52 protein-coding genes are annotated in these 49,191 nt (G+C 51.8%); 20 read left to right on the forward strand and 32 right to left on the reverse strand.

Annotated elements, in window-relative coordinates; translation table 11 throughout:
• Positions 1 to 68: 68 nt before the first annotated feature.
• The 6 genes from TH5_RS20895 to TH5_RS20920 all read right to left on the reverse strand — a co-directional run bounded on the left by TH5_RS20895 (position 69) and on the right by TH5_RS20920 (position 5,885).
• Positions 69 to 383 (reverse strand): hypothetical protein, encoded by a 315-nt coding sequence (locus TH5_RS20895; RefSeq protein WP_147250141.1) that lies wholly within the window; start codon positions 381 to 383, stop codon positions 69 to 71.
• 127 nt (positions 384 to 510) lie between these two features.
• The gene (locus TH5_RS20900) at positions 511 to 1,404 is read right to left on the reverse strand and encodes a nucleotidyl transferase AbiEii/AbiGii toxin family protein (RefSeq protein WP_167443612.1); all 894 of its coding nucleotides are present in this window, start codon (positions 1,402 to 1,404) and stop codon (positions 511 to 513) included.
• A gap of 180 nt (positions 1,405 to 1,584) precedes the next feature.
• Complete coding sequence (locus TH5_RS20905) at positions 1,585 to 2,157, reverse strand: type IV toxin-antitoxin system AbiEi family antitoxin domain-containing protein (protein WP_097053672.1); 573 nt, start codon at positions 2,155 to 2,157, stop codon at positions 1,585 to 1,587.
• Between the two features lie 145 nt (positions 2,158 to 2,302).
• Entirely contained in the window at positions 2,303 to 4,051 is a 1,749-nt protein-coding gene (argS, locus tag TH5_RS20910) for an arginine--tRNA ligase (protein WP_114123492.1), read from the reverse strand.
• Between the two features lie 273 nt (positions 4,052 to 4,324).
• Positions 4,325 to 5,428 (reverse strand): hypothetical protein, encoded by a 1,104-nt coding sequence (locus TH5_RS20915; RefSeq protein ID WP_147250142.1) that lies wholly within the window; start codon positions 5,426 to 5,428, stop codon positions 4,325 to 4,327.
• 22 nt (positions 5,429 to 5,450) lie between these two features.
• Positions 5,451 to 5,885 (reverse strand): hypothetical protein, encoded by a 435-nt coding sequence (locus tag TH5_RS20920; RefSeq protein WP_114123494.1) that lies wholly within the window; start codon positions 5,883 to 5,885, stop codon positions 5,451 to 5,453.
• A gap of 685 nt (positions 5,886 to 6,570) precedes the next feature.
• On the opposite strand from TH5_RS20920, the gene TH5_RS20925 reads away from it, so the two are divergent.
• Positions 6,571 to 8,046, forward strand: coding sequence for a hypothetical protein (locus TH5_RS20925; RefSeq protein WP_114123495.1), 1,476 nt, complete (start codon positions 6,571 to 6,573; stop codon positions 8,044 to 8,046).
• Positions 8,047 to 8,594: 548 nt separating this feature from the next.
• Here TH5_RS20925 and TH5_RS20935 read toward each other — a convergent pair.
• Positions 8,595 to 9,572, reverse strand: a complete 978-nt coding sequence (locus tag TH5_RS20935) for a hypothetical protein (RefSeq protein ID WP_147250143.1) — start codon at positions 9,570 to 9,572, stop codon at positions 8,595 to 8,597.
• Between the two features lie 166 nt (positions 9,573 to 9,738).
• Here TH5_RS20935 and TH5_RS20940 point away from each other — a divergent pair, with 166 nt between their 5' ends.
• Entirely contained in the window at positions 9,739 to 11,256 is a 1,518-nt protein-coding gene (locus TH5_RS20940) for a ribonuclease J (protein WP_114123498.1), read from the forward strand.
• Between the two features lie 10 nt (positions 11,257 to 11,266).
• Here TH5_RS20940 and TH5_RS20945 read toward each other — a convergent pair whose 3' ends face one another.
• The 3 genes from TH5_RS20945 to TH5_RS20955 all read right to left on the reverse strand — a co-directional run bounded on the left by TH5_RS20945 (position 11,267) and on the right by TH5_RS20955 (position 13,463).
• Complete coding sequence (locus TH5_RS20945; protein WP_114123499.1) at positions 11,267 to 11,989, reverse strand: hypothetical protein; 723 nt, start codon at positions 11,987 to 11,989, stop codon at positions 11,267 to 11,269.
• A 30-nt stretch (positions 11,990 to 12,019) separates the two neighbouring features.
• A complete protein-coding gene (locus TH5_RS20950; protein WP_114123500.1) occupies positions 12,020 to 12,763 on the reverse strand; it encodes a hypothetical protein in 744 nt (247 codons plus the stop codon).
• Between the two features lie 355 nt (positions 12,764 to 13,118).
• The gene (locus TH5_RS20955) at positions 13,119 to 13,463 is read right to left on the reverse strand and encodes an ATPase inhibitor subunit zeta (protein WP_114123501.1); all 345 of its coding nucleotides are present in this window, start codon (positions 13,461 to 13,463) and stop codon (positions 13,119 to 13,121) included.
• Positions 13,464 to 13,565: 102 nt separating this feature from the next.
• Here TH5_RS20955 and TH5_RS20960 point away from each other — a divergent pair, with 102 nt between their 5' ends.
• Positions 13,566 to 14,111, forward strand: a complete 546-nt coding sequence (locus TH5_RS20960) for a hypothetical protein (RefSeq protein WP_114123502.1) — start codon at positions 13,566 to 13,568, stop codon at positions 14,109 to 14,111.
• Between the two features lie 21 nt (positions 14,112 to 14,132).
• Here TH5_RS20960 and TH5_RS20965 read toward each other — a convergent pair whose 3' ends face one another.
• From TH5_RS20965 to TH5_RS20980, 4 genes are all read right to left on the reverse strand, one after another.
• Positions 14,133 to 14,987, reverse strand: coding sequence for a hypothetical protein (locus tag TH5_RS20965; protein WP_114123503.1), 855 nt, complete (start codon positions 14,985 to 14,987; stop codon positions 14,133 to 14,135).
• Between the two features lie 61 nt (positions 14,988 to 15,048).
• The gene (locus TH5_RS20970; RefSeq protein ID WP_114123504.1) at positions 15,049 to 15,600 is read right to left on the reverse strand and encodes a hypothetical protein; all 552 of its coding nucleotides are present in this window, start codon (positions 15,598 to 15,600) and stop codon (positions 15,049 to 15,051) included.
• Between the two features lie 10 nt (positions 15,601 to 15,610).
• Positions 15,611 to 16,423, reverse strand: a complete 813-nt coding sequence (locus tag TH5_RS20975; protein WP_147250144.1) for a hypothetical protein — start codon at positions 16,421 to 16,423, stop codon at positions 15,611 to 15,613.
• Positions 16,416 to 16,610 (reverse strand): hypothetical protein, encoded by a 195-nt coding sequence (locus TH5_RS20980; RefSeq protein WP_114123506.1) that lies wholly within the window; start codon positions 16,608 to 16,610, stop codon positions 16,416 to 16,418. The genes TH5_RS20975 and TH5_RS20980 overlap by 8 nt, the downstream gene beginning before the upstream one ends.
• Before the next feature lie 162 nt (positions 16,611 to 16,772).
• Here TH5_RS20980 and iscU point away from each other — a divergent pair, with 162 nt between their 5' ends.
• Entirely contained in the window at positions 16,773 to 17,174 is a 402-nt protein-coding gene (gene iscU / locus TH5_RS20985) for a Fe-S cluster assembly scaffold IscU (RefSeq protein WP_114123507.1), read from the forward strand.
• On the forward strand, positions 17,167 to 17,508 hold the full coding sequence (locus TH5_RS20990) for a HesB/IscA family protein (protein WP_114123508.1): 342 nt from the start codon (positions 17,167 to 17,169) through the stop codon (positions 17,506 to 17,508). Before iscU ends, TH5_RS20990 begins: the two co-directional genes overlap by 8 nt.
• On the opposite strand, the gene TH5_RS20995 is transcribed toward TH5_RS20990, so the two are convergent.
• The 5 genes from TH5_RS20995 to TH5_RS25375 form a co-directional block, all read right to left on the reverse strand.
• On the reverse strand, positions 17,505 to 19,490 hold the full coding sequence (locus tag TH5_RS20995) for an exonuclease domain-containing protein (RefSeq protein ID WP_114123509.1): 1,986 nt from the start codon (positions 19,488 to 19,490) through the stop codon (positions 17,505 to 17,507). The two genes, TH5_RS20990 and TH5_RS20995, sit on opposite strands and share 4 nt — an antisense overlap.
• A 60-nt stretch (positions 19,491 to 19,550) precedes the next feature.
• The gene (locus TH5_RS21000) at positions 19,551 to 20,765 is read right to left on the reverse strand and encodes a site-specific DNA-methyltransferase (RefSeq protein WP_114123510.1); all 1,215 of its coding nucleotides are present in this window, start codon (positions 20,763 to 20,765) and stop codon (positions 19,551 to 19,553) included.
• A gap of 21 nt (positions 20,766 to 20,786) precedes the next feature.
• On the reverse strand, positions 20,787 to 21,212 hold the full coding sequence (locus TH5_RS21005; protein ID WP_114123511.1) for a hypothetical protein: 426 nt from the start codon (positions 21,210 to 21,212) through the stop codon (positions 20,787 to 20,789).
• An 11-nt stretch (positions 21,213 to 21,223) separates the two neighbouring features.
• Positions 21,224 to 21,562, reverse strand: coding sequence for a hypothetical protein (locus tag TH5_RS21010; protein ID WP_114123512.1), 339 nt, complete (start codon positions 21,560 to 21,562; stop codon positions 21,224 to 21,226).
• Positions 21,563 to 21,724: 162 nt separating this feature from the next.
• Entirely contained in the window at positions 21,725 to 21,979 is a 255-nt protein-coding gene (locus TH5_RS25375; protein ID WP_147250145.1) for a hypothetical protein, read from the reverse strand.
• Between the two features lie 201 nt (positions 21,980 to 22,180).
• Between TH5_RS25375 and TH5_RS26015 the strand changes: the two genes are divergently transcribed.
• Positions 22,181 to 22,771 carry a DUF6900 domain-containing protein gene (locus TH5_RS26015; RefSeq protein WP_097053650.1) on the forward strand — a complete coding sequence of 197 codons (591 nt, stop codon included), beginning with the start codon at positions 22,181 to 22,183 and terminating at the stop codon, positions 22,769 to 22,771.
• Positions 22,768 to 23,169, forward strand: a complete 402-nt coding sequence (locus tag TH5_RS21020) for a hypothetical protein (protein WP_114123513.1) — start codon at positions 22,768 to 22,770, stop codon at positions 23,167 to 23,169. Before TH5_RS26015 ends, TH5_RS21020 begins: the two co-directional genes overlap by 4 nt.
• 189 nt (positions 23,170 to 23,358) lie before the next feature.
• On the opposite strand, the gene TH5_RS21030 is transcribed toward TH5_RS21020, so the two are convergent.
• From TH5_RS21030 to TH5_RS21055, 6 genes are all read right to left on the reverse strand, one after another.
• Positions 23,359 to 24,654: a type II toxin-antitoxin system HipA family toxin gene (locus tag TH5_RS21030; RefSeq protein WP_114123515.1), complete on the reverse strand. Its 1,296-nt coding sequence runs from the start codon at positions 24,652 to 24,654 to the stop codon at positions 23,359 to 23,361.
• The gene (locus tag TH5_RS21035; RefSeq protein WP_208638505.1) at positions 24,655 to 25,068 is read right to left on the reverse strand and encodes a helix-turn-helix domain-containing protein; all 414 of its coding nucleotides are present in this window, start codon (positions 25,066 to 25,068) and stop codon (positions 24,655 to 24,657) included. It lies immediately after the preceding gene.
• Between the two features lie 147 nt (positions 25,069 to 25,215).
• The gene (locus TH5_RS21040; RefSeq protein ID WP_114123516.1) at positions 25,216 to 26,448 is read right to left on the reverse strand and encodes an AAA family ATPase; all 1,233 of its coding nucleotides are present in this window, start codon (positions 26,446 to 26,448) and stop codon (positions 25,216 to 25,218) included.
• 42 nt (positions 26,449 to 26,490) lie between these two features.
• Positions 26,491 to 26,991 carry a hypothetical protein gene (locus TH5_RS21045; RefSeq protein WP_097053645.1) on the reverse strand — a complete coding sequence of 167 codons (501 nt, stop codon included), beginning with the start codon at positions 26,989 to 26,991 and terminating at the stop codon, positions 26,491 to 26,493.
• A gap of 71 nt (positions 26,992 to 27,062) precedes the next feature.
• Positions 27,063 to 28,061: an MYG1 family protein gene (locus tag TH5_RS21050; RefSeq protein ID WP_114123517.1), complete on the reverse strand. Its 999-nt coding sequence runs from the start codon at positions 28,059 to 28,061 to the stop codon at positions 27,063 to 27,065.
• 10 nt (positions 28,062 to 28,071) lie between these two features.
• Positions 28,072 to 29,085: an RNA ligase family protein gene (locus TH5_RS21055; RefSeq protein ID WP_114123518.1), complete on the reverse strand. Its 1,014-nt coding sequence runs from the start codon at positions 29,083 to 29,085 to the stop codon at positions 28,072 to 28,074.
• 171 nt (positions 29,086 to 29,256) lie between these two features.
• On the opposite strand from TH5_RS21055, the gene TH5_RS25380 reads away from it, so the two are divergent.
• Positions 29,257 to 29,442, forward strand: a complete 186-nt coding sequence (locus TH5_RS25380; protein WP_147250146.1) for a hypothetical protein — start codon at positions 29,257 to 29,259, stop codon at positions 29,440 to 29,442.
• Positions 29,443 to 29,762: 320 nt separating this feature from the next.
• Complete coding sequence (locus TH5_RS21065) at positions 29,763 to 29,990, forward strand: hypothetical protein (RefSeq protein WP_114123520.1); 228 nt, start codon at positions 29,763 to 29,765, stop codon at positions 29,988 to 29,990.
• Here the strand turns inward: TH5_RS21065 and TH5_RS21070 are convergent.
• Complete coding sequence (locus tag TH5_RS21070) at positions 29,987 to 30,505, reverse strand: CYTH domain-containing protein (RefSeq protein WP_147250147.1); 519 nt, start codon at positions 30,503 to 30,505, stop codon at positions 29,987 to 29,989. The genes TH5_RS21065 and TH5_RS21070 overlap by 4 nt on opposite strands.
• Before the next feature lie 135 nt (positions 30,506 to 30,640).
• Here TH5_RS21070 and TH5_RS21075 point away from each other — a divergent pair, with 135 nt between their 5' ends.
• Both TH5_RS21075 and TH5_RS21080 read left to right on the forward strand, forming a co-directional pair.
• Entirely contained in the window at positions 30,641 to 31,873 is a 1,233-nt protein-coding gene (locus TH5_RS21075) for a CCA tRNA nucleotidyltransferase (RefSeq protein ID WP_114123522.1), read from the forward strand.
• A gap of 20 nt (positions 31,874 to 31,893) precedes the next feature.
• Complete coding sequence (locus tag TH5_RS21080; protein WP_147250148.1) at positions 31,894 to 32,334, forward strand: hypothetical protein; 441 nt, start codon at positions 31,894 to 31,896, stop codon at positions 32,332 to 32,334.
• Here TH5_RS21080 and TH5_RS21085 read toward each other — a convergent pair.
• Complete coding sequence (locus TH5_RS21085; protein WP_147250149.1) at positions 32,331 to 32,603, reverse strand: hypothetical protein; 273 nt, start codon at positions 32,601 to 32,603, stop codon at positions 32,331 to 32,333. The two genes, TH5_RS21080 and TH5_RS21085, sit on opposite strands and share 4 nt — an antisense overlap.
• A gap of 198 nt (positions 32,604 to 32,801) precedes the next feature.
• Here TH5_RS21085 and TH5_RS21090 point away from each other — a divergent pair, with 198 nt between their 5' ends.
• Complete coding sequence (locus tag TH5_RS21090) at positions 32,802 to 33,158, forward strand: hypothetical protein (RefSeq protein WP_114123525.1); 357 nt, start codon at positions 32,802 to 32,804, stop codon at positions 33,156 to 33,158.
• A 73-nt stretch (positions 33,159 to 33,231) separates the two neighbouring features.
• Here the strand turns inward: TH5_RS21090 and TH5_RS21095 are convergent, their stop codons facing one another.
• Both TH5_RS21095 and TH5_RS21100 read right to left on the reverse strand, forming a co-directional pair.
• Positions 33,232 to 34,230 carry a hypothetical protein gene (locus TH5_RS21095; RefSeq protein WP_114123526.1) on the reverse strand — a complete coding sequence of 333 codons (999 nt, stop codon included), beginning with the start codon at positions 34,228 to 34,230 and terminating at the stop codon, positions 33,232 to 33,234.
• Between the two features lie 74 nt (positions 34,231 to 34,304).
• Positions 34,305 to 36,191: a pentapeptide repeat-containing protein gene (locus TH5_RS21100; protein WP_167443613.1), complete on the reverse strand. Its 1,887-nt coding sequence runs from the start codon at positions 36,189 to 36,191 to the stop codon at positions 34,305 to 34,307.
• 52 nt (positions 36,192 to 36,243) lie between these two features.
• Between TH5_RS21100 and TH5_RS25385 the strand changes: the two genes are divergently transcribed.
• Positions 36,244 to 38,088 carry a DNA cytosine methyltransferase gene (locus tag TH5_RS25385; RefSeq protein WP_147250150.1) on the forward strand — a complete coding sequence of 615 codons (1,845 nt, stop codon included), beginning with the start codon at positions 36,244 to 36,246 and terminating at the stop codon, positions 38,086 to 38,088.
• Positions 38,089 to 38,351: 263 nt separating this feature from the next.
• Here the strand turns inward: TH5_RS25385 and TH5_RS21120 are convergent, their stop codons facing one another.
• Positions 38,352 to 38,834, reverse strand: a complete 483-nt coding sequence (locus TH5_RS21120; protein WP_114123529.1) for a hypothetical protein — start codon at positions 38,832 to 38,834, stop codon at positions 38,352 to 38,354.
• Between the two features lie 294 nt (positions 38,835 to 39,128).
• Here TH5_RS21120 and TH5_RS21125 point away from each other — a divergent pair, with 294 nt between their 5' ends.
• The 4 genes from TH5_RS21125 to TH5_RS21135 are packed head-to-tail and all read left to right on the forward strand — an operon-like array spanning position 39,129 to position 44,046.
• Entirely contained in the window at positions 39,129 to 40,268 is a 1,140-nt protein-coding gene (locus tag TH5_RS21125; protein ID WP_147250151.1) for a collagen-like triple helix repeat-containing protein, read from the forward strand.
• 45 nt (positions 40,269 to 40,313) lie between these two features.
• A complete protein-coding gene (locus TH5_RS26075) occupies positions 40,314 to 41,540 on the forward strand; it encodes a hypothetical protein (RefSeq protein ID WP_167443614.1) in 1,227 nt (408 codons plus the stop codon).
• Positions 41,541 to 41,560: 20 nt separating this feature from the next.
• On the forward strand, positions 41,561 to 43,108 hold the full coding sequence (locus TH5_RS21130; protein WP_114123531.1) for a hypothetical protein: 1,548 nt from the start codon (positions 41,561 to 41,563) through the stop codon (positions 43,106 to 43,108).
• Between the two features lie 20 nt (positions 43,109 to 43,128).
• Positions 43,129 to 44,046 (forward strand): hypothetical protein, encoded by a 918-nt coding sequence (locus TH5_RS21135; RefSeq protein ID WP_114123532.1) that lies wholly within the window; start codon positions 43,129 to 43,131, stop codon positions 44,044 to 44,046.
• 7 nt (positions 44,047 to 44,053) lie between these two features.
• Here the strand turns inward: TH5_RS21135 and TH5_RS21140 are convergent, their stop codons facing one another.
• On the reverse strand, positions 44,054 to 45,010 hold the full coding sequence (locus tag TH5_RS21140; RefSeq protein ID WP_114123533.1) for a hypothetical protein: 957 nt from the start codon (positions 45,008 to 45,010) through the stop codon (positions 44,054 to 44,056).
• 76 nt (positions 45,011 to 45,086) lie between these two features.
• Between TH5_RS21140 and TH5_RS21145 the strand changes: the two genes are divergently transcribed.
• The gene (locus TH5_RS21145) at positions 45,087 to 45,470 is read left to right on the forward strand and encodes a PadR family transcriptional regulator (protein ID WP_114123534.1); all 384 of its coding nucleotides are present in this window, start codon (positions 45,087 to 45,089) and stop codon (positions 45,468 to 45,470) included.
• Positions 45,471 to 45,492: 22 nt separating this feature from the next.
• Here the strand turns inward: TH5_RS21145 and TH5_RS21150 are convergent, their stop codons facing one another.
• Complete coding sequence (locus TH5_RS21150) at positions 45,493 to 46,599, reverse strand: hypothetical protein (protein WP_147250152.1); 1,107 nt, start codon at positions 46,597 to 46,599, stop codon at positions 45,493 to 45,495.
• 889 nt (positions 46,600 to 47,488) lie between these two features.
• On the opposite strand from TH5_RS21150, the gene TH5_RS21155 reads away from it, so the two are divergent.
• Positions 47,489 to 48,334, forward strand: coding sequence for a helix-turn-helix domain-containing protein (locus tag TH5_RS21155; protein WP_114123536.1), 846 nt, complete (start codon positions 47,489 to 47,491; stop codon positions 48,332 to 48,334).
• Positions 48,335 to 48,439: 105 nt separating this feature from the next.
• Entirely contained in the window at positions 48,440 to 48,904 is a 465-nt protein-coding gene (locus tag TH5_RS25930) for a hypothetical protein (protein ID WP_208638506.1), read from the forward strand.
• Positions 48,905 to 49,191 lie beyond the last annotated feature (287 nt).

Genomic DNA, 49,191 nt, shown 5'->3' on the forward strand with positions numbered 1-49,191 from the left:
ATTTCTTTGGCAATCAGGCGCTTTTCATGCTGAGCAAATAACCAAGGGCAGATTGAACAGCTCAAGCACTATGCCGCGAGGCCGCGACTTGGTGCAGCCGTCATTGCCTGTTCAATCTCATACTCGGCGAGAAACTCTCGGAACCGCTCTGCGTCAGAAGCGTGCCTGAAGGCAAGATGGGATGCCCGCTCCGTTACTGATAACCAACAGACATTCAGAGGGTCGATGTTCAGATAGATCCATTGACCTACTGGCCCGTTGTAACCACCCCGTAAATCAGATGGTCGCTCAACGCACCGAATGGTAAACATCTCATAAAATTGCTGGTCCGTCACAGAATAATCCAGACCGGCGATGTCATCTCTTAGGGTTCTTTCCGCCATTTTCTTCTCATCTGCTTTTTGTGGCGCTGCCCGCATATCTCGGACCGCTGCAAACAATAGGTCTCACTAATGAAATCCTATCATCGCGCGGCGCAAGAGACGCACTTATCCTTTATTGCGCCGATTTCTAATGTAGAAGATGCGGTCTGTCTATCGGTTTTTCTTCTATTTTTCCTTGGCGGCAAAGATTTTCTTGTCCCTCGATGCATAGTTGTTTTGCTTCAACCTTGCATTGAGCGAGCTTAAGAGCGGGCCCGACACACGATCTAATCCAGGCGCAGGTGTCCACAAATGACTTTTTGTTTGCCACTCCAGCCCGCTCCAGTAAGCGGCGGTAGTCTTCTTCGTGGATCAGTGCAAAGGTGTATGATAGAGCCACCACATCATCGATATCTGTAATCGGCACCTCTCGGGCGGCAAACGTCGTTGCTATCGCTTCAGCCAACTCGTCTGCGTCCTCTACATGCTCAATCCAGGTTGCGATGTCGTAATAGTCTCGAAACCGAGTATTGTCGGCTCCGAACATCACAGCAGCCCGGAGTTTCTCGGATAGAACATATGGCAAAGGGAGCATCCGAACGACCGGTTGTTCAATGACATCTGGGAATAGTGATGGGACAGCACGAAATGGTGGCATTCCGTCGTGATAGGTTTCTCCCACCTGAACATCGACGGAAAGACGCATCTTCATTGAACCAAGATAAGCCCATACGTTCAGTTTACCCCCCGGGAGGCCTGCATGCGTGCGCTCTTTCTTGAATGAGGCCGTATCTGTTTCGAACTGCAAGCCGTCATCTGCATCAGTTTTCAGTATTTCAATCAGAACACTGCGAAGAGCATCTGCATCGGGCACCTTCAGATCGATGGAGAAATCAACGTCATTCGTTTGACGCTGATATAGTCCACCATTTTCTACTGCGAGCAGCATCGCCCCCTTCAAGCAGAAATTGTCTTTGTATCTGGACATTCCAAGGCGACGTAACACACCCTGTAGTCCAAAAATAGTCGAGAGATACTGCATATTAGTGCCCGAGGACCGAGCTTGAGACTTCAACTTCGCGGCCAAAGACTCTCCAAGGTTGGAGTTGTTGCTCTGGACTACCTCTTGGATTTCTACGCCATTCCTCATTTGCTTGTGTCCTATAGGGCTATGGTAATCTCCTATGAAAATTTGCCATAGCCCTACGCAAGAAACGAATACCTAGTTAGAAGAGTGTGCGCGAACGGCAAGAATGGCAGCGCGTGTGACGGCGCTAGCGCCGACATTATCCATAGCCTCCGTCAAGTCGCAGAATGTGGACCCTGACCGCGGAGCTACTTTGGAGGCAAATAAACTCAGAGCCTCAAGCGCCTCCTCTGTTTGAATGCAGCCTCTTTTAGACACAAGAGGGCAACTTTCCAGCATCATAACTACTGTGTGAGCAGGGTCATACATTTTGACGGGAACATTGCAGTCCAGGACGACATCCACAACACCATGCTCATGGGGCATCGGAGCAAACCTGACTAACTTGGCACCACCATAGGCCTTTCCACGTGGTACGGAAAGCCATGTCGAGACGGGGTTCTGAAGGGTAAGGCCCCAATACAAAGCAGCGGACAGATAAGACACAACAGAACCGGGATGAGCAAGGAAAGCTGCCGCAGTGTCTTCGTCAAAGAAGACAGGCGCAGACGCATCCCGGACCACACCACGATGCTCCGTCCTCTCCACAAGGAGGTGATCAGGAACTTCGTCAAAGCGATATAAAACCGGATTGTCAAACTTTTCCATGATAACCTCCACCACAAGCAATTTTGTTGAGAATATATCTTGGCCCTGTGTTTGTCAACATTTATCGAAGGGTTTCACCTTCGCTAGCAGCGCCCCAAACTCCTGAAAAATAAGGGCGCTGTTAACAGTGTGGGTGGCTTCCGTGCTACATCTTCTTGGGAATCTGACAGCCCAAGAGTACCAACGCGTGTTCCAGGGTCTGAACGGCTACGGATGCCAGTGCAATACGGCTTGATTTCAGTCTTGTATCTGTTTCTGTTGATACCGGGCATGTCGCATAGAACCGGTTTAGCGCCGCCGCACACTCAAACGACCAGTTGACCAGGAGATGGGGTGCGCTGGCCGCTGCCGAGCTATGAACGGCGCTTCCGAAATTCAAGATATGGTTGCACAACTCCCGCATAATCGGGACGTCAAAGCAGATCGCGGAGACGTCAGCGTCTGTCTGTTGGTCTAGAAGTTTGCGCATCCGAACAACGCTATACAATAGGTAAGGGCCTGTCCGTCCTTCAAACGACACAGCTTTGTCTACGTCCAGGGAATACCCACTCTGCCGGTGGGTCGACAGGTCAGCAATACGCAAAGCCGCCGTCGCAATCATAGATGAAAGCTCTTCAGCATCATCTGGAGGGGTATCGTTAAGACGTTCCAATGCCGTGGTGGCAACAACGTCAAGTAACGATGTCAAAGGCATCACATTCCCGTCCCGCGTCTTGAAGGGCTTGCCATCGGAACCGTTAACGGTTCCAAAGCCAACATGTTCAATGACCAGATTGTCCCATGCCGGAATCATGCCCACCGCACGCTTGATTTGAAGGAAGTGCAGCGCCTGACGTTCGTCAACGACATACAGGATGCGGTCAGGGTTAAAGTCTCGCACGCGCGCAAGAACTGTTGCGATGTCTGTTGTTGCATAGAGAGTGCTTCCATCCTCCTTACTGAGGAATACAGGAGGAACGTCGTATTTGTCTTCAGGTAGACGAACATCGACAATTGTGTCTCCTTCTTCCTCCGTGGAGGCACCGGCTGCCGCAAAAAGCTCCAGAACTTCGGGGATGTCTTTGTGAGCGTCAGCTTCCCCCAAAGTCAGGTCGAAATGTGCACCCAACTGTTCGCAGACCTGAAGGATATCTTTCTTGCAAGCGCCAGAAACCTTCTCCCATAGATCCGTGAGAGCCGGGTCGCCCTCTTGCAGCCGCACTGTGGTTTCCTTCGCTTGCATTTTACGTGCTAGGTCTTCCTTGCATGCCGCGGAGCCTGACGGGTAAAGGTCTGCAATCTCTGACGGCGAGATTGGCGGATATTCAGGATATTCCGACTGTTTGCTATCGAACCATGGAAGGTCGGGCATCCGATGCTTCAGCTCCTCAAGGATGATGCCACTTGGCATTCCCCAATCACCGAAATGAATGTCTGATGTAACGCGGTGACCCAACGAAATCAGAATGCGCCGCAGTGCCTCACCGAGAAACAGCGAGCGCATATGGCCAACATGCATTGGTTTGATGTTTGGCCCACCAAAATCGAGAATAATCGTTTCCGGGGAATCTGCTTGAGCGATCCCATGGTTCGGGTCCGACTGCACAGCACCAAGCGCCAGCTTTAATGCCTCATCCGAAAACAGGATGTTCACAAAACCAGGGTAGCAGGCGGTGGCAACCGCCACGTAATCAAATGCGTTCAGATGACTTGCGATTTTTTCCGCGATACGCATCGGGGTAGTCCGCATCGGGGTTGTCCGCAGTACCTTTTCGGCTGCGAAAGCCACATTCAGGGCAACATCACCTTGTTCGGGGAGAGGGCAGGCCATGGTGGAAACGGAGATCTCCACCCCCAGGTCCTCCGCCAGATAAGCGGCAACATCAGAAGTCAGACTGCAAATATGCTTGTGCATTACGATCCTCGGGTGTTCGGTAAGAAAACTTCCCGAGATTGCACTTTATCCCGGGGTCAGGCCTGTCTCGGCCTGCGACGCAGCAATATCTTTGATTTATGTCGACGGAGCCTCATCTCTTGCCGATGAGACGCGTGACCCTGTGTGCGCATCCACCTTCGTCGCTGAGCAGCCTTCAGCTTGTATTCCAGTGTAGGTTCCATACTCATTTCGCCTAAAGGTATTTGGCAGGAGAACGCATACAATACGCCACCCCGAAATTGTTGACAACAACTAAAACGAAAGAGAACCTATTTCTTCTTCGGCTAAGTAAGGGTCTGCACACTGAAATCCTTTTCCCAGGAAAGAAGATTTCTGATACACATACTCAATTCCTGAATGCACAAGATACAGGGCCGGAAGTCCTTTGAATGTCGAGACGTGATACGAGACGTGATAATCCTTCTTCAAGGAAAGGACCCCATTCTCGTACTCGGGGAAATTTTGGTGAAGCAGGGCAAGCCCAGACTTACTGCTTCCCTGCCCAAGCAGCTTCACGAATTCATCGTAATTGATGTCCCTGGATGCAGGACTGTCTATCATATCATTGATATCGTCGCCATTGGCCGAGACGCAGTTCGTGACAAACCTGAACTGGGCTGTCTGATGTGCAAACGGATTTATCTTAAACTGGTCTGGCAATTCGATAATGTTGTCGTCATCGTCAACCTCTGTCCGGTCGGCCAAAGAGCTATCAAAACGGGACAGGCTGTCATTAAAAATGACTCCTCTCGGAGCGGACAGACTATCAACGTCCAGACGTTCATTCCACCAGCACCCCACGAGCTCTGGAACTTGTTTTCGAAGTTCATCTTCCGCCCAGAAGGAAATCGCGAAATCATCTGCAATAAACCCCGCCGCAGATTCCAGCACATCCCCCGTAAAGCGGGCGCGCTTCGCTCCGGCAGATGTGAGAGTAAGTCTTCGGGCAGACCGGACGAGATCTTCGAAGCCCTGATCGACCTCCATCTCTAAATGTTCCCAGGCTTCAGCCTCGGTAGCAAAACACGTCTCTCGAAACTGCTCGGTTTCACAATCAATCTCACGCGCGACAAAAACTTCTGCCCAGTCAACAAGCCCCTTACTCATGGCATATGTGGTCCCTGCCCCCCACATATCCGCGTCAACAGTTGTCATGTCCAAGAAAAGGGCATCGGCACATGCAAGCTGATGCACCGGTGCCCCGCCAAGCTTTGCTATCTCGTCCCAGATGTTTGGTGTAACCGACACAGAAAGCCCGTCACCTTCCCATGAGGAAGCGTAATTGGCACCCTTATTCTTGGCATCCATTGTTCCGACATGAAAGACGACGGGTATGTGGCGAACACTTACCTGCATGATTTATAGCCTTGGTAACAGATTACATTGAGGGGCCTGTTGGACCAGTCTCAGATGTTAGCTCCATTGATTGAACTCGGTCATTTGTGTAAATCACCGAACGAGCCAACGCCAGTCCTTTAACCACTTCTGACTGCCCTTCTACGCCGCGGAATACGAACAGTGCCGGAAACTCGCTGGGAGACAGTGACGACCGGACCCAAACAATGTCATCGGGTGACTGCATACTGATAACGTCAGTGTAATGGCTATCGGCCGAGGTCGCCAACCTGAGCAGATCACCTGCAATCTCTCTTGCAGCCGGGGTGTCATTCTCGCGCAGGAAGGAAATGTCTTCTGCTGACAGAAGATGTGACTGTGTGAGCAATCGTTCAATCAGGTCGACCGGCTCCCCTGCGTTCGCAAGGAAGTTTCTGAGGTCGGTGATTGACGGTTTGTTATCGTTGGCATGCGTCATTGGTAACCTGCGTCTTTGGAAACAAAAGGTATCGTCCAATCAATGATGCGATAGCCTCATGCAAGAGACGCAGAAATTAACGGTTCTTAGATTGTGTTTGACAGCTACCAACTGACAATGCGAGGCAGGTTGGCAACCAATGCAAGCCCGATGATGGAGATTGTGATTGCTGTATAAACAGCCGTCAGATGCGGCCAGTTCACTTTGGCCAAACCTATGGCTGCGGAAGCACGCCTTCTATGAGGTTTCATCCCCTTGAGTGATGGCGGTTCAACATGCGGCATGAACTTGCGGGGGCGTACCGAGCTTCTCATTTGTCTCTCATGAATGGGTAAGGATGTTCGACAAATGATTGTGCCGTCATCGTGATTAATGCCTGACAACTTAAAGCAGTTTTCCATAGTTTGAAAGCAAAAAACAAGGAAAACTTTGAGTTGATCAACTCGACGGGCATTTCGAACTAAGGTATTCGGTGTATGAGTAAGAAATGTTGCAGGCAGGGGCTTGCGCACATTTGAGCCGGTTGAGCTGCCCGTCGGCATTACTCTCTGTCACTTCGTTCGTTGAGCAGAACCCCCGAATTTTCCTTGAAAAAGAATAAGTGCTCAGGAATCCACCGCAAAGCACCGTCTATTGCTTGTTGATGGAATATTGTATGTTTGAAATCAAATCCTATAGGTGAAACATGACAACCTGGCCAAAACTGACTGAAGAAGTCCCTGTCGATAACGACTTGATTGTCGAGCTTCTTGATACAGAGGAAAAGCTCACAATGATGGGAAAGCTCTTGGAGAACGGGCTTTCTGTTCATGCGAATGTGTACGTTCCACAGTGCATCCGCGGTGAGAAGCAGATTTTCCAGTTACTGGACGGGGCGACCAGGAATGTGGTCGCGTGCGGCGAACTCAAAGTCGTCGGCGACCAAGTGAAAGCCATGTTCGTTCGTGGTTACCGGAACCAAGAGTTCACCGAAGGCTCAGAGTATCACGATGCAGTAATGGAATATCTGCGTAAGGTCAATTCGCGCGAGGTCCCCTTGATAACGGACGAAATCGCCGATGGACTGTTCAAGCAGAGCTCGCCTTCCGTGACAAATGAATGGCAAGTGGCCGTTGCCACCGCTTCTGAAAAAGGTGTTTCGCCTTTCGCTGCGCTGATCGCTGGAAATCCGGAGCCAGTTCTCGCGGCGGAGTACGGCAAGGATGACCATGAGAACGTTACTTGGCCATCGATTGCTCCGAAGTTTACGGCTAAGAATGGATATGTCCTTGAACACGTCACCAGTAGCAATGAGTTGCTGACCATTGGAGAGAAACTCGAAGGTTCGATGATTGTTGCCTGGAAGCGCGCGGCATTGAAATCGAAAGAGGGCGAAGTCGCTTATGTCGCGGTCGCTCGTCCTGGTCAGGATGGTGACCTTATCGCCTTCACTGAACTACAAGTTCACCCACGCTCAAGTGTCAACCGGAATAACCAGCAAATCTTCGTCACCGGTATCTTCGGCGAATTCGATGCTAAGGTTACTCCTGACATTAGTGATGCGGTCTCTGAGTTTGTTAAGCAGCTGCCACACTCACTGACTGTCACTCTGGAGCCAGGAAGGTTTGCTCTTCCACGCCCACCACTAGATGAGCACGGGACTGAATACTTGACCCCGTTGTTCCGCTTCAACGAGTATGGCGAACCTGACTTGACCTGTCACATCGTCCGGTCGCAGCCAGAGGACCCTTATCTGACTGCGTTTGACGAGGCCGCGGAAATTATCAGTTGGGATGGCCTGACTGAACCCTACACCTCGCCGAATGGATGGTGCGTTTTCCCCGTGACTTCCAGCGACGAATTAGCCGCTCTAGCCAAGGCCGGTGCTACAGGGCTAAACCAGATGCTCCCCGTGCAATGTTTCAACGGCGACCTTCAGATTGTGATGCTGGTTGACGCGCAAGGTGAGGCAAGATCCACCGCCTTCGTCCGAAGTGAGCAAGGCAAGCTCATTTCTTGGCGGCATAATGCGTTCAAAGGTCAGGCGGATGTCTCAGATGAAGAACGTGAAGCTTTGAGCCAATGGATTGACGCAGTTCACTCCAAGCAGATCGATGTCGCGCTGTCCTTGGGTGATGGGTCCTTTGAACCGGTCGGCTCCACATCCGCTCTGAAAATGTAACAGCGACGAACAGAAGGAGCAGACCATTCTGCTCCTTCTTACAAAATGCAATCAGCCAGGGACAGGGGCTATGATAGATAGAACAGCCAATTTGACAGACAGCCAACCGTTTGAATGGCTTCCTTTAACAGAACCCTACACGGCACTAAATGGCTTGACGGTAGTTCCTGTTTCTAATCAGACGGAGCTGATGTCGCTAGGGATACATTTTAATAATGCCCTAAAGAACCTTCACCGGGAATTTTCGTATGAGTGCACTCTTGGCGTAATGCAAATAGTAAAAATTCTGGGGTGCGATGACCGGGTTCTCCATTGTGCGAGCATTAGGTGCCATAAGAATGAGGCGTTTGCAGAAGCTTTCCGAGCATATGCAAACATTAATGAAAGTACGAATGTTTCAGACGCACTAGAAGAATGGCTTGAGAGTGTGAACGCAGGCGAGATACCCTCAAGCCTGCACCTCGGCAAAAGTTCTTTCGTTACAGTTGAGCATATACCTTCTGCCCTGCCGCGAATTTAACTGGAAGCAACTGATGAGGGGCTTGGACTTACATCATTGAAGGTCCGAGTCCACTGTGCGCATCAAGAGCAGAATTAGATGTCACAGCGAGGCATGTGACATCTTCTCTCGCTCGGTCGACAACCGCCCTCAGGCCGGTGGGGAAGACTGACGCATTCTCGCCAAATCTTGGTTCCCCCGCAAAAGTCTTAAGCACGTGCGCCCGGCGCGTAAAATCAGTGTTTACCTGCTCGCCGTCAATTATAGCGTACTCCACCGCCACTGGGGAGATAGCTGTGGCACCGTCGTGGTCTTCACGAATGAGCCGAACTATCCACCTATCGCCGAAACTGTCCGTGACAGTTACCTCATCGACCAGAGGGGCCAACTCCCTTATTCCAGCCAATGTGAATTCCGGATATCCACTTTTTGCGATGTTGGACTTGAATGTATTGAGCGCCTCATCGGCCTTGATTTGAGCAGCCTCCCACCCGTTAGCATTTTTGAGTGTTTCTTCTGCCAGGCGAGCCGTCTCGGCCCACCAATCGTATTCTGTTTCAAGCTTAGACAACCGGGCGGACGATTGTTCCTGGAGCGTGACATACAGGCCCACACGGACGTCATAGAGTTCGAATGGCGATGACACACCCTCAGGGCTATCCGAATCAAAGCAGAAGCCATCCATCCACACGAACATATGGGCGGTATCATTCATGCCCAAGCGCACAATTTCTTGCCATGTGAGGCCCGGAGGCGGAGCCATATCAGGGAAGCGTGCGGTGGCCATCACTGTTGGGTTGCCAACATCGTCTAGAAAGTCCGCCACACCACCAATCTGGATGTCCGGGATGCCTGCCTTGGGGGCGCCCCAATACAGGCAGTCGGCGTATTCAGCACATAGGGAAAAATACCGCCCGATGTCCATCGCTGTTGGACATGTACCGGGATTGATAAAAACGTCGGCGATGATAGTCTCGCCAAGCTCCTGCATTCGGGAACGCTGATGGTCAAACCCCGTTTTCTTCATGGTGCCGTCGCCTTTTCCCAACTGCTTCACGTGTCAAAGAAAAGAATTCTGTAGTTCAATGCAAAAAACAACTGTTTAACAGGAACAGAGGTAGAGCGATGTCAACTTTCCCGTTTTCCTTAAATTCTATTGATCCCGATCATTTTATCAGGTATATCTGTCTTCGATGAAACAAGAAAAATTAAAAAGCATCTCGCTAGATGCTACCTTCCTGTCCGCTCCAAATGAAACGACAGAAGACCGAAAGCAAGGAGCTTTCGACGTAAATACGGTCCCTTCTCTTCAGAGTTTTGGCAAAGTCTGGCCAGTTCCCGGTGACGATTTCTTGATTGTTCCGGTTGGTGGGCTTGGCCGCATCGGCATGAACTGGACCCTTTACGGGCACAAAGGCCGCTGGCTGCTGGTTGATGCAGGCATCGCATTCGCAGGGCGCGATAAAGAAGATGTCGATTGCCTTATCCCTGAGCCGGAAGCTCTTTCCAGTATTCTCCCCAAACTTGATGGCCTGGTCGTCACTCACGCACACGAAGACCATATCGGCGCCATCGCAAAAGTTTGGCCGCATCGTATCAATTGCCCAATCTATGCGACACCATATGCAACGCGCGTCATCGAGCATCGCTTTGAAGAAGCCGGAACGATTGATGACGTCGTCATGTATCAGTTTACCCCGGGCGACACCCTGACGATCGGTGAATTCGTTATCGAAACCGTCCGGATGACACACTCTGTACCAGAACCGGTTGCACTGGCCTTCAAAACCCCCGACGGGGTTATTTTCCATTCCGGAGACTGGAAGCTGGACGAAGACCCTCTTATCGGGGAGACGACCGACTTTGACGCTCTCATGCGGATTGGTAAAGAAGGCGTGCTGGCACTCCTCTGTGATAGCACTAATGCGCATAAGTCGCTCGCCCTTACCAATGAAAGGGAAGTTCTTGAAGCGTTTGTTCCAGCCTTCAAGAATACCAAAGGGACTGTCGTTGTGTGCTGTTTTGCCAGTAATATTGCGCGCGTATCGGCAGCCGCTCAAGCCGCTGAGGCTTCCGGTCGGCATTATGCTCTGGCAGGTCGCTCCATGCGTACAAACGTCGAAATCGCACTGGATTTGGGCATGCTTGACCATGTCATGCCACCGCTCGCTGAAGTTCGGCACCTGAAGGGGCTGGATCGCAGGGAGAAGGCCCTGATCTGTACGGGAACGCAAGGTGAAGAACGAGCGGCCCTAGCCCGCCTCGCGCGTGGAGATATTGGCCTTCCTTTGCTCGGCCGAGGTGACACGGTTATCATCTCCGCTCGTAGTATCCCAGGGAACGAGAAGGAAATTGACGCTATCGTCGACCAGCTCCGCTATAGGGACGTGACCGTTCTTCGCGGTGGGGACCTCGTTGATGATAAACCGGTGCACGTTTCTGGACATGCTGGGCGCAATGAACTTGAGGCCCTCTATAATCTCCTTGAGCCGCGCATTGCAATTCCAGTGCACGGCCATGCTATGCATCAAGAAGCGCATGCAGAACTTGCCGAAGAAATGGGTGCAGAGCAGGTTATCATTGCTGAGGAAAGCAACGTTATTGCGGTCTCACGAGACAGGGCAGCCATCATTGGTCGTGTTGAGGTGCCAATTATCGAACTAATGGTAGACGAACCTGCCTATGCCCCGCCTATGATGGCCATCGCGTAAGACAAAAGATTCAAGGCTTCATTCCTGATGTCGGCTGAAACTCGCTGATTTTCTCGAAGGCGTCGGTCAGTTTGTTCCGGGCTTCCGACAGGTAGCCCAAGGCGTCGTCTCGGCTCAGAAATCCTTTAATCTCCCGCCCCTCACACTGAGCCGCCATGTGTTTTTCAACGCTAAAAGGCACTCTCGCGGCTCCAGGCTGCCCTCGGAATGCCATTTCTTGCAGTTCGTAACCTGCTTCATCAGAGAGGCTGGTCATCCACAGAGAAGACGTATCTGAACCTAAGCGATAGTAGTATGTCACACTCACCACGGGGCGAGCAGACAAGGTCATATTTTGCCTGAAGCCCTCGCCATACCGTACCTTTCCAATACCCACCAGTGCTACCGGCAACTCGTTTAATTCCACGAGGCCCGCTTTGGCATCAATGATGGCAACGTGAACTCCTGAGCTAAAAGGCAGTGGTTTGGTGATATGTGGATATAGCTCGTTAAAGGCTGAAATCAGCTTACGCGATCCGCTATCGGTCAGTGTCATCCCCCATTCACTGGAGTAATCGATTAGGCCATCTCGTCGCAGCCTTTTACGCATATAGTCACTTGTCCAATCTTCACAGGAAATGGAGAGTAGTGCTTCCAGTTGGGCCTCTGTAATCGTCCCGTTACCTGTCCGCGCCGGTGCGTCCACCGGTTTAATGGTGCCAGACCAGAATGCTTCCCAGTCGGTATCTGTCATGTTGGAGGAGTCCTTCAGGCTCTGGTACGATTAAGGCCGCCTTGCTGCGATTGCCGGAGCACGTCCGACTTCGGCGAAAGCCTTCGCCAACTTCTGTCCTGCATCTGACAGAAAATCCAAAGCTTCAGCTTCAGTCTCAAACAACTTTATGGTTCGACCGGTGTGGTGGCCCTGCATTAAGTACTGGATATATCGCGGCATTGGTCCTTGGCCAGTAACTACACCGACAAACCGGTGGCCATTGGCATCCGATATTCCTTTTGCCCAAATACCTTCATTGGAGGGGCCCAGGCGATAGTAAAAGTTGATTGAAGACACCGGTCGGTCCTCCAGATCCATCTCATGCAAATACACGCCCATTGCATCCAGTGTCTCTTGGTCATACTGCATGCTTGCCACTCCAATGAGTGTTACGGGTAGCGGGGCAGTTTCAACGGTACCGGCTTCGGCGTCGATAACCGCCATGTGCAAAACTGTCCCAACTGGCAGTGGCTCCGCAATACTAGGTAACGCCTCGACCAGTTCTTCGAGAAGAACCTGAGAGCCGACCGGGGTCAGAACGTCCATGTGCGGTGGCAAGCCAGGATACTCGATAAGTCCAAGATCGCGCAGACGGTTTCTCATAGAGTAAGATACTGCTTGGTGATTGCCAACAGATACGGCGAACAGGGCATCTCGCTGTTTAGAGGTCAGATTGATTTCCGTAACGTCGATACGACCGTCCGCTGGCACAACAATGTTTGCCCAATATGCTTTCCAATCTTCCTCGCTCATCCCCACCCTCCTGGTTTTCTACAAGAGTAGTTTTCCCTGCTTGACTGAAAGAAACAACAAAAGACATTCACCTCATCATATTCCTTCAGTTGCGTAAGAAAATTGTTGTGAGACATCTCTGTTTTGCTACAATCGCGGCCGAAGAGGCTAGTCGCTTACAATAGTCTTGGTTGCCCCACAAATTACCTTTTGCGACAATAGGCTTCCAGTAAGTCACGGATTTTAATCAAGAAGCCCGGCACTTTTCTCATGAATAATGCCGGGCTTCTTGTTGTTTCGAGTGAAGTTTCAACCGGTTTTACCGCATGAACCATGTTTGACTCTCACCAATGCGCCATGCAAAGCTCACTGGCCGTCACGGAACTGCGGGATATTCTCTGTCATATTCCCCGCGAGCCGCATGCTCGAAGGCTTCGAGTTTCGCTTTCACATCTGCGCGTGACAGTTCCAAACCTCTATCTCGCAGGTCTGCCAACACCTTATCGACCACAACATCGCTTCCCGCGGCTCTGAGGTCAGCATCGTTCAATTGCGAGAAGTAATCATTTCCCTTTTCCAAACCCAAAACCTCAGAAACCCATTGAGCCAGCATTCTGTTGCGGCGAATGGAAACCACAAAATCACGTTGCACTTCGGCAAAGTGCTGGCTTTCACTATGGCTGGCTTTTGCTGCAAAGCTTTTAAGGCGCTTATCCGACATTCGCTTCTCCGATACAGATGACGTTTTTCTTATAATATTCCTTGAAACATCCACGTCAACATATATGATTAAGCAAAATTTTCCTTACAGAAAGTGTCGAATGTGGAATACATTGCAAAGGCTCCGGGCAAGCAGGCATGGAAGATTGTCAAACTCATCAACACTGACGGTCGCGAAGCATTCCTCATCGATGACTATTATTTTGTTAGCCTGAGACGCTACAATGAGCTGCTTGATTACCTCCCGCCTGACTGGAGGAATTCGGAGCTTCAAATGGTTAGCAATTTTGTCTTCTCTGCAAAACTGAAGATCATCAGCCATGAGCGGAGCACGCAGAGAGACGAATTTGTTGTCGTTGAAAGTGAGGGCGCTCTCATTTCGATCCGCCGTGCGCAGAGAAATTACTATGCTGGTTTCCGCAGAAGTGTCGAGGAATCATTGCAGGGAATTGTTAATGGTGATGGTGCGGCCAGCATTTTGATGGGGATAACCAACAAAACGATTACCGTTGACGAAGACGGATGGCTATCAGGTCAATTTACTTTCACGAAGCGTGGCTCTAGTGTCGGGCTCAAGTCGGTCGGTCCCGAGCACAAACCACTCGTAATCGGTGGCGACACGCTGGAACAGGCCCTTTCAGCTCGGTGAGGAAAATCGTATCGGAGGCGGCTATTCCTGGTCATTTGAGACCGTAACCGCTTCTATAAGCCGCAATGGTTCCTTTTGGGCATTGTGGGCGGCCTTTGCCTCACTAACATCTTCAAAGTGCGCATCAACAATCATTGGTTTAGGTCCATCGGACTGATTAACCATCGCGGCAATTGCCCTTTGGATCGGGTCTATTTTCGGCGGGTAGCCGAGGTCCCAGTAAGCGGTTTTCTCCGCATCTGATACCGGGGCCCCTCGATCCAATCGGTCCCAAATGGCCGCCGCTGATAGCATGGATGCCAAATCTCCTCGAATAGCTGCCATCGCAACTGGCTCCGAGCCAGCCTCAATCGCTCGCACAATCAAGTCGTATTCTTTAATTCTTAAGCGCATAGGCTCCAGATGTGCCGTTTTCTTCCTATTGTGCTGACGGTTAAGTCTCTGTTTTTTGCCCGCTAGCTCTTCGAGGTTCGCCCGGTCCGACAGGAAATACTCCAGATAGGCTTTCCTGTATCTCAAGGAAGTGGTTTCATCTTTCGGCCCGGTACGGCGCTGCTTGCCAAATAGAGAGAAGAGACGCCCGAAACCACCGTTCTTTGTGCGGGAAGCCGGACTGCCATTCTCAATTTCCCGGTGGATGGCCTCCAATTGGTTCCGGTAAGGCTGGCTGATTGTCTCAATGATGACCTCAAGATCCTCATCAAGAAGGTCCAGCCCAGATCGTTCCCGTTCGTATTCTTGGATTAGGTCATTTCGAACTCTTCTGGCGTTACGCCATAGGTCACGATATTCCTGCGCGCGCAGGCGGTGGCGCTCGCGTTGTTCTGCAAACTTGTATGCTTCTGACTTGATGTCGGGCGTTGACGAGATTGACATGGATGCTCAGGCGTTTGTTGGGCACGAAAAAGTATGACCCAAATTCCTGAAGCACCCCAAGTTATTTTTGAGGCGCTTCCTGTTTCCATAGAGACAGGAGTTCTTCGTCGATTGAAACCCCGGGCTGTTTGAGAGATTTGGGCTTAAGCTTGTGAATCATTACTGCCCAGCCTCCTTCAAACTCCTTGTACACCGGAGATGGGGAGGAGCTGCCATCGATGGAATGCTTGCGCAGGATTCCGTCGAGAACTTCAAGCGGTGGCATCGGCAGAAGCCTTGCAGCCATTTCGGCAAACAGCTTCCCGACAGGGTGTCGAGAGTCCGGCACCCATACAGGTTTGCCGCCAACAGTTTCTTCCGTGTTGCGCCAATAGCCTGGCATGCGGTCCGCAATCACGCCGTCAAACGTTCCGCAAGGCCCGTAAATCTTCGCCCCATAGCATGCCTGCTCGAAATCAAAGCGAAGGGCACTAGCAAGCCAACGGGCAGCCTGGTGGCCTTGCAGGTCATTGGCAAGCTCTGGAGAGCAGGTTGCCGCATCAATCCTCAAGACCGTGTATCCTTCCGGCATGATGAGGCCCTGGGCGGCCAGAGAAGAGGTGAATAGATCCATTTTTGACTTCTTACATTCGTTGCATGGGTTGCCGCTCCTGATAAGTCAGAAGCGGATAGTTCGTTTCATCGAGCTTGCGGCCGACATCCTTAAACACGCGGACACGACGGCCAGACGCTACCAACCGGTCGGCAATCACAGATACCTCTTCGGCAGAAAGCTGGAGCGCGCGGTTTCCCATCAACGGACTCAATGTAATAAGCCAGTCATCGTTTCCCCACCGCTTCAGCGCTTCGATTTCCTCTGGCGTGTCATTGATGCCCCGCATCAGGACATAGTTGAGACGAATGCCATCAAAAGCCCCCGACCGCCTGCGAAAAACACTGGCGATCCCATCAAGGCCATCGGAAACAGGGATAAGTCTTCGCCTCGTGCTTTGCACAGCCGAATGCAAGGAAAGTTGGAGCGTCTTTCGGGCGGGAATGTTCGCCAGGACCTCGATTGCCCGGCTGTTGGCGCCGGATGTCGAAAATCGCAATTTGTCCACCGTCATGGACCCGTTTGAAATCCCCTGGGCTACCTCCGCCACCGCTCTTGCATTAAGGCACGCGTCCCCTTCTCCGCTGAACGCTACGGTGACAGGAACACCGGGCTGAACATTCTCATACCCATGATGGATGGCCATCATCATTTCCCTAGGGTGCAGATGTCTGCGATACGGTTGCTGCGTCGAAATGCAGAAGGAACATTTCACTGGGCAACCAACCTGCGTCGGGATGCTGATACTGGCACGCCGTACCGTTTTGACAACCACAACACTGGCAATGTGGTCTTTAAAAGAGATCGGAAAGCGCGATACAAGCTCATGTTTACCGTTATGCATCCAGCAGACGCTCGGCGTTCGTCGTCTGGACCTGACAGCCGTCGCCAGCCACGAGCTCCTGAGTGTCCCAAATGCGGAGATATCGGGTCGACGGTTGTTCAGTGAATGGAGGCGTTGGAGCGATACCGGCAAAAGGAACATTCATCTGGCAAAGCTTCAGGTCATCGTTGTTTTCAAAAACGGGCATTGGCTTCCCTGTCAAACGGTTGTCAGCTAGAGCAACATCAGCGGCTTTGGCACGTCGAATTTTCCATTAATGCGAAGGAGTTCATAAGGAAAGTGAAAGAACGCAATAGCAGAATCAAGAGTTTTCTTTTATAATGAGTAAAATTATCCTTTGGAGGCAGCCATGGCTTATAGCGAACAGCTTATCGACCACTATGAGAACCCGCGCAATGTAGGCTCATTCGCCAAAGACGAAGCCGGTGTTGGTACCGGACTGGTGGGAGCACCGGCCTGCGGAGATGTCATGAAGTTGCAGATTAAAGTCAACCCGGAAGGCATCATCGAGGATGCCAAGTTCAAGACATTCGGTTGCGGTTCGGCCATCGCATCCAGCTCTCTGATAACCGAATGGGTGAAGGGCAAAACGATCGAAGATGCCGGGCAGATAAAGAATTCGCAGATTGCCGAACATCTAGCGTTGCCGCCGGTCAAGATTCACTGCTCCATTCTGGCCGAAGACGCCATAAAAGCAGCCATTGCGGACTATCGCACCAAGAGCGCTAAAGGGGCCGAAGGCTATGAGTAACCGGTTTGCCCCCATCACGTTGACCGATGCCGCAGTTGAGCATGTATCGCAACTCCTCGCGCAACGTGGCAAGCCATCGGCCGGTATTCGTGTAGGCGTCCGGTCCAAGGGGTGTTCCGGGCTGTCCTACACTCTCGAATATGCCGATGAAGTGACGGACTTCGATGAAATCGTTGAACATAACGGGGTTAAGGTTCTTATCGACCCGAAAGCCATTATGTTCATCCTTGGTACCCAAATGGACTATGTTCAGGGAGACCTTGAGGAAGGGTTTGTTTTTTCAAACCCCAACGAAAAGGCCAGGTGTGGTTGTGGAGAGTCTTTCCACGTCTAAAGCCGTAAACCGCCAATTTCAAAATGCGGTTCCTGCTGCTGAACATCCGTCTTTTCACCATCCTTGTCGGTCCAAATACGCACAATCTGTTCCTTCGCCATGGTCACGATAGAAGGTCCACGCGGGTTGTGCGGCGCAGGGTGTCTTTCCTCGCCTTCAACTGCGATTGGCCGAATGATAAGGGCGCGTGCTGTCAAATAGACTTCGTGAGTGTCCAATGGGTATTCAGGAATGTCTACGACAGTGCTGCCGTACTCCCGATGCTTGATGATGACCTTTGTCCCGCACGGCGCCATCTCGATTTCTACAGGCGAGGTCGTCTTCCTCTTCGCGGCAACCTTACTCTTCGGGTGCATTGGGGTACGAATTTCGAAATACCCCGGCAATTCCATCATCTTGAGAACGCAATCCGTCAAAAGGCTTGCATCCAACAATGCACCGTGCCCTTTAACGTCGCGGACTGACTTATCAATTCCAAGCGTCACACAAAGGCTGTCCAGCCCGAGGGTGACACCAGGGAAAATCTGTCGAGCAATTTTTTCAGAGCAGTACATCTGCTCTTGCGGAAGCAATGGCAGGCCAGCTTTTCCGAGGTCGTAATTGAGCATACTGAGATCTGATGCAGCACCGTGCGCAATAATCGGCGACTCACCAATAAAGTTCAGCATCTCACGGCCAACCTGTTCCAATGTCGGCTGGGTTGACAAGAACTCATCTGTAAGCCCGTGAATTTGGGCAGCGTGATAGGAGCTATTGGTCATTGGGTTAAGATAGCTGTGAAACACCCGGCCAGTACGAACGCCAGCAATGATTTCCACAAGACCGATTTCAACAGAACGTCTTTCACCGCTCGATTTGCCCGTGCCTTCAACATCAAGCACAACAATTCGATCGCGAGGTGGAGGCACGAATTGTGTATCGTCTCCTTTAACCTGAACGGCAGTTGCCGCGCGCTGCTGCCACCATGCGGCTTCATAGACCTCCACGGTTAACTCAGACACCCGCTCCATCGCTACGCGCTCAGGTAAAGTGGAGACACGCGCGGCCTGGTTCAGTTCTTCTTCGAGCCGATTTACTTCGTCCCGAACTTTATCGAGGGACCACTCCCCATTCCGAATTTCGAGCAGTTCTTTCTTGTCATGGCGCCTCACCTGCATCTGGCCACTGCGCAAGACCTCTGAAGCTGTTCTCAGTATCCGCACAAGGTGAGCCGCGTTCTTGCCATCGTATCCCATCTCCTTTTCGATGGCGCTGCGCTGTTCGTTTCGGTTCCTCACCCATGTCCAGTAAGATGCATGTTCTTTCTTTGCCGCCTCATACTTAGCCCGCTCAAACTTCAAGATTGCTGCGGGCTCCCCTTCGGGCTTTTGATTGACGACTTTGATGGAGTGGTCAGTATTGAACCAGTTTCCGGACTGAGCCGGGTAAAGCAGGAACAGATCCTGTCCGCAACTAACAGCCTTCCAGCAGCCATTGAACAAGTCGTCCATGCCTACTTGGTCCGGTAGATTGATATTATGGCCAATTGTGACAAAGCTGGTCTGTTTGGGTGGTTCTACCGGGAGAGGTGATGTGTGCCACCGCGCGCGCGAGACCATACGACGGAATTCACCGTTGGCGTAGCCGCCGTAGCTATACTTGATTTGCTTGGACAATAGTTGGTCACGGGACCGATGCAAGATTGACCATGCTTCTGTATCGAGGATGATGTCTTCTTTTGAAACCCATAGCAGATCGAGGACGTTTGGACTTTGCGTTGACACCAAATTCATGAACTTCGAAAGCTCGTAGTAGACCTCATCGGTCCCGGCCTCACCTGTCAGATGTTCAAGTGATGGGATTGGCGCGATAACTTGACTGCGCGGGGCTGCGAAGACGCCACGTAAGTCCAGATCGGAACTTGGCTGCGCCATCCCGTAGGCATGGCTGCCTGCCCGACATTTGAAAATCAGGCATTTCTTTACCTGGTCTGCATTTTCCATCAACTGAACTCGCCCTAAGCAGTAATTACAGCCTAATACTACGCAACAACTGGCATACGTCTATGCGAGTTGCTGTTGTGATAGTGAATTTTTGAACCTGAGAGTGCCACCTGCTGCATAGTAGGCTGACTGCTCAACGGCCAACCAACGTCGCCCCAGCTTTTCTGCCGCCGCCGCCGTGGTAAGAGATCCGGCAAACGGGTCAAATACCAGGTCACCGGTATCCGTTGTCAGCTTAATCCACAGCTCCGGCAATCCTTCAGGAGAGATAGCCGGATGTGGTTCAATGCCACGCTCTTTGCAGGCTACACGATAAGCACTGTGCGGTCCTTGAGGGGCCTCCACATGCAGAACTGAAGGAATTGCCGTATTTGATTCACGCAGGAACCCTTTGCCAACGACATTCCCGCTCGGGCGCTTACCAATTGATTTGTTCGTGTCGTTGGCATTGGCATTCTTTCGCCACCGCGCTGTCTTGTCCGATTGTGGAACCCGAACATTGTTATTGGATGCCTTCACGTTCGGGCTTTTGGCAAACCACAGAACTTTTTCAATTGAGTTCTTCAAGCGCATGCCTTTGACGGCTACCCAATGAACAGGTGAAGGCAGTTTTGTTGGGCTATGCCAGTAATGCTCATCAACCAGATTCATTCCGGTGTGATCTTCCATCCCGACAATAAACCGGGACACATAAGTGTCAGTGAAGGGGACGCCTTTAACGCCTACAGTGCCGACATTGAGCACCAGGCTACCATCCTCGGCAAGCAGTGGTTTCCACAAGGTTGTCAGGTCGAGCATCCACTTCACCCAGTCCTTGCTGGACAGGTTTCCGTATTCCTTGGGCTGTAATAGTGGATATGGGGGGCTTGTATAGAGCAGGTTCACGCTACCCGGCTCAATCATCTCAGCCGCGCGCTCGGTGCGGCCCCATAAAACCTCTCCCAAACCCGTTTCAAAAATGACGTAGACGACATCACTTTTGTTCAGGGCATACTTGTCTTCCGCAGCTTCGGTTACTTCCCAAACGCCACGACCCGCCGGTCGAAGATAGCCAAGTTCGATGGCGCGGTGGCGTGCCCAGCGCAAACGCTGGTGGAATTTGGAGGTTGTCCTCCCGTTGCCGCTTCGAACCGTTTCAGACAACCCTTCGTCATCGACCTGAAGGGCATCGGCAACTTCGGCATATGCTTCGGTTGTCGTGATACGTCCGCCACAGCGCTTCGCGGCATCAAGAAGAGGAAAGACAAGTTGCTTCTGGCTCGGAAGTCTGGCCATTGGTACCTCGGTTCAGGAATGTTACTGCGGCTCAATAGCCCCGATAAGGGTGGCGTCGATAACCAGGAGCTTTCCTTCCGTGTTGACCGAGAGAATGTATTGGCCACCAACATGGTGAAGCTGCGCAGGCCCCTCGGCAAACAGTTCTTCGCCTTGGCCCAGTCCAGCCCAAACCTTGACACCATCGGCCAGGTTTAACCCGGCAGTCTCGAAAACCGTCAGGACAGCAGGTTTCCCGTCCGCATTGGCCGGAACGCTTTGCTGCCCGCTCATGAAGGCAACATCACGGACCAGGCTGCTCCATTTACCCGCTGGAATGGCCAACTCTGCATTCTGCTTTTCCAGTTGAAAGTAAGCATCGCGAATGCGTTCGATTTCGTCATGTCCGTTTTGTGCATCTGGCCCCAAGGCGTCAATGACAGCAAGAAAATCATGATCAATGGGCATAATCTCAATCCTTATTCTGCAAAAACTTTATCAGCAACAAGCGCACCGGCGACAGCATCAACCGTTTCACGCCAGCTCTCACGCTCTTCGTCAGGCGAATTACCGTTGGGAGTCACCGCATTCGGGTCAGAAGAATCCCAATTTTCCCACAGCCCAACATCACGGGCTGTGATTCTGGCAGCGTTCTCACGTGCGCCATCGGATAGCGATTGCGTCATCTGGTTCAAAAGCTCAACCAACCGATCAGCGGGCAAAACGCCATCCTTTGACGGGATGCCATATTGTTCAGCCAAAGCTGCCAGATCTGACCGCTTCTGCTCGGCGCGAATAAACACAAATGGTCGACCCATGTTATCCCTCCTGAATTTTACTTGTTTCAGGAAGAATATAGCTCACCATCGATAAGTCAACACATAATGTTGACAAGGACAGATTGCGTTGGGATATACATAAATCAATGCGCTCACGGCTTGCATAGACATAAAGAGAGCGGCCTTAGTGGCCGCTCTTTGTCACCAGTAGTATTCGTGCGGTTTTCTTCCACCTGTGCGGACGAAAACTGCGTCGTCAGGGTCAATGTAGCCTAGAACGATTTTCCGTTCTAATACACGCTCCTTAGCACGCTGTGGGCGCTCATCGAACAAATGACGAAAATGTTTTGGGGAATCACCAACTCGGCGATTACACATGCGGTAGCCGCGGTCTTTGCGCTTGGCAAAACGGTGTTCTTTACCCCAGCTTAAGCTGTGGTGATTGGTACGAGACATGGCTTCATCTCCATTGTCCACGTACAGAAAATTCTGTACTAATGCCAAGTCATGGCACCCTCCTCTTGTCGTGTTTCAGTTGCTACGGTGATAACACATTGCGCCAGGCTTTCAAAGCCATCTTCCCACAAGAGAATCTTTCTTGTTTTCCTTCCCCGCCGTTAGTATTCTTGCAGGACACCCCGAAAACCGGAGTTACAGATGAGCCGCGACATCATTTCAGGTATCATTGCGTCGAAACTTGGAATTCCCCACTTAAATCAGGTGGGAAGCCACAGAACTTCGGCACGGCGTGTTATTGACGCTTATTGTGAAGCATATTTAAGCGGCCTTGACCCAAATGATGATTTCTCACCAAGTGATCGCGAGAATGCACTTGGCACGGCTCGCACGCTGCTGACCGAAGATGCCTTTGAGACCTTCGGGATGCCACGTGTCATGTGGGAACGTGACGTGAATGCGGACACCCCAAAGGATGCGACCCTAAACATCTCAATGTTTCTTCTCCAGGGAAGCTTGGGGCACGCCTTCATCGCGGGCAAGCGAGACCGGGCGACAGTTCAGGCATCATTCAATGCACGACAAGACCTGTTCGCGGCCATCGCATTGGAGCACCTGGGCATTTCGACTCTTGAGACGCGCAACTCCGACAGCTTGGATTTCCATGACGTTGCGGTATGGAGTGTGGCAGAGGCTTTGAACGCCGCGTACAATGAGGGTATGAAGGCCGCAAATAATAAAGTTGGGTGTGTCCTGGGGGAAGAACCCGCTCCCGGCGGTTCTCGCAGATGAACAGCCGCGCCACCTATTTCCATGTTTCTAAGGTTGAGAACCGAACCTCAATTCAACGGGTAGGCCTTATCCCTCAGATAAAAGAGTTCACAAATATCAAGCGTGAACCCGGAATCTATCTTCTGGCAACTATCGAACAGGCTCGGGATTGGGCTTTCTTCTTTGCTATGGACGTGGGTGAGCCGGTCGATATCTGGATGGTCACGCTGCCGGATGACGTGGATGTGCGTGCAGACCCAGATCAGGAGATGAACGAAGTTTACGATAGCTTCGTTTGCAGTGACGCGATACCCGCCCCCTACATAGAGCGTGTTGGTTTTCAGCACGTTGAAAGTTCAACGGCCGAGGCTCCACCGCTTGCATCAAAAATCGGGACTGGCACCTCTCCGTCAATGTGATTGAGGGGCAATGGCCATATGAAGGCGCCTCTTGGCTCCTTTGTCATCTTCATGTGCCTCTAAGATTGCCTGGTATCGCTGAATTTTACTTTGGCTAGCTCTGATTTTTTCGCGCTCCAGTTTAATCTTGGATCGAATTTTGCTGTATCTGCTGGTCTGTTTAGTTTCCATTTGCACGGCACCTCTTTGCTAAACGTTTTCCGATTTGGTTTTCAGTAGAATTGCGCTTTCGATCTGCTCGTTCTCAAAGGCTGGCGCGATGTATCGGATATCTCTGCTAGGCATGCCAAGTCTACCAGCTACGTTACGCCATTGTGCTTTGATAATCCTTGCCATTGTACCAATGATGTCCACCGCCTGCTCTTCACTTACGTCGAAGAGCGGCGAGGCATCAATCAGGCTGTCAATGTCCAGTTCGAAGCCATGGATGTCCGAAATAGCAGTTTTGAGCGTATTCCCTCTTTCCGGAACAGGGTTCACATCAAATGCTGGAGATAGCAGCCATCTGCCTTCTCCACCATAGAGAAAACCGAGATTGCGAAGGTGGTCGTCGGTGTTCTGAATAAGAATGTTAAAAACAACCCGTTTGAATAGCTCCCGCTTTTCATTCTCGGGGTCCGCAGACCATTCATTCATTTGGAAAGCGATATCGACATAGTTCCCGGCAGCCGTCCCGGGAAGGTCGAGGAAGGTCTGCGCAGAAATAAATGGCAGGCGAACACCAGAGGCGTTCCTGTCAAATCTTCGAATAATTGAAACAGGGTATTTTTGCGAACTTGGCAGGATCTTAGCATCCGACGCCAAAATTCCTACTTCGCGCGCAAGAGTTAATGCCAGAACTTCCGCATGCGCGACGGAGTACTGGTCATCCATCTTTGCCATCTTAACAATCCAGAGAGCGCCGTCATCATCGAGTGCATTAACTTTCGGCCGAGCTCCTCCAAGCGTACCGACTGCGTCCTTCAGATAATCTCCTCCAACCATCTTCGCTCTGTTTTCACGGTATTGCGCCGGGTCCGCTTCAAAAGCACGCGCCTCTATGATGAACTGTTCCAAATCAATCAGACGCGGGATGGAGATTTCGTTGGACTTCCTGTCATATTGAGCAAGCGCTGGAGCATCTACATCCCGGCTATCGTAATAGCGCAACGCGCCCTGGCGAAGAAAATCCGCAGACTCGAGGAGGAAATCCATGTCCGTGCAGGCGCGCCCACCGAGGGAAGCCTTGATAATAGCCCTCCCCCATGAATCAGGTGTCCCGTCCGCTACTGGCGACGGCAAGGAAGAACCATTCTCGCTATTGAAATAGTACGGCGCCTCTGTCAGCCGCATTCCAGGTGAAAGCGCAAATGCCCTTGAGTCCTCAAGCCATGCTTGATCATACTTGAATACCGACGTTTCACGTGAGCCGTCCGTTGTAATAATTAACTCGCCCACCGGGATGCCAGCCTCACCAAGCCGCATGAAAATACGTCTGCTTGCCATTTAGAACCCCACGAAACCCTTTTTATCAGATACAGGCGGAATGCCTCGTTCAGTTTTTGAGGTCTCATTGTTCTGCCCTGCCCGGCTCCGGCTCTTCACAATTCTTTGGGGAGCGTCGGTTTTCATCTGCATCAAACCGACATGGTCAGACGATGCATCAATAATATCGGTCAGAGCATTTAGTCGACCGAGGACATGGAGGGCCATCGCCAATGTGTTAAGCGCAATCCCCGGATCACCCCGTTCGAGCCGATGAAGTGTCGCCCGTCCGATACCTGCACGCTCAGCAAACTCGGCAGCGCTGATGTGTCGAATGCGCCTAGCATATGAAATGTCTTCTCCGAGCTTCTTAAGTGCACGTTCGACTTGTGGATAAACAATCCCACCTTTTGTTTTTTGAACGGACTGACGCATTACGTCTCACTCCTGATACACAATATCACCTTACGTCTTATTTATGAGACATAACAGATATCATTACAGATGTCCATAGAAACAGTTTAATGTCTCATATCTGACACTTTACGCCCATTAGTGTGCCATGTGTGAGACATTAACAGTCTAAGGCGTCAGTGCGCTTTGTTTGAGTACGGTGGTCCGCAGATATTCGCCAGGAAGTGCATATTCACTGCGCAGAAAATTTTCTCTCACATGGCATTCCGCGAGGGTAGGTGGTTCCCAGCGGTTGCGCATTCGCTGTATGGACTTCAGTGGAACTTCCTGATCCCTGCCCTTGTTTCCGGCCAGCAGGTCCGAGATGGAAGCCTCAATGTAAACCATGCGCACGCGCGCGCCGTATCGCATAGCCATAGCGGTCAAAGGTTCGCGTTGCTGTAACCCGACATTCGTTGCGTCCCAAACGAACGACCGCTTTGCGCCCAAATACTCTTTGGCCCGCTGCTTGCTTAGCTGCGAAACCATCCCCTGATTATCGGTCGGTTTGATTTTGAGCTCGCTCCGAATACCATCAAGCGAGATCACGGGCTGACCCGCCAGATAACCCCGATCACTGGTAGCCTCTTTTACCCAGTGGCTTTTTCCAGCACCAGCCAACCCTGAGATTACTGTCATCACGAAGTCATCACTGGTGTCATCAAAAATAATTGCTTCCGGCCGAAACCGGTCTGGCTCCTGGAAATATTTCAGGCGCGTGTGGTCATTGTGAAATTTGAAAGGGTGCTCGAAGCAATCCAATTCTTGGGCCATGTAGCGAAAGAGCTCAATATTGTCCAAAATCTTATCGTGGTCAGAGCAGATACGGCCACGCAGGTCTGCTTCCGCCATCATGGCCAGCTTCTTATTGGTCGTATTGAAGCTGGTCGCGGCCAACACTCTCAATGCCTCCCATTCCCGGTCTGTGTGTAGTCGCTCGACAGCATAAAAGGGCCATTGATGCACGCGGATAATTGCGCACACTTCTTCCCGAATATTTATCGGAACGTTCATTTCCCACAGAATATTCCGGGCATCGATTGCGCCAACACGCGAGTGGCCGGGATTTGTAATCCGGCCATCGATTGCCGTTCGGGTTCTTGGCTTGGCGACATCGTGCAGTACAGCAGCAGCGAAGCTGATGAAACGGTTCTCGTATGATTCCGACTGCCACTCAGACGATGTAACCAGCTCTTCTGTGACCATGCGGGTATGCACCCACACATCGCCCTCTGCGTGGTGCACGGGGTCTTGTGTTGACCCCTTCATAGCCTCAATCCATGGAAATGCATCTGACAGGGATTTCCAGTCAAGTGCTTCTCCGGGATTGGGCATGAAATGGGCTAGATGTGGGCTTTTCATGTTTCTTCTCACACTGTGTCATTAAGGGTGGTGATCGGACGATTAGCGTAGCGATGGTGTTGGACATGACTTCGACACAGAGACTTCGACATCGGCTGAAATGATGTGTCCACGACACGCGATGGTCTCGACCAGGATGAGAGCTTCAGGCTTTAGCGTGAACTCGCGCTCCCGAGGCCAGCCGATGCGTCGTAGGACCGTACCGCACCAGTCCACATCATCGGCACAAACATTCGCCTTGAGTATGTACGGCCCGTGCTCTAATGCCACCGCTCGGCTGTCGCTCCAGTGCCGACCAATGGAAGAAAGATCCGGTTCGCATGAGAGTCCGCGGTACAACGCAATCCTTCCAGCAAGCTCAATTTCGCCGAGAGCAGCGATGACCTTTGCAACCTCGGCTGACAGGACACCATGGAATGCACGAGGCACCGGGCCACTGCCAAAAGTGGCGTAGGCGCGGCCCAGCCAGCAGTTGTGATAATCGACATCACCTTTGTCGATTATCTCTAGAACGGCGTCGGCATCGATCTCTCGCAAGTCCACAGCAGAGTTTCCTTATGTTTGGCGGTTGACGGAGGCGCTAGAGACGCCTCCGCGGTGGCTTGGAGGGAGCATCATAGTCCGCGGGGCGGAGCGTTATCACGGGCAGGCGACGGAGCTTGACTGTACTCTATTGAGTTTTGAGCGAGATTGACCGCACCGGCAAGCGTGGAGGCGGCAGCACAGAACCGATGCTTGTGGCAGAAGATTGCGTTATCAACGCCAGACACTTTCGCCAATTCATCACCGCGAAGCCCGCCCCAGTTTTCCGGGAATGGGTGGGTCGGCGTAAATCCGCCCGGCTTGGTCGACATACAGGCAACCATCCATTCATTTCCGTTTCGCGTGGACGGGTACACGGCATAGAGCGTCGGAAGGTTCAAATGAGCCACCGCGTCTTGCCACGGCATATTGCGTTCCAGCACCAAAACATAAGGGTCCTGTCCATCATCAAATGCCTTCTGAACCGTCTTGCGAGCTTCGATAGTTGCTTGAAGCTTCGACAGGCGACTAATGACAACGCTTTCAACCATTCTGGCCGCCTGTAGGAATTTGAAGTTCTCGTCTCCTGCCCTGGGTTCACGTTCGAACCACTGCTGGTTAAAAGCATCGACGAGACCGGCCAGCCCCATGTCGAGATTGAGCCGGTTCTCTTCCACCAGGGATCGACCATCATCTGTCCAGTCTACGAACTTGATGTCCTGATCCATGAACATCTGATAGAGTTCTTCGGCTTCCGCAGAGTACTTTGTGCGAAAGCCCCCGTACAATTCATGGCAGATGTCGAAGCCAAGGTTCAGCCAGACCAGTCCGGCCGCTGAATATGGAACGCCGTCATCACGAAGCAGAGCGCCCGGCATATGGTGGTCATAGCGATGTGTTTCCGGGTCATAAACCGCGCCAACGTCCCAAACGAAATCAGCGTCCTTGTATACGTTCGCATCACGCGTCCGAACGAGTTCAATCTCGGTCTTGCCTTCTTGGGCCAGCCAACGACGGATCAGGACGTATGCTAAAACGTCGTCACAGTGGAAAGTTCCATCGTGTGTGGCCAGAATTGGTTTCTCTCTCATGGGTGTATCCTTAAATTGATGGGGAGCTGTCACGAATTGCGGACAGAATATCTTCGGGCTCTGTTGGCAGTTCACCCGGAGTAAATGGCGACCATGCCCAAGGCTTTATCGGGTCATAATTTGCGCGTTCGGATATCCCTGCTTGCTGCAAATACGGTGGAAAGATGTCCGTTGGTCCATCAAGCAGGTTTGGTACCATGAACCGACTGTGCCAATGCTCGTCGGCATTGTTAATCGTCTGCTTGAAGCCCGGCTTCACCCATTTGTACCGGGCAATGACCTTTCCATCGCGCTCGGCTTTGGCATAGATGCCTTCCATTTCGTCAGTCTGGTCAAGCTTCTCCAGTCGGGCATCGTAGTCATCACCAACGACATCGCAGGCAGCCTTCAGACTGGGCCGCCAATCCGAGGTCATTCGCCCCGTACAATTACCAAAGCTGTCTCTTTCAGGAATTAGCGGGGACCTGAAACACGACGTACCGACCAGAGATTTCATATGGGCCATATCGCGCGGCTGGCCCCGATAAAGCACTGGTGCGGACACGAAAGGAAGCCCCTCACAAAGAGAATGCCTCTCGTCCGTACTCAGGAATTGATTTGTCTCCAAGTCAAAAATATCAAATTCGATGAAAAAGTGGGGCAGCCGGTCGTAGAAGATAGTGTGGAGCATTCCTGCCCACTCACCATACACGACGTATCGGTCAAGAAACCGTTCCAATAGTTCATCCTGATGAGCCAGTAGCCAATCCTTGAAAAGATTAAAATCTCGTTCCCGGGGATTTGAACGATCAGACAGGTCGAGATAGCGCCCGCGGCTTTGACCATAGGGAAGACCGTCTTTGTCGAACCGGAAACCTGAATTAGCGCCGTCCACCTTTTCTTCATAAATGACTTCGCAGCCCTCCTGCCGGAGGGCATCGAACGGAATTAACCCATCACCAGTATCCCCAATCCCCAAAGTGCTGTCTTCGAGGTGCGCGGTGGAGGGAAATTTCAGGATCTGCGTGGTCAGAAGCGAAGACATCTTTTAACTCTCGGTCAGCAAAATATTTAAGTTCAAGCCTCCCTCATCTCCCCGCAAGAGACAGAAGGAAAACTAAGGTTGCGATGAACTTTCTATCCTATGTTTTACTTCTTGAAAAGGATAAGTCCAGAAGGTAGCCTTGTATCAAGCCCCAAATTTAAGGAAAACCTCATGCCCAAGCTTGTAGCGCGCAATGACAACGATTCAGTTGAAACACCTTCAAGCGTGCACCTCGACAGCTTGCAACCCGGGCAGCTGGTTATTAACGGCCGTCAGTGCCGTCTTTCTTCCATGAACGGGGCAACACTAAGCAAAGCGCCTCCATCCTATCTTCCTGTTGCCGTGAATGACGTCTGATTGAGGTGTTAATGGATAGACCGGTCGCAAACGCTGAACAAGTAATGGCCGCCCTGATTGGAGCCGGGCTTGGAAAGCTAACGTTTGAGCGACGAAATACGGTCTGGAAGCACCCCTGCATATCAGTCGCTTACATCAAAGGTGGCGGTTGGGAATTTCGGGTTCGGCAAAACGTTCACACGGCTTCAGGTAGCTCGACATTGCACAGCCTAATGACTGTTGCTCGTGGGCTTGACGGCGTCAAGGTCACAACGGGCATTCCTGACGCCGAAAAGCTTGAGCCATTCTTGCTCAACGCTATATGAGCTGAGGAAAGTCTGATGAAACTGTCGCATGCGCAGCGTGAATTCCTTGATGAAGTGCACGAAGAGACGTCCTCGAACGCACCGCAGTGGTTATCAGAAGATTGGTTTGACCCCCAATTTCATCGCCGAACTCTGCTTGGTTTGCAGCGACTGGAATTGCTCGAAATACAGCAACATTCTGACAGGTCGTGGGAATTCAGACTGACCGAACGTGGCAAGAAAGCGGCACTTGAACTGGGTTAAGCCAGTATTTCCTCAAAAAGATGCCTTGCATAGTCCTGGTCAGCAAGCTTGTAAGAATTGAAGCGGTTGTCCCCTTGAACAACCGGATAGTACGCATAATCTAGCAAGAACTCTGGCACCAATACAGGTGGCCTCATATTCTCGGGCATTTCCACTTCGGCCACCGCACAGTAAGTAATCCCCTGAGTGTCTTTAAAGAAGTCGATGTCCCATTTGAACTGGTCGTCGATATAGGAAAACCGGCGCTTCTGTAGCTTGACCTTGGTGTCATTCCAGAACAGTTGGAACTCGGCTTCTGTCATATCTGTCTCAATCTCGACACTCTGCCCATCGGGCAATCGTCGCTTAAAGGTCAGGCTGAAGCTTTTGCCTTGCATTGATTCTGTCGCCCGCGCGCGGAGATCCTGATAAATGTAGCATTGCCTGATTTCGGAAGGCCCGAACGCTGCAAAAAGTCGCTCCTCGAGACTGTCTGCATTCTTAAGGGCAAACTTGATTTCATTTTCAATAGCCAACGCTACACCTCCGGCAAAAATTGTCGGAGACATCAATACGACATATAAAGCATGTCAACAATAGGATTTTTCTTTAATTGTTGCAGGGAGGAAGTATAGATTACTTCCCAAGACAAATTTTCCAGGATAGTCCCGATGAAACTCGCACGCCCATGGTCCGCCGAGGCAATGTTTCTTGCACAGCAGTTAAAGACTGGGGGCGGCCATGTCACCCGCATCGTCGGCGGAGCCGTGCGCGACCTGCTTCGCGGAGAAACGCCCGCAGATATCGACCTCGTTACGACGGCAACCCCCTTCGAGATGATGCAGATTGCCGAGCGCCAGGGACTGAACACCATTCCCACCGCCCAACGACTGCGAGACTTTCCGGATGACTGGAACAAGGGTGGTCTGAAGCATGGCACTGTAACATTCGTTTTGAACGGTGAGCCGTTTGAAATCACAACGTTGCGCGCAGATATTGCAACGGACGGGCGACACGCAGAAGTCGCTTTTGTACAGGATTTCCGGATTGATGCGGCCCGGCGCGACTTCACTATCAACGCTATGAATGTTGATATCCATGGCAGGGTCCATGATTACTATGGCGGCATCAAGGATCTTCAGAATAGAGAAGTGCGATTTGTCGGCGAACCCGAAGAGCGCATTCAGGAAGACTACCTTCGAATTCTTCGGTATTTCAGGATGCGTGCAAAGCTGGACGACAGGTCGCGCAACGAGGTCGCCTTTAATGCAATTTTGCGCCATGCAGACGACTTAGATGGCCTGGCCGGTGAAAGAATCTGGCAGGAAATGAAAAAGCTCCTCGCTTCAGCCACCGGTGTGTCGCAATTGCCGTTCATGCAATCCACCGGCGTCCTGGCTAAGCTTGGCATCCAAATGAATGAACAGACCTACTCCAGGGCCTCACTCGCCGCCGAGAATGCCTCAGGTAGTGCCGTTGTACTCGGCATGCTCACATCAAACGACTGGACGGATCTGGACGCGATAGTCGACCGCTGGCGATTGAGCAAATCAGAAGGCATGATTGCAAAATTTATCAAGGAAGAGGCTGCCTCAACCGCGACAGACTTCGATAGGTTCGTTGCAGCTATCTGCTGCGAGAATGCCCGTGCTGACCTGCCCTCTTTGCTTTACCAAGCGGTGGGGGAAACAGCGCTGGCATCTGCACTGCGCGCACAGCTTCCGAAGTTTCCCGTGACTGGGGAAGATTTAATTGCACTTGGTGTAAAGCCCGGCCCCGAAATGGGAGAGTTGATTAAGCGTCTCAAAGCCGTCTGGAGAGCAAGCGGGTACTCACTTTCGAGCACAGAGCTTCTTCAATCACTGCCAGATATCAGCGCTCCCCCTTCACGTGGTTTCAAATGACAGGAGCGCCCGGCCGACAGATGAATTACATAGTGAACGCTTTGGTTAGCCTATCTGATGCATCATCTGACTGGCGTTATTATGGTGAAGAAGGCTGCGGAATACTCGCAGTTGCTATCGGTAGGCTTATTCCCGGCGGTCACATTTTCGTTTTGTCCGCGAACAATGGTGAAGCATGGGGCGACGAGTTCCCATATGAAATCACTCATGTCGTCTATCATACCGCCGATACCTTCCTGGATTTCCAAGGCGCTCGCACTTTGGAAGAAATGGCGGCATCCTTTAAAATGTTTGGCTCAACCTTTTCAGTGAAAGGGCCCTGGGAACCGGAGGCGTTCTTGCATCAGTTCATGGGGAGCGACGATGAGAAACCGCTGTATGGGGACGAATGTGATATTGAAGATGCCATTCTCCGGTTAACCGGCCAACCAACGTACATCCCGTCAAACATCCGCGGTTAATACCCAAAGCGAAGAATGAGAAAAGTAAGCGAGAACGATACGATCGTCAGTGCAGAATAGGCTCGAAACAACCTTTGCTTTTCGACCAGGCCTTGCATCATCACGCGCGAAGCAATGGTGGCTAAAGTAACGGCCATAATGCACCCGAGGACCTCGCCAACCCATGTCTCACGTCCAGCCAACAGAAACACTTGGCCTAGCAACGGCGGCCAGCAAACAGCACCCAATGCCAATAATTTGAGCAAGCGGAAGCGGTCCTTTAACGTCATGCGCTGTTCTTTCATGGTGCATTAGAAGAGATGTATCGCAATAAGGCGTACAGAAATGCTCGCACGCCCTCGGAATTGTTTCCACGTTTTCCTTCCAGATCGCACAATGTTTTCTTATATTTTTGTTTGTCGCTTTCCTTGCAAAGGGCCAGCCTTGATTTGCCGAGCAGGCAATTGTCCATCGTCAGGAGACGGAATATGACCGAGCTAAAGACCCAGTTGACCCTGAGCTTCGAGAGTGCAGAAGGAACAGACGAAGACGAAATTCAGTTCTTCGCCGAAAGCAAAAAGTTCGACGTGACGCTCGATGTTGATGAATATCGTCGGAATTCGCTTGCCGCATCGTATGATGCGTGGCGCAAGGATGAAATCGCCAACGCTGAGTCCGAAGAATATGGGGTTGAACTGGCTCACATCATTACCCCATCCGCAGAGATGACGACCTGGGATATTTATGCGACCTTGCGCATTAATGGTGCCCCTTATGAAAGGGCACCCGAACAGGACGAAGATTTGGATGACGACATGATGATGTCGGCAATGCCGGGCTTCTAACCGACGGCACCAACAATAAGGGCGTCACAGGGGTTTATTCTGGACGCCCTTATTGTGTGATTAGCTTGGGCTTTTAGTGGACGCTAGGGGGATTATCAGAGAGCAGAAAGCTTTGGATGAACTCAATGAGGCCTTCCATTCCCTTATCAAATTCGTCCCGCGTACTGTGTTTGCGTGTCGCGAGGTCAACGAACGGCACACTCGCCAGAATGCCGCACATCGGGCCGATAAGCTCAGAGACGATAGCGTTGCGAATTCCCCCGAAAATCGCATCCACTTCTTCCTTCGGCTTACCCGAATTCAGACCTGTGCTACGCAGGATGACATTTTGAATGGCCGTTTTCGATTTGCCGCTTACAGCCGCTTCAATAATGTCGATAGCAGCCATCGGGAGATACCGCTTTTCGCCAGTCGTGACTTCGTCGCCAGCGCGTTCCCGGCGGAAATTCTTGGCATTCCTACCAAGATTGACGATGGCAGCGGCAATCAGGAAGTCAAGGCTTCTGCTGGTTCGAGCGGTATTCATGTGAAGCAGGACATCAACGACATATGATGTTTGGCGACGATGCCAGAATTCACTCTCTTTCGCGAAATCTTTCGAACCCGCAATGCTGAGCTTTACGAAATTCTCCAGCTGACCATTATTGATCATTAGCTCCACACAATGCTTCCCATACGACGAGAAGTCTTTGAAAATCTCGCGCGACATCAAACGTTCAATGAGCTTACGATGCTCTTGTTTGGGAATAATGTGAGCCTGGGAGTCCAGAATGGCTTCCGTCATGACCGCGATGAATTTCTTAAGCGTCTGTTCGCGACCTTCAGCACTGAAGTCGCCAAACTTGCCGACCATTGCCGAAGTAACACGGTTTTCGCAATCTTTCTCTTCTTCCGTCTCGGCCCGGTAGTGGGACAGAAAGTGCGTCGTCAGCCCGTCCTGACGTTCCCGTGTCTTTTTGTACACAGGTTCGCGACAGATTGGGCACGAAATCTGAAACTGCTCGCAGTCACCAAACTGTACCTCTTCCGCCGTTACAAACTCACGGAGTAGAAGGCTGTAACCGTATTTCATTGAGGGCGCTCCTTTTTATGCCCCCAACTTATCTCCGCTCTTTTTTCAGCGCAAGTACTAATTGTTGACAACTATCAATATCGAAGCCCTTTAACAGGATTATCGACGTCCGATGGATCAACAATAATCGGCCCACTGTCGATATTATTGCTTTCAGGCATCCCCACCGGAGCCGAAGCCGCATCGTGGAACGAAATCAGTCGTGTTTCAGCCTCCGATTCCGTTGCAAAATAGGTCCGCCCATTATCCACAGCCGCTGCATTGCGAACGGCGTTCTTAAACTCTTCGATAATGGCGCGCGGACGCCGAAAATCAGAGCTCTCTTCGTATCCGATCGGCAACCACGTCTTCTGAGGGTAATCCATGAAATCTTCAGGGTTTCCAAGTTCGTCATAGGCCACCGTTTTAACGGGTTCACCATGGCGATTGCACCAAGTCCCCTCACTCGTTCCATCTTTACGCACTCGGACCCATGTCGGTGCAAGACTATCGGGCCAATGGTCTCCAATTGTGCGTTTCATTACCGTCTCTTCGCAGAACCGGTTTTCACGCGTGAGTAATCCGGCCTTGCGCATGATGCCCTCGATATTGTCTGGGGTATCAAGCACAACAACCATGCCCGTTTCGGAGAATTCGTATCCCACCGGTGTGTTCTGCTCGATCTGATATCGGCGAAGCGCCTCTGCCACCGAACCGCTGGTTACCAGCGCCTTCAACCGCCCAAGTCCACTTCTGTCGTCAAATGAGTCCGACAGGGCTGCTTCTATCTCGTATCCTTTGCGCGCGAGCGCGGCAATGCCCTTTTGAACGAGCGATTTGACGTTGCTTCTAAGCATGTATCCGCTGACCAGTCCTGTTGCCATGACGCTTTCCATCAATGCGAACGAGCTGATGCTGGAAACCAGCCAGCCGGTTGTGACGACCATATAGCCTACGGCGGCCAGGTTGGCGGTTATCCCTTTCCGATAGTCATCAGAAATTCCTTTGGGAGCCGATTTGAGCTGCTCTAACTCATCAGCAATGAATTGCTTGACGATCCCGGGCGCCTTGAACTTTGCTCTCAGCAAGTCCGAAACCTTGGGTGTGTCGAAGTACTGATTGTTATGGAATTGGCACACCGGGGCTAAAATCTTTGGCAGGCTGTTGGTGACCATTTTACACCGTACAACAGCAGCCTTGGCGAAGTTTGCTCCGGTCAAGTTGGCATCATTGAATACGCATTCGTGAGCACTGGCACTCGCCAGAAAACCGTTAGACAGATCGGCCCCGGTAAAGTCCGCCCGCTCCATCGTCACACCATACAGGTTAGCCCCTCTGAATGTCGCAAAACAGGCGCGCGTTGAAAATTCATGCTGCCACCGCTCGCTTTTCTTGATGACATCACCTTGCGCGCGCAGGATCGGTGTAGCGGATTTTATGATGCCTTTATCGACACTCTTCATGGTTACGTGTCGCATGTCAGCCCGGTCCAGATTGGCCTTGTCCAAAACCGTTCCTGACAGGTCTGCGCCCACAAGAACAACACCTTCCAGATTGGCCTCATTCATCTGGCAAAGTCGAAGCTTCGCGCTCTCCAGGTGCAGCAGTCGAAGATCTGTTCCGCGGAAGTCTCCGTTATCCAGATGCACGCCTGTGAGGTCTATTGTTCCTCCGGGTGTCAGTGCACCTGCCTCCCCACGTTTTACAATCTGCCTTTTGAAATCCTGGAAATCGGCCCGTGACAAACTTTGACCTTCAGAGACAATCCGGCCGAGAAAGTCGGCCGCGGTCTCGTAGTTGTGGGCCACAGCAAGTGTTTGTCCAGTCGTGGATTTCAAGTCGTAAACCAAAGCAGCCTCCTTTGTGCGATAACCATATTTTCCTTCAATTATTGCACACCACAAGAAAATAAGGACAGATTCACAGGTTTTCCTTATTGCAAAGCAATAATCATGTTGACAATCGCCGCTTAAAGGAAACATTATCGAGTTTTCCTTATCCAAAATTCCTCTCAAAAGGAAAACCGGAGACGAAATGCTCGATTTATCGTCTATTCCGCAAACCCCGCGACGTTTGCGGGTTGCATCTTGTTTTAGCGGCATGGAAGCCGCCAGTGTTGCTGCCAAGGGAATGAACTGGGATTTCCGTGCCTTTGCGGAGATTGAGCCCGCGGCCTGTGAAACTCTGGACCAAATCTATGGTTGCGGTCGTCCAATTTATCTTCCCAACCCAGATCACGCGACCTCAATGTCCGAACGCAAAGCTGACATTGCCAGAATTAAACGCCTTTCGACCATGCGGGACCGCAGCCCCGGCTCACCGGCTAATCTGGGAGATATTTCTCAGGTTGACTGGACCAAGTACCGGGGGCGGCTCGACTTGATGGTTGGGGGGCCTCCCTGCCAAGCCTTCTCCATCGCAGGACCACGTCTATCTCTCGCGGACAAGCGCGGTCAGCTTTCCCTTTCCTATGTCGAGGCTATTCATGACAGCAGAGTACCCTGGAGCTTTACCGAAAACGTCCCCGGATGGCTCTCTACCAAAGACAATGCATTCGGCTGCTTCCTGGGAGCACTTGTGGGCGCAGACCGACCACTTCCGGCACCCGGTAAAAGGTGGGGAAGTGCGGGTTTTGTCGATGGACCGCTCTACCGGGCAGCCTGGCGCGTTATCGACGCTCAGGGCTTTGTCCCGCAAAGAAGACGGCGCGTTCTTGTGGTCGCGGCACGGGTTGATTGTGGGGGAGATCCCATCCGAGTGCTTTTCGAGACCGAAGCCGAAGCTCGTGTCCATCTTGGAGACCGGGCGCATTCCGGCCCGCTATTTCCTGTCAGCATTAGCGGCAGCGGGCATCTTGCGCCGCGCGCGGAAGCGAAGGAAGAAGTTGCCAAAAATCCTCCGGAAAGCTCTTTTTGCGGTCGTGAGAAGGAGCCGGGCCCGGAAGCATACCGCGTCCACGCCTATGGCTCAGCCGCAATGACCAACCCTAACGGGAAGGCACCCATGGCTGAACGGGCAGACACCGCGCGATGCCTAGACACCGTAGGAGGTTTCTCCTGCGGCCAAGGTGGTAACCTCGTATTGCAGCATGAAGAGGCGCAAGCATTTCGGACCGCTGGAGATGGCGCGGTGTATGCTGAGGGTGACAAATCAGCACCTTTGACAACACAGACGGACCCTTGTGCGAATATCATTCTTCAATACCAGGATGTGTCGGAAGTCTCGTCTACCGTGACATCTAATCTCGCAAAAGCCAGCTTTGATTCAGATTGCAGCGGCACCTTGCTTATATCTGATGACATCGTGAATATTTCATGTGACTCAGAGACCAAAATCGAAGCTTTGGCGTTCTCAGCCAAGGATTATGGGGGAGATGTTTCCAATATCGCGCCTACTCTGCGTGCAGGTGCTTTCAAGGAAAGTCATGCAAACAGTGGGTCGCATATCGGTGTGGTAATTCCGCAGACAGCTTCTAATGATAATCCCGGCCATCCCGGAGATCTGGAAGCATATGCTACTGAAACCGGAGTAGGTTTCTGGAGTGAACGCATTCCTTCTCTGCGAGTATCTACCGCGCCAAGTCAGCCGCAAACGATTGTCAAACAGATTGGTATGATGGTCAGAAGGCTGATGCCGCTCGAGTGTCTACGTCTTCAAGGATTTCCTGATGACTATTTCGACAAAGTGCTGATCCGCGGGAAGCCAATCGCAGACGGGCCAATGTACAAGATGATTGGAAATTCATGGGCGGTCCCGGTCGCGCGGTGGGTTTTTCGTCGCCTTGACGCGGCAATTCTTCAGCCCTCTCACGGAGAGGCGCAAACCCTAGCTAATGACAATAGCTACTACCCTTTTATCGATGAGGAAAACAATGCTTGAGTGGGTTAAATCGAGCGAGCGACTTCCCCAAAATGACAACCCAAAGTCAGATGACCATATCTGGTGTTGGGCATACTACAACGGTCAGGTCGAGTTGATGCCGTTTAACCCCTATCACAAGTGTTGGGATGATAACGAGATGGACGACTACCGATGCGATGCGCAAGCCGTCCTTCTGTGGGCGAGAATGGAATTCCCCCGGGTTCCAGAAAATCTGCTCGCCGAAGTAATGGAGAAACGCAAGACATAAGGCGGCCGATACTTTATCGGCGTCGCCCCAACTTCATCGCGGAGAACCCCATACGCGCATAGAGTATATGGGGGTCTCTCAACATTGCCCGGATGGTTACCAAGACCGAGTGCGACATTTTAGCGCGTCCAGCTTTGAAGTTCTTGATTTGGCTTTCCTGGTAACCAAGGGCGTGTGCCAACTGGCCATTTGTAAGCTGATGTCGGGATTGGAGCTGTTCCAATAATTCTGCGTCGCTGCCGGATCGTTGTTCTTCAGCCATCAGTCGAAGGCTTTCTGAGGTCATTTTCAGACCGTTACCCCACCGCATCTCGCCATCAGAAATCGTCAAATCATGAAAGGCGGAGGGATTCTGCGTAAACGCCGAATAAGTCGGGTCGCATGCGATAAGACCCGACAAGTCAACTGTTACGTGCTCACTGTTTCCCCATAGCACACGGATAGTGAAAGGGGCGTGGAACACGACTTCTGCCGACACCAATTCTCTATCAAGCATACCATCGCCCCTTTCTTGGTCAATTATTGACCCAACTTTAGGTGGAATTTTTAACCTCCGTCAATGGTTAATCTAACGAAATTCGTCAACTAACTAACGCTTTGGTCGAAAATCATGAAAGCAACATATAATTATCTGGACAAATCGCGTCACGCAGGGGCAGGATTTCATCACTGCTCTACAGTTACAAATTTGAACTAGAATCAAAAAAGCGGGAACGGGCACTTTCTCTATCGAGAGCAGACATTCCAAAAATCACCATCCTTGCTCTACAAGACAACAGGAGAGTGTCAAATGGCTGACAGTACCGCTTCCACCACACAAAATGAGGCTGTGACAAAGGTTATCACGGTAAATTCCGTAGATGACTTTCGAGCGTTGTTCGCATCCGACCTTCCAAGCGCAGCAAGTGATCACCTTCTTGCATCCCTTGACAGCGCGCTTGACGATGTATCGGCTACCGAAGACCAGCAACGCATGATGCGTGTCCAAGCCTATGTTACCGACAAATCCGCAGCACTCTCCAATGATGACCAAGAGTACGCTGCCCAGTTCTTCCCGATACAGATTTCGCAAACTTCTGGCGGCACGAAGACTGTCACATCGAAAGAAACATTCGGACCTGGTGCCATGCCTCAGCTCATTGATGTAGATGAGCTGATATTTGACGGTGGTGCTCTCGTATATGGGACAACGCAGGTCACCATCAAAGCTTCCAGTGTTACGGTCAAACAGAACTGTTCTGACGTACCCTACCATATCGGCATTCTGGGGAGCCCCGGCGGAAACGGAAGCGATGGCAGCGCGGGTGCCGATGGGTCGAAAGGACAAGACGGGCAAGGTGGCACAGGGTCCGCTGGCGCTGGCGACCCGGGGAAAGACGGGGTAAACGGAAATATAGGCAATCCTGGCTATCCTGGCGTTCCGACTCAGGTCGCCAATTTCACCTTTAAATCAATCACAATTGATGGAAGCAGCCCGCTCAGCCTCTATATCAAGCAAGGCGACGGCGGCCAAGGCGGCTCTGGTGGCGAGGGTGGTGACGGCGGAAGTGGCGGCGGTGGCGGTACTGCGCATTCTTCAGGCTGCGGTGATCTATCAGATGGCGGTGATGGTGGCGATGGGGGTGATGGTGGCGATGGTGGCCAGGGAGGCCAAGGCGGTCAGGGGGCCCCGTCTCCAGGCGCGGTCGTTTTATCCATGGCACTCGCTGACAAAGCCAAAATCTCCATCAACAGTGAAGCGGGCCTTGGAGGCCCCGGTGGTTCTGGAGGTGCTGGTGGGAATGCCGGTGCAGGCGGCCCGGGTGGCAATGGCACCAAGAATCGAGATCATGGCCCAGAGGGTTCCAGTGGGATTGCTGGCAATGAAGGGGCACCCGGCCTTCCCGGCCAGAACGGCCCCGCTACATCGGTTGTCCCAAACTACATCTAAGGGTGGACACAATCGCTTAAGTGAGTGATTGCCTGGGGGTGGCGAATGATTTCTGCGCTTAACCGTTTAATCTCGGAAGAACCAGCGATTAAGTATGTTCAACTTCAGAATTTACTAGAGGCCAAAGAGTTTTTTGGCCCACTTTCTGAAGCAGAACGCCTATGGAGAAGCCAGCAATCTTTCGCCACCCTGATAGCATCGCCGAGAGCAAAGCTTGGCATCGGGGAACATGATCGAGGAGAGGCGCACATATTCGGAGGCCACGGCTATCCCTCTGGAGATCAGGTTTCTCTCGATCGGCATTTCCCATTGAATGTCAAAATTGTTTCTGTCTCTGAGCTTGCGATTGGTGATGATGAAACTTGCGACTTCAGCGCGACCCCCGAAGAGTTTCCGTGGCCTGTTTCGCCCGGTGATGAGCTCTATCTGAAGATGGATGTGGACCGGCTGACTTTTGGCATGAATAGCTCCCTATCCGTCAAAGGGAACGTGTTCGTTCTTGATTGCGGAACGATAGTCGGAATGCCCTCATCACCAAAGCATTGTCTCTTTATTCAATTGTCGGATAACGGAAAGCCGGTCGCCCGCCGTCGACTTGAGGCTCCGATGGCCATCGATAAGCGCCAGGGGGATAGCGGTGCCCGCGGCCTTGACGCACGGCCACCGCACTATGAGGTCACACCATTTGGGCCAAAGGTCGTTGTTGATGCTCAGCGCCCGGCTCCCTCGCCAGGAGGAGATGGCGAGGACGGAAAGAATGGCCGAAATGGTGACAATGGAGGAATGCTGTATCTGGCAGATCTCAGGTTCAAGGCGATCAACTGTAGTGTCGGTTCGGTTATCGTCAGCGCTAAAGCTGGCGACGGATTTCCCGGGGAGGCTGGTGGTCGAGGAGGGAACGGCGGATGTGGCGGAAATGGCACGTTAGGCTTGCAGGCCAATGAGCAACTTCTTGGTGCCTCACCTGGAGCACGCGGTGGACGAGGAGGAAACGGTGGTGTCGGCGGGCGGGGCGGCAATGGCGGCATGTCCAGTGACGTTTATCTCAGCATTCCACAGAAATGCTCCGATAGGTTCAAATTCAATTTACAGGAATCCTCTGGTGGCATCGGAGGGGCTGGAGGAGCTGGAGGTGTTGGTGGACAAGGAGGCTCCCCCTCCCCTGAAGAGGCGCTGGCAGGCTGCCACGGGGCGAATGGCCCTTCTGGCCCCAAGGGGAAAGCCCGGGCGGCGCCGCGTGCAATAGTTTTCGAGAATTCATCACAAACTTAAGACCCAAACGGGGGAATTCCATGATGAAGTTGCAAGATTTTTTCACTAAGGAAAGCAAACAGACGCTTATCGATCCTACGAACGGTTTTTTCGGGGAAGCGATCCTGACCTACGAATTTACCCGAAACCGCAACATTGTTAACCTTACGCACAGCAACAGCTTCAATGTGCGCGTCAAAATGCGTGTGCTCATTCCCGGTATCGGTATTGGAATGGCGGACGGAAATCCAAACGGATACCAGAATTATCCGGTCTATCTAAAAACCAGTGCTGCCCTGCGCTGTGCGACACAAGGTGTAAGCGCAACACTCAAAAAAATGTTTCCGAAGACATTAAACTCCTCGGTTGAAACCAACACGAACACCTCCGACGGAACGACAGCTTCAAGGTCAAATGAGCATACGAACGGTTCGTCCTCCTCCAACGTCAATACTTTCGGCGTTCAAATTGGCGGTGGCGCCTTCGGAGATATTCCGACATTTAACGTCGGGGTCGACTACTCGCATTCATGGGAAAGCAGCCACTCCCAGTCAACAACTGCGGGCACCGGTTCTGCACAGGACCATCAGGCCGCGTCCGGCTCTGAAATGAGCATCAAAGACTGGTCATCGTACGGCACAGCCAAGAACCTGAACGGCGCGGACACTAACAACACCATTGGTGAAGTGACCGAGTGGGTATGGGCTCAAAGCTATCCCTGGGATATCGTGCAGTTTCACCAGCTAAACGGTACAACGGTACAGCTGCCTGATTACGTCCTTAAGAGATTGCAAATCAATGAGACCGTCAACGACGCTCAGGTGCAAATTCTTCAGCCACCAAGTCATCTGTCTTTGCTCGGCCTGGACTTCACGATGATGGCAGAATGGGAAGTGACTTTTCCAGGAAACCTCACCAGCATTGAAGAGATAGACATTCATCACGACTTCACTTTAATCAAAGCGTCCCACACAGTCGGGACCAATATTCCCACGGTAACGCTGAACACAGCCGGTACCATGGACGCCATCGTTGATGAAACCAGCATCGAACTCGGCCAGTACGCTCTCCAGCCTTTGAAAGCAAGTGGCTTGAGAGCGACAGGCATTGGCTTCAAAGAGAATCTTTTTGATGTCGTTCCGACTTCCACCCAGGACTTCAAGATTGTCTCGATAGCTAATGACCTGCTCGTGACTGGCTCTGGTTTCGATGGGGTAATGTCGACGTCATTCTCAAATACAGACAAAAGTGCCGAATTTACCATCACCTTCAAAACTCTGGACATCCATTCAGAGTTCAGCCTGCTTCTTCGACATTGGATTGGGGACAATAGCGGACCAGTAACCTTGACCTGCCTGATAAACGGGTTGTGGACAGAGATAATAAAGGTGGATGGTACCGAAGGTCACGGAGGCAAGAACAATAACTCAAGCATAGCACTTCGGAACACAGATCTTACGTCAGTCAATTTCCACGACTATGTGGTTCCTGGAACCAATACAATTGTTGTCACAGTTACCCCGGACGACCCGGCGGCAACCAACAATCTGTATGTCCTGTCTGCTCTTGGAATTGATGATAACTCGTAACCTGATCTGAGGCTTCAATTATGCCAGGCGGAAAGCTAAAGAAAACAGTTACCACCGCTGTAAAACGGCGACGTCTCGATGTCCATGGTGACCGGGACGTCGCCGCGAACAAAATTGGAGAAGTTCTTTCGAAGGCACTTATCGCCGAGATTGCAAAACTCCCACTACTCAATTATCGCGTTTCATTGCGACGAAGCGTTTTCTCTCGGATGACGCGGGAAGAAGTCCTTCATGGCAAGAAGTTCAGGAAATTCCGGCCGGACAAGGACATGAACCGGGTTTTTCGAGCGGCCGAGAAGAATCAGGATGAGCTGTTTTCCACAGCCTTGACCCGTAACATCGTGAAAGGCTTCCGGCTAACGGAGATGGCTAAAGATCCGGAAGCCTTCAATCTCCTCGTCGACTTGATGTCGGCGATCAGGATTTCGACGTCACATTCGGGATATTCTCTAAAAACCGAAACGATGCAGCATCCAACGCAGGCGAAATCAGGCTTGTTTGACGACCCCGACGATACCGCCAGTAATCATGCATTCATGGACGCCAGAAGACGCGCATATGTGACCAGGGCCATGAACGAAGCCATTGACGCGAAACTTCCAGTGATGGACATTGCGAAAGCTGGCCTGAGGGCTGCTATAGAATACACCTTAAACCACTTCACCGCCCCTATTACCGCCGATGACGTATTTCCGCACAGCCGCCTTAAAAAGGTGTTGAATGCCTCGATCTCCGATCCAAAGGCCAAAGCACAACTTCGATCCCGAGAGGAAATGAAAGGCCAGTATGAACGCCTCGGAGGAGTGTTGAGACTGGCTATTCCGGGAGAAACAAATGCACAGAGTGTGACGCGCAACTGGCGCCGAGATGGCACAACTCCATTACAAGGAGACGATGTCGCGATTGAGCCGCCAAGCCCACGTCGCTTTGTTGCCTGAAATCTTCTCACCGGTAGGAGGGAATGCTTGCATCAATCCCAACCGCAAATGCCAGGACCTCGTTATCAAACCGAGCTACGGCTTTGCTTAACCGAGCCTGGTTGGATGTAAAAGAGTCCTTATCCAGGGCAGCCAGATAGTTGAAGGCCAACGCATGCAGTTGGGCAGACGATACATGATTGCTGACATATTGCCCCTTCGGATAGTTCTGACTGAAGAAATCACGCAACTCCACATAGGCAACATGGAACGCCATTGAGCCCTCAATAAAATCTTCGACCCTGACTTCCCTCAGATTGTTGTACACTTCCACAAACAGAGCAGCCGATGCAGGCTCAAGAGCAAGTGTTTGTGATTGAAGAACTTCGATAGAGCCGCAAACCTCCACCGGGTCGACGGATAATGCTTGTTCAAGCATGTCGGCCCTATAGATGGACAATGTTTCGTTGCATCCGTAGGAACCATAAATACCAAGATTGGGACGAAGGATGTGCCTGCCACTCTCGTATCGGAGCTGCCAAACAGGTTCCTTGCAGCTTCTATACAAGTGTCCATCAATCACACTCAACACCGAGGCGTGATTGACAATCCCGGCTACAACTTTTCGCCGTTCATCGCTGATCAATCGGCCTACGGACTGGGTAAGCTCCCTCTTGGCGCCAAGAAAATTGTCCACAGACTTGAATTCGCCAAAGTGCTGCTCAATTGCCGCCTGCGTACTGATTGTCGGGTCTACGGGACGAAAGAATGTGCCATCCACATGTCTGATTTCAACTTCGCTCAGCGTCTGTCGGCCGTCAGTCGCCTCCCGTACAATCATTGCGACAGGAGCTTCATCTGACGTAAGCGATCGGACTGAAACCGAGAGGACGTCCTGAACGGCGCCATCCTGCTCTTTTCTACCTTTAGGTGGAATATGACGGATGCCGTACTGAAATGGCACATCAAAGATTTCTGTTCTCATCTTGGCGTCCTGCTCCGGTGACTTACCAAATTCCCATTTGATTTTGATAGCTCATGCTTATGCAAAGGACGCTTGCATGTATGTTTTTTTATTAATACCCTGTGCGTTCCATAACAAAGCACAGGGTCAGGCATCCACAATGAATGAAAACCTACTCCCAAAGGTTAGTGCTTTTGAATTCAGCCTGCTCATGGCAATCAGGGTTGGGGGTACCCATGTGGACAGTACCCGCCTGACACGAGTCCTGTTTGGTGATGCCACTGGACGAGAAATCCCAACCGCTCAGGTTTATGCCGCGCTCCAGCGCCTCGAACAAGATGGCATGATCTCTTCAAGGGAAACCGAGCTAGAACCAGAACCCATTCAGGGAGAAAAAAGCGAACGTCTCTACGAGCTGACCGTTTTAGGTCAAGAGACGCTCGAAGACAGCTTTCGGAATATCCGTCAATTTCAACGTTGACGGCGAAGAGCACATGTCTCCCCTACCCGGCCGCGATGGCCTGCAAAGGCAGGTCGATAACTTCGGCACTTTTCATACGGTCAGCCCGAAGCTTGAACGCTGTCGTCCGGTCGATTTCAACAAAACCTTCTTTCGGGTCTTGGCCACCCGTAATTTCATGGAAGGTCTGATGATTTCGGGCGCGCTCCTTAACGGAAGCCGTTACCTCCTCCATGAATGCATCGGAAACCTTCATGGTGAAGGTAATATCGACCTTCCGTTGTCCGACCAAATGCTCCTCGGCTTCAACACGCTCAAGAATACCGTTGCTTTCAAGCACCTGAACCGATTGAGACACCCTGCGAAGAAGGTTCCTGGTCGTCTTCCACTCAGGCATGCCGCTGTCACGCCGGATCTCGGTAGCCAGCATGCTCTGCACAGATTCACCGGTGACAGAAATTTGCGCATGGAGCCTCTTGACCAACCACCTCGCGACCGGGTCACGGATTTCCATCAACCGTTCATAGCTCACCGGTTGGAAGTTCAAGGAGCGAATTGAGTCAGCAACCAATGGGTTGAACTGAACATATGTCTCCATATCAGGAGAGTCATCCTTCTTACGCATGGCCACAACTGGGAACGCCGGAGCATATAACAGCGGAGACTTTTTACCGTCGACGTCCTCAATCCTGATACGGACCTCGTGTAGAAGAACAATCGCTTCACGGATTTCGTCCAGGCTGAAAGTGTGGTTCACCCTCTTCAGCTCTTTTCGAACCTCGTTCAGGCTAAACACAAACCGAACCTTATCCCCGTCGTGCAAAGTTAACCGACTGCGGTCACTGGCTATCCGGCGGATGACTTCTTCGACAATGCCCTCACGCTCGCCCAGGTACCGGTCCTTAATGTCATCAACTTCCGAACCATTCTGCATCTGAGTCGGCTTCAGCGTGATACGATACCGCTTTCCGCCAAACTCAAAGGTGCGCTCGATGACTTTTCGTTTTGATTCCTCAGAGCGTACATCGAAGACAAACCTCGGAGCCAAATCGTAGAGGGCCACCATATTGGTTTGTGAAACATCCGATACCGGCCACAAAGATAATTGTAGCTGAGGCTTCGCGATCGGTAAGGTTGCGGACTGCTCCATTTGGCTCCCTCCTGCATGGAGCGCTCAGAGTGACAACAGACAGAGCGTCATGCAAGGTTCTTCTCGAGAAGCGGCCTATTATAAGTAGGTTTCCAATGCATCCTCAATAGGTCTGCCGTGCAGGGTGGTAGGTTTCCGGTGCAGCCGCGATAGGTTCGCCATGCGAGACGGTAGGTTTCCGATGCACCTGGTGAGCCGAATCGCAAGTATTGTGAATCGGATTCGCCTCCGCATCTAAATATGGATCTCTTAAACCCAACCATGGATTATTATAACCCCGTCAAAACGGCTCCAAACCCATATATTCCGTGCCTATTGACATTCGCGGTAGCTATGTGGGCAAGGAAATCTCTCAAAGAAATCCTTTTGGGGTAGATGCGTTTATATAGGTTTCCCGTGCACCCAGAATAAATCATGTAAATTCAGTGAGTTACATTAGCTGCATCGTAAACCTATACCTCGCCATAAGCGCTCTATAGCATGCAAGTTAGCCAACTCACTCACTTCTCAAAGCCTTACCCCACGTCTCTGAAGCGAACTAATGTCACGGTAAACATTTGATTTAAAACGATAATACCTTTCGTGCGACGTGGTAGGTTTTCCGTGCGGCAGCCGACCCACACAGGAACCCAATCCAGATGCACCACAAACCTATATGGCTGCACAGTAAACCTACCAAAACAGGAGTCGCGCTGGACGCACGGAAAACCTACACCCCCGCATGGCAAACCATCCGTCTTGCATGACAAACCTTCCGGGATGCACGGCAAACCATCTGCGACGCACGGCAAACCTACCCCTAAGTTATTGAAATATTTGACGAACTAGGAAGACTGTGCCCATCCATTGTAGCGTTTGTCCGATTGGCGGGCAGCTATTGGAGGTTCAAATGGGTTCTGACTTGAACACCGTTACGCGGTGGGGGAAAGTTCCAGCATGGTGGCTGTTACACCCGGAAATCAATGCAGACAGGTTTTGTTTGCTGTCCGCACTGGCCACTTATTCGGATGATGCTGGCATTTGCGATCCGTCGCAATCCACACTCGCTGGCCATTTGCGTCGGAGCCGCCCGTGGGTAAACAAAATCATTGCTGAACTCGTTGAGGTTGGCTTCCTCAAAAAGACGAGGCGTGCCCGGGCCAACGGCGGCATGACTTCTTGCCGTTATCGTATTGTTTTTGATGTGGAAAATATAGCGAAGCCCTCGGTAAACTCACTGACAAAAGACGGTCCCACTGATGACACCCCTTGTCCTCCAGATGACAGGGGGTGTCACGAGGATGACAGGAATCAGCCGCAGGCTGAACAGAGTCAGGATTCTCCCCCTCGGAGTGCGGGCGCGCGAGGAAAGCCGGACGACACATCAAAGAGCGCTCCTAAAAACTCGGGAGGTCAGTGTAAGACAGCAACCGCTCGTGAAAAGCTCCCGTTCAACTGGACGCCTTCGCCAGAGGTTTTAGAGCAAGCTGCCCGGCTATATCCGCAAACCGACCTGGCTGAACACACGGCTCTGTTCGTCGCTCGCTGCCGTTCAAAGTCCTATGCCATCGATGCGGACAACGCCGATGACACTTGGCTTGCATGGCTTATTGAGGATCAGCGCAAGCAGAAATCGAACAGCGGCACGACATCGCCGAAGTCCAGTCGGAGAGCAAACCCTCGGAAGTCGCCATCTGACGCCAGTGCTAGTCAATTGAAGGCATGGGGGTCTGCTGCTGGTTACCCAACGAGTTGACGCGTTGCCAAGCCGCGTGACCGAACCGATTTGCATGCAAGAAAGGATACTGAAGTGAACCACCTACCTTCCACGATTACAACAGTACCGGGAGCCTCTTCATCTGTGCTTGATATTGGCGGCGAACTTGAGCGCCTGCTCCGTCCAAAGTCGGTGGAAAGCGTGTTCTCTGCCAATGGGGACTTCTGGGGGACCAGAGAGCGCTGGGTTGTACCCTCAGTTGGTCAGGAACTTATCCCCGAAATTCGCCAGCAGCTAGCAGCGCTGGAGGAAGTCTTGAAGCCTGCCCCCCGTGGGAGAACTCTAACGCGCATCCTTGTTCTCTTGCGGCACTACAATACGAAGGTCAACGAACCAGAGATTGAAGAGATGATTGCCAACGACTGGGCAGAAGACTTGGAAGAGTTTCCGGCCTGGGCGGTGGATGACGCTGCTCGCAAATGGAGGCGAACCCAAAAGTGGCGGCCGTCCATTCAGGAGATACGTGAGCTCTGCCATAGGGCTGTGGCGCGTGAACGCAGGCTTAAGGAGCGGCTGGAGGCTATTCTGAAGCGAGCTGCAAATAGTTAAGGCTTAAAGGTTGCCTCTACGCTTAGGTTCAGCGACAGCTCTGCAAGTTGGTCGAAAAGTGCAAAGTCGCTTTAGGGCTGATGCTGACACGAGAGAAGTGGCGATTTAATACCAAACATATGCCCTGCATATAAGTCTGTCTTGAATGGCCCTACGATTATCATGGAAGTTTGCAAGACAGAAAGAGAGCGCACCGAACAAACAATGCACTCTCTTTTGAAGAGCCAAGCTTTCTCGGAGCGTTAACCGGCGGCCTTCCGACCCAGACCGATTTTCTTGGCAAACTG

This window comes from Thalassospira xianhensis MCCC 1A02616, assembly GCF_003326475.1.
Classification (GTDB): Bacteria; Pseudomonadota; Alphaproteobacteria; order Rhodospirillales; family Thalassospiraceae; genus Thalassospira; species Thalassospira xianhensis.

Coding starts and splice junctions, on each gene's coding strand:
- TH5_RS25380 (WP_147250146.1), top strand. CDS start 29,257: ATGCCCAAGCTTGTAGCGCGCAATGACAACGATTCAGTTGAAACACCT.
- TH5_RS20895 (WP_147250141.1), bottom strand. CDS start 383: ATGGCGGAAAGAACCCTAAGAGATGACATCGCCGGTCTGGATTATTCT.
- TH5_RS21100 (WP_167443613.1), bottom strand. CDS start 36,191: ATGTTTCCTTTAAGCGGCGATTGTCAACATGATTATTGCTTTGCAATA.
- TH5_RS21135 (WP_114123532.1), top strand. CDS start 43,129: ATGCCAGGCGGAAAGCTAAAGAAAACAGTTACCACCGCTGTAAAACGG.
- TH5_RS20980 (WP_114123506.1), bottom strand. CDS start 16,610: ATGCCCGTTTTTGAAAACAACGATGACCTGAAGCTTTGCCAGATGAAT.
- TH5_RS21155 (WP_114123536.1), top strand. CDS start 47,489: ATGGGTTCTGACTTGAACACCGTTACGCGGTGGGGGAAAGTTCCAGCA.
- TH5_RS21150 (WP_147250152.1), bottom strand. CDS start 46,599: ATGGAGCAGTCCGCAACCTTACCGATCGCGAAGCCTCAGCTACAATTA.
- TH5_RS21095 (WP_114123526.1), bottom strand. CDS start 34,230: ATGAAATACGGTTACAGCCTTCTACTCCGTGAGTTTGTAACGGCGGAA.
- TH5_RS20955 (WP_114123501.1), bottom strand. CDS start 13,463: ATGTCGGATAAGCGCCTTAAAAGCTTTGCAGCAAAAGCCAGCCATAGT.
- TH5_RS20920 (WP_114123494.1), bottom strand. CDS start 5,885: ATGACGCATGCCAACGATAACAAACCGTCAATCACCGACCTCAGAAAC.
- TH5_RS20965 (WP_114123503.1), bottom strand. CDS start 14,987: ATGTCAATCTCGTCAACGCCCGACATCAAGTCAGAAGCATACAAGTTT.
- TH5_RS21080 (WP_147250148.1), top strand. CDS start 31,894: ATGAATTACATAGTGAACGCTTTGGTTAGCCTATCTGATGCATCATCT.
- TH5_RS20945 (WP_114123499.1), bottom strand. CDS start 11,989: ATGACAGATACCGACTGGGAAGCATTCTGGTCTGGCACCATTAAACCG.
- TH5_RS21005 (WP_114123511.1), bottom strand. CDS start 21,212: ATGCCCATTGATCATGATTTTCTTGCTGTCATTGACGCCTTGGGGCCA.
- TH5_RS21145 (WP_114123534.1), top strand. CDS start 45,087: ATGTATGTTTTTTTATTAATACCCTGTGCGTTCCATAACAAAGCACAG.
- TH5_RS25385 (WP_147250150.1), top strand. CDS start 36,244: ATGCTCGATTTATCGTCTATTCCGCAAACCCCGCGACGTTTGCGGGTT.
- TH5_RS21090 (WP_114123525.1), top strand. CDS start 32,802: ATGACCGAGCTAAAGACCCAGTTGACCCTGAGCTTCGAGAGTGCAGAA.
- iscU (WP_114123507.1), top strand. CDS start 16,773: ATGGCTTATAGCGAACAGCTTATCGACCACTATGAGAACCCGCGCAAT.
- TH5_RS21020 (WP_114123513.1), top strand. CDS start 22,768: ATGAACAGCCGCGCCACCTATTTCCATGTTTCTAAGGTTGAGAACCGA.
- TH5_RS21000 (WP_114123510.1), bottom strand. CDS start 20,765: ATGGCCAGACTTCCGAGCCAGAAGCAACTTGTCTTTCCTCTTCTTGAT.
- TH5_RS20905 (WP_097053672.1), bottom strand. CDS start 2,157: ATGGAAAAGTTTGACAATCCGGTTTTATATCGCTTTGACGAAGTTCCT.
- TH5_RS21050 (WP_114123517.1), bottom strand. CDS start 28,061: ATGAGAGAGAAACCAATTCTGGCCACACACGATGGAACTTTCCACTGT.
- TH5_RS21040 (WP_114123516.1), bottom strand. CDS start 26,448: ATGAAAAGCCCACATCTAGCCCATTTCATGCCCAATCCCGGAGAAGCA.
- TH5_RS25375 (WP_147250145.1), bottom strand. CDS start 21,979: ATGTCTCGTACCAATCACCACAGCTTAAGCTGGGGTAAAGAACACCGT.
- TH5_RS20935 (WP_147250143.1), bottom strand. CDS start 9,572: ATGAAGAAAACGGGGTTTGACCATCAGCGTTCCCGAATGCAGGAGCTT.
- TH5_RS20940 (WP_114123498.1), top strand. CDS start 9,739: ATGAAACAAGAAAAATTAAAAAGCATCTCGCTAGATGCTACCTTCCTG.
- TH5_RS21075 (WP_114123522.1), top strand. CDS start 30,641: ATGAAACTCGCACGCCCATGGTCCGCCGAGGCAATGTTTCTTGCACAG.
- argS (WP_114123492.1), bottom strand. CDS start 4,051: ATGCACAAGCATATTTGCAGTCTGACTTCTGATGTTGCCGCTTATCTG.
- TH5_RS20950 (WP_114123500.1), bottom strand. CDS start 12,763: ATGAGCGAGGAAGATTGGAAAGCATATTGGGCAAACATTGTTGTGCCA.
- TH5_RS21010 (WP_114123512.1), bottom strand. CDS start 21,562: ATGGGTCGACCATTTGTGTTTATTCGCGCCGAGCAGAAGCGGTCAGAT.
- TH5_RS26015 (WP_097053650.1), top strand. CDS start 22,181: ATGAGCCGCGACATCATTTCAGGTATCATTGCGTCGAAACTTGGAATT.
- TH5_RS21055 (WP_114123518.1), bottom strand. CDS start 29,085: ATGTCTTCGCTTCTGACCACGCAGATCCTGAAATTTCCCTCCACCGCG.
- TH5_RS21085 (WP_147250149.1), bottom strand. CDS start 32,603: ATGACGTTAAAGGACCGCTTCCGCTTGCTCAAATTATTGGCATTGGGT.
- TH5_RS20975 (WP_147250144.1), bottom strand. CDS start 16,423: ATGCATAACGGTAAACATGAGCTTGTATCGCGCTTTCCGATCTCTTTT.
- TH5_RS20970 (WP_114123504.1), bottom strand. CDS start 15,600: ATGGATCTATTCACCTCTTCTCTGGCCGCCCAGGGCCTCATCATGCCG.
- TH5_RS21140 (WP_114123533.1), bottom strand. CDS start 45,010: ATGAGAACAGAAATCTTTGATGTGCCATTTCAGTACGGCATCCGTCAT.
- TH5_RS20990 (WP_114123508.1), top strand. CDS start 17,167: ATGAGTAACCGGTTTGCCCCCATCACGTTGACCGATGCCGCAGTTGAG.
- TH5_RS20900 (WP_167443612.1), bottom strand. CDS start 1,404: ATGCAGTATCTCTCGACTATTTTTGGACTACAGGGTGTGTTACGTCGC.
- TH5_RS21120 (WP_114123529.1), bottom strand. CDS start 38,834: ATGCTTGATAGAGAATTGGTGTCGGCAGAAGTCGTGTTCCACGCCCCT.
- TH5_RS20915 (WP_147250142.1), bottom strand. CDS start 5,428: ATGCAGGTAAGTGTTCGCCACATACCCGTCGTCTTTCATGTCGGAACA.
- TH5_RS21035 (WP_208638505.1), bottom strand. CDS start 25,068: ATGCGTCAGTCCGTTCAAAAAACAAAAGGTGGGATTGTTTATCCACAA.
- TH5_RS21125 (WP_147250151.1), top strand. CDS start 39,129: ATGGCTGACAGTACCGCTTCCACCACACAAAATGAGGCTGTGACAAAG.
- TH5_RS21030 (WP_114123515.1), bottom strand. CDS start 24,654: ATGGCAAGCAGACGTATTTTCATGCGGCTTGGTGAGGCTGGCATCCCG.
- TH5_RS26075 (WP_167443614.1), top strand. CDS start 40,314: ATGATTTCTGCGCTTAACCGTTTAATCTCGGAAGAACCAGCGATTAAG.
- TH5_RS20925 (WP_114123495.1), top strand. CDS start 6,571: ATGACAACCTGGCCAAAACTGACTGAAGAAGTCCCTGTCGATAACGAC.
- TH5_RS21065 (WP_114123520.1), top strand. CDS start 29,763: ATGAAACTGTCGCATGCGCAGCGTGAATTCCTTGATGAAGTGCACGAA.
- TH5_RS21130 (WP_114123531.1), top strand. CDS start 41,561: ATGATGAAGTTGCAAGATTTTTTCACTAAGGAAAGCAAACAGACGCTT.
- TH5_RS20995 (WP_114123509.1), bottom strand. CDS start 19,490: ATGGAAAATGCAGACCAGGTAAAGAAATGCCTGATTTTCAAATGTCGG.